General features: G+C 58.3%; 53 protein-coding genes (2 of these 53 cut by a window edge). 27 read left to right on the top strand and 26 right to left on the bottom strand.

Translation table 11 applies throughout. The features are described from left to right. The 5 genes in view from paaK to paaG are tightly spaced (at most 59 nt apart) and all read right to left on the bottom strand, a layout consistent with a single transcriptional unit that may run on beyond the window. A protein-coding gene (gene paaK / locus ACESMK_RS06685) for a phenylacetate--CoA ligase PaaK (RefSeq protein ID WP_372996517.1) crosses the window boundary here: on the bottom strand, positions 1-530 show its beginning. The gene continues 781 nt to the left of window position 1, outside the view; 530 of the gene's 1,311 nt are visible here — the first part of the coding sequence; it begins with the start codon at positions 528-530; the stop codon falls past the left edge of the window. Between the two features lie 59 nt (positions 531-589). After that, entirely contained in the window at positions 590-1,837 is a 1,248-nt protein-coding gene (pcaF, locus tag ACESMK_RS06680; protein ID WP_372996516.1) for a 3-oxoadipyl-CoA thiolase, read from the bottom strand. Then, positions 1,834-2,280: a hydroxyphenylacetyl-CoA thioesterase PaaI gene (gene paaI, locus ACESMK_RS06675; protein ID WP_372996514.1), complete on the bottom strand. Its 447-nt coding sequence runs from the start codon at positions 2,278-2,280 to the stop codon at positions 1,834-1,836. The genes pcaF and paaI overlap by 4 nt, the downstream gene beginning before the upstream one ends. Next, positions 2,277-3,797, bottom strand: coding sequence for a 3-hydroxyacyl-CoA dehydrogenase PaaH (gene paaH / locus ACESMK_RS06670; RefSeq protein WP_372996512.1), 1,521 nt, complete (start codon positions 3,795-3,797; stop codon positions 2,277-2,279). The genes paaI and paaH overlap by 4 nt, the downstream gene beginning before the upstream one ends. 3 nt (positions 3,798-3,800) lie before the next feature. Beyond that, positions 3,801-4,592 (bottom strand): 2-(1,2-epoxy-1,2-dihydrophenyl)acetyl-CoA isomerase PaaG, encoded by a 792-nt coding sequence (gene paaG / locus ACESMK_RS06665; protein ID WP_372996510.1) that lies wholly within the window; start codon positions 4,590-4,592, stop codon positions 3,801-3,803. A 384-nt stretch (positions 4,593-4,976) separates the two neighbouring features. Between paaG and paaY the strand changes: the two genes are divergently transcribed. After that, a complete protein-coding gene (paaY, locus tag ACESMK_RS06660; RefSeq protein WP_372996508.1) occupies positions 4,977-5,576 on the top strand; it encodes a phenylacetic acid degradation protein PaaY in 600 nt (199 codons plus the stop codon). Positions 5,577-5,606: 30 nt separating this feature from the next. Here paaY and ACESMK_RS06655 read toward each other — a convergent pair whose 3' ends face one another. Next, a complete protein-coding gene (locus tag ACESMK_RS06655; protein ID WP_372996506.1) occupies positions 5,607-6,059 on the bottom strand; it encodes an Lrp/AsnC ligand binding domain-containing protein in 453 nt (150 codons plus the stop codon). 159 nt (positions 6,060-6,218) lie between these two features. Here ACESMK_RS06655 and ACESMK_RS06650 point away from each other — a divergent pair, with 159 nt between their 5' ends. After that, positions 6,219-9,713 (top strand): NAD-glutamate dehydrogenase, encoded by a 3,495-nt coding sequence (locus ACESMK_RS06650; protein WP_372996504.1) that lies wholly within the window; start codon positions 6,219-6,221, stop codon positions 9,711-9,713. 170 nt (positions 9,714-9,883) lie between these two features. Then, positions 9,884-13,513, top strand: a complete 3,630-nt coding sequence (gene putA / locus ACESMK_RS06645; RefSeq protein ID WP_372996502.1) for a bifunctional proline dehydrogenase/L-glutamate gamma-semialdehyde dehydrogenase PutA — start codon at positions 9,884-9,886, stop codon at positions 13,511-13,513. Between the two features lie 99 nt (positions 13,514-13,612). Here putA and ACESMK_RS06640 read toward each other — a convergent pair whose 3' ends face one another. Beyond that, entirely contained in the window at positions 13,613-14,314 is a 702-nt protein-coding gene (locus ACESMK_RS06640; RefSeq protein ID WP_372996500.1) for a lytic transglycosylase domain-containing protein, read from the bottom strand. A 178-nt stretch (positions 14,315-14,492) separates the two neighbouring features. Here ACESMK_RS06640 and ACESMK_RS06635 point away from each other — a divergent pair, with 178 nt between their 5' ends. Continuing rightward, positions 14,493-15,017 (top strand): shikimate kinase, encoded by a 525-nt coding sequence (locus ACESMK_RS06635; RefSeq protein WP_372996498.1) that lies wholly within the window; start codon positions 14,493-14,495, stop codon positions 15,015-15,017. A 54-nt stretch (positions 15,018-15,071) separates the two neighbouring features. On the opposite strand, the gene ACESMK_RS06630 is transcribed toward ACESMK_RS06635, so the two are convergent. Both ACESMK_RS06630 and ACESMK_RS06625 read right to left on the bottom strand, forming a co-directional pair. Then, positions 15,072-16,424, bottom strand: coding sequence for a dicarboxylate/amino acid:cation symporter (locus tag ACESMK_RS06630; RefSeq protein WP_372996496.1), 1,353 nt, complete (start codon positions 16,422-16,424; stop codon positions 15,072-15,074). 72 nt (positions 16,425-16,496) lie between these two features. Further along, the gene (locus tag ACESMK_RS06625) at positions 16,497-17,195 is read right to left on the bottom strand and encodes a pseudouridine synthase (RefSeq protein WP_372996494.1); all 699 of its coding nucleotides are present in this window, start codon (positions 17,193-17,195) and stop codon (positions 16,497-16,499) included. A 55-nt stretch (positions 17,196-17,250) separates the two neighbouring features. Here ACESMK_RS06625 and ACESMK_RS06620 point away from each other — a divergent pair, with 55 nt between their 5' ends. The 5 genes from ACESMK_RS06620 (at position 17,251) to rarD (ending at position 22,389) form a co-directional block, all read left to right on the top strand. Next, positions 17,251-17,490, top strand: a complete 240-nt coding sequence (locus ACESMK_RS06620; RefSeq protein WP_372996492.1) for a TIGR02647 family protein — start codon at positions 17,251-17,253, stop codon at positions 17,488-17,490. A 63-nt stretch (positions 17,491-17,553) separates the two neighbouring features. Then, entirely contained in the window at positions 17,554-18,288 is a 735-nt protein-coding gene (locus ACESMK_RS06615; protein WP_372996490.1) for a TVP38/TMEM64 family protein, read from the top strand. Further along, positions 18,285-20,480: a hypothetical protein gene (locus ACESMK_RS06610; RefSeq protein WP_372996488.1), complete on the top strand. Its 2,196-nt coding sequence runs from the start codon at positions 18,285-18,287 to the stop codon at positions 20,478-20,480. The genes ACESMK_RS06615 and ACESMK_RS06610 overlap by 4 nt, the downstream gene beginning before the upstream one ends. 103 nt (positions 20,481-20,583) lie before the next feature. Then, positions 20,584-21,471 (top strand): DMT family transporter, encoded by an 888-nt coding sequence (locus tag ACESMK_RS06605; RefSeq protein ID WP_372996486.1) that lies wholly within the window; start codon positions 20,584-20,586, stop codon positions 21,469-21,471. 27 nt (positions 21,472-21,498) lie between these two features. Then, positions 21,499-22,389 (top strand): EamA family transporter RarD, encoded by an 891-nt coding sequence (rarD, locus tag ACESMK_RS06600; protein WP_372996484.1) that lies wholly within the window; start codon positions 21,499-21,501, stop codon positions 22,387-22,389. Between the two features lie 26 nt (positions 22,390-22,415). Here the strand turns inward: rarD and ACESMK_RS06595 are convergent, their stop codons facing one another. Next, complete coding sequence (locus ACESMK_RS06595) at positions 22,416-23,306, bottom strand: haloalkane dehalogenase (RefSeq protein WP_372996482.1); 891 nt, start codon at positions 23,304-23,306, stop codon at positions 22,416-22,418. A 79-nt stretch (positions 23,307-23,385) separates the two neighbouring features. Between ACESMK_RS06595 and ACESMK_RS06590 the strand changes: the two genes are divergently transcribed. Continuing rightward, positions 23,386-24,297, top strand: a complete 912-nt coding sequence (locus tag ACESMK_RS06590; RefSeq protein ID WP_372996480.1) for a diacylglycerol/lipid kinase family protein — start codon at positions 23,386-23,388, stop codon at positions 24,295-24,297. 202 nt (positions 24,298-24,499) lie between these two features. Beyond that, positions 24,500-25,282 carry a substrate-binding periplasmic protein gene (locus ACESMK_RS06585; protein WP_372996478.1) on the top strand — a complete coding sequence of 261 codons (783 nt, stop codon included), beginning with the start codon at positions 24,500-24,502 and terminating at the stop codon, positions 25,280-25,282. Positions 25,283-25,315: 33 nt separating this feature from the next. Here the strand turns inward: ACESMK_RS06585 and ACESMK_RS06580 are convergent, their stop codons facing one another. Continuing rightward, the gene (locus tag ACESMK_RS06580; RefSeq protein WP_372996476.1) at positions 25,316-25,828 is read right to left on the bottom strand and encodes a DUF2244 domain-containing protein; all 513 of its coding nucleotides are present in this window, start codon (positions 25,826-25,828) and stop codon (positions 25,316-25,318) included. A 208-nt stretch (positions 25,829-26,036) separates the two neighbouring features. On the opposite strand from ACESMK_RS06580, the gene ACESMK_RS06575 reads away from it, so the two are divergent. Beyond that, a complete protein-coding gene (locus ACESMK_RS06575) occupies positions 26,037-26,708 on the top strand; it encodes an NAD-dependent epimerase/dehydratase family protein (protein WP_372996474.1) in 672 nt (223 codons plus the stop codon). Between the two features lie 2 nt (positions 26,709-26,710). Here ACESMK_RS06575 and ACESMK_RS06570 read toward each other — a convergent pair whose 3' ends face one another. From ACESMK_RS06570 to ACESMK_RS06560, 3 genes are all read right to left on the bottom strand, one after another. Then, positions 26,711-27,331, bottom strand: coding sequence for a LysE family translocator (locus ACESMK_RS06570; RefSeq protein ID WP_372996472.1), 621 nt, complete (start codon positions 27,329-27,331; stop codon positions 26,711-26,713). Positions 27,332-27,421: 90 nt separating this feature from the next. Next, on the bottom strand, positions 27,422-29,089 hold the full coding sequence (locus ACESMK_RS06565; RefSeq protein ID WP_372996470.1) for a GMC family oxidoreductase: 1,668 nt from the start codon (positions 29,087-29,089) through the stop codon (positions 27,422-27,424). Between the two features lie 89 nt (positions 29,090-29,178). After that, the gene (locus tag ACESMK_RS06560) at positions 29,179-29,964 is read right to left on the bottom strand and encodes a ZIP family metal transporter (protein ID WP_372996468.1); all 786 of its coding nucleotides are present in this window, start codon (positions 29,962-29,964) and stop codon (positions 29,179-29,181) included. A 123-nt stretch (positions 29,965-30,087) separates the two neighbouring features. Between ACESMK_RS06560 and ACESMK_RS06555 the strand changes: the two genes are divergently transcribed. Further along, positions 30,088-30,975 (top strand): alpha/beta fold hydrolase, encoded by an 888-nt coding sequence (locus ACESMK_RS06555; protein ID WP_372996466.1) that lies wholly within the window; start codon positions 30,088-30,090, stop codon positions 30,973-30,975. Between the two features lie 8 nt (positions 30,976-30,983). Here ACESMK_RS06555 and ACESMK_RS06550 read toward each other — a convergent pair whose 3' ends face one another. Genes ACESMK_RS06550 through ACESMK_RS06540 form a run of 3 tightly spaced genes read right to left on the bottom strand, consistent with a single transcriptional unit; the run spans position 30,984 to position 32,828 of the window. Then, entirely contained in the window at positions 30,984-31,274 is a 291-nt protein-coding gene (locus ACESMK_RS06550) for a SelT/SelW/SelH family protein (RefSeq protein ID WP_372996464.1), read from the bottom strand. A 7-nt stretch (positions 31,275-31,281) separates the two neighbouring features. Continuing rightward, a complete protein-coding gene (locus ACESMK_RS06545) occupies positions 31,282-31,734 on the bottom strand; it encodes a hypothetical protein (protein WP_372996462.1) in 453 nt (150 codons plus the stop codon). 32 nt (positions 31,735-31,766) lie between these two features. Next, a complete protein-coding gene (locus ACESMK_RS06540) occupies positions 31,767-32,828 on the bottom strand; it encodes a PA0069 family radical SAM protein (protein WP_372996460.1) in 1,062 nt (353 codons plus the stop codon). 135 nt (positions 32,829-32,963) lie between these two features. Between ACESMK_RS06540 and ACESMK_RS06535 the strand changes: the two genes are divergently transcribed. Then, on the top strand, positions 32,964-33,740 hold the full coding sequence (locus ACESMK_RS06535; protein WP_372996458.1) for a TSUP family transporter: 777 nt from the start codon (positions 32,964-32,966) through the stop codon (positions 33,738-33,740). Between the two features lie 15 nt (positions 33,741-33,755). Here ACESMK_RS06535 and ACESMK_RS06530 read toward each other — a convergent pair whose 3' ends face one another. Beyond that, the gene (locus ACESMK_RS06530) at positions 33,756-34,421 is read right to left on the bottom strand and encodes a hypothetical protein (protein WP_372996456.1); all 666 of its coding nucleotides are present in this window, start codon (positions 34,419-34,421) and stop codon (positions 33,756-33,758) included. 191 nt (positions 34,422-34,612) lie between these two features. Between ACESMK_RS06530 and ACESMK_RS06525 the strand changes: the two genes are divergently transcribed. Beyond that, a complete protein-coding gene (locus ACESMK_RS06525; RefSeq protein WP_372996454.1) occupies positions 34,613-35,269 on the top strand; it encodes a protein-L-isoaspartate(D-aspartate) O-methyltransferase in 657 nt (218 codons plus the stop codon). Between the two features lie 22 nt (positions 35,270-35,291). On the opposite strand, the gene ACESMK_RS06520 is transcribed toward ACESMK_RS06525, so the two are convergent. Next, the gene (locus tag ACESMK_RS06520; RefSeq protein WP_372996453.1) at positions 35,292-36,098 is read right to left on the bottom strand and encodes a DUF1338 domain-containing protein; all 807 of its coding nucleotides are present in this window, start codon (positions 36,096-36,098) and stop codon (positions 35,292-35,294) included. Further along, a complete protein-coding gene (locus tag ACESMK_RS06515; RefSeq protein ID WP_372996451.1) occupies positions 36,088-37,209 on the bottom strand; it encodes an arginine N-succinyltransferase in 1,122 nt (373 codons plus the stop codon). The genes ACESMK_RS06520 and ACESMK_RS06515 overlap by 11 nt, the downstream gene beginning before the upstream one ends. A gap of 117 nt (positions 37,210-37,326) precedes the next feature. Between ACESMK_RS06515 and ACESMK_RS06510 the strand changes: the two genes are divergently transcribed. Next, the gene (locus ACESMK_RS06510; RefSeq protein WP_372996449.1) at positions 37,327-37,755 is read left to right on the top strand and encodes an Lrp/AsnC family transcriptional regulator; all 429 of its coding nucleotides are present in this window, start codon (positions 37,327-37,329) and stop codon (positions 37,753-37,755) included. Between the two features lie 337 nt (positions 37,756-38,092). Next, positions 38,093-39,775: an AMP-binding protein gene (locus ACESMK_RS06505; RefSeq protein WP_372996447.1), complete on the top strand. Its 1,683-nt coding sequence runs from the start codon at positions 38,093-38,095 to the stop codon at positions 39,773-39,775. Between the two features lie 114 nt (positions 39,776-39,889). On the opposite strand, the gene ACESMK_RS06500 is transcribed toward ACESMK_RS06505, so the two are convergent. Then, positions 39,890-40,084 carry a hypothetical protein gene (locus ACESMK_RS06500; protein ID WP_372996445.1) on the bottom strand — a complete coding sequence of 65 codons (195 nt, stop codon included), beginning with the start codon at positions 40,082-40,084 and terminating at the stop codon, positions 39,890-39,892. 148 nt (positions 40,085-40,232) lie between these two features. On the opposite strand from ACESMK_RS06500, the gene ACESMK_RS06495 reads away from it, so the two are divergent. Then, on the top strand, positions 40,233-41,132 hold the full coding sequence (locus ACESMK_RS06495; protein WP_372996443.1) for a LysR family transcriptional regulator: 900 nt from the start codon (positions 40,233-40,235) through the stop codon (positions 41,130-41,132). 6 nt (positions 41,133-41,138) lie between these two features. Here the strand turns inward: ACESMK_RS06495 and ACESMK_RS06490 are convergent, their stop codons facing one another. Beyond that, complete coding sequence (locus ACESMK_RS06490) at positions 41,139-41,759, bottom strand: lysozyme-like domain containing protein (RefSeq protein ID WP_372996713.1); 621 nt, start codon at positions 41,757-41,759, stop codon at positions 41,139-41,141. Positions 41,760-41,945: 186 nt separating this feature from the next. Between ACESMK_RS06490 and ACESMK_RS06485 the strand changes: the two genes are divergently transcribed. Both ACESMK_RS06485 and ACESMK_RS06480 read left to right on the top strand, forming a co-directional pair. Next, entirely contained in the window at positions 41,946-42,776 is an 831-nt protein-coding gene (locus tag ACESMK_RS06485; protein ID WP_372996441.1) for a DUF2059 domain-containing protein, read from the top strand. Positions 42,777-42,890: 114 nt separating this feature from the next. Beyond that, a complete protein-coding gene (locus tag ACESMK_RS06480) occupies positions 42,891-44,072 on the top strand; it encodes a M24 family metallopeptidase (protein ID WP_372996439.1) in 1,182 nt (393 codons plus the stop codon). On the opposite strand, the gene ACESMK_RS06475 is transcribed toward ACESMK_RS06480, so the two are convergent. Then, positions 44,069-45,019 (bottom strand): succinyl-CoA synthetase subunit beta, encoded by a 951-nt coding sequence (locus tag ACESMK_RS06475; protein WP_372996437.1) that lies wholly within the window; start codon positions 45,017-45,019, stop codon positions 44,069-44,071. The two genes, ACESMK_RS06480 and ACESMK_RS06475, sit on opposite strands and share 4 nt — an antisense overlap. Next, positions 45,019-45,297, bottom strand: coding sequence for a peptidylprolyl isomerase (locus ACESMK_RS06470; protein WP_048495872.1), 279 nt, complete (start codon positions 45,295-45,297; stop codon positions 45,019-45,021). The genes ACESMK_RS06475 and ACESMK_RS06470 overlap by 1 nt, the downstream gene beginning before the upstream one ends. 182 nt (positions 45,298-45,479) lie before the next feature. On the opposite strand from ACESMK_RS06470, the gene ACESMK_RS06465 reads away from it, so the two are divergent. From ACESMK_RS06465 to ACESMK_RS06450, 4 genes are all read left to right on the top strand, one after another. Next, positions 45,480-47,066 (top strand): ABC-F family ATPase, encoded by a 1,587-nt coding sequence (locus tag ACESMK_RS06465; protein WP_372996435.1) that lies wholly within the window; start codon positions 45,480-45,482, stop codon positions 47,064-47,066. A 272-nt stretch (positions 47,067-47,338) separates the two neighbouring features. Continuing rightward, positions 47,339-47,893, top strand: coding sequence for a DUF1415 domain-containing protein (locus ACESMK_RS06460; protein WP_372996433.1), 555 nt, complete (start codon positions 47,339-47,341; stop codon positions 47,891-47,893). Positions 47,894-48,102: 209 nt separating this feature from the next. Further along, on the top strand, positions 48,103-48,834 hold the full coding sequence (locus tag ACESMK_RS06455) for a spermidine synthase (RefSeq protein ID WP_372996431.1): 732 nt from the start codon (positions 48,103-48,105) through the stop codon (positions 48,832-48,834). 15 nt (positions 48,835-48,849) lie between these two features. Beyond that, on the top strand, positions 48,850-49,752 hold the full coding sequence (locus ACESMK_RS06450) for an NAD-dependent protein deacetylase (protein ID WP_372996429.1): 903 nt from the start codon (positions 48,850-48,852) through the stop codon (positions 49,750-49,752). Positions 49,753-49,815: 63 nt separating this feature from the next. Here the strand turns inward: ACESMK_RS06450 and ACESMK_RS06445 are convergent, their stop codons facing one another. Beyond that, on the bottom strand, positions 49,816-51,228 hold the full coding sequence (locus tag ACESMK_RS06445) for a sodium-dependent transporter (protein WP_372996427.1): 1,413 nt from the start codon (positions 51,226-51,228) through the stop codon (positions 49,816-49,818). A 91-nt stretch (positions 51,229-51,319) separates the two neighbouring features. After that, positions 51,320-52,417 (bottom strand): Glu/Leu/Phe/Val family dehydrogenase, encoded by a 1,098-nt coding sequence (locus tag ACESMK_RS06440; protein ID WP_372996425.1) that lies wholly within the window; start codon positions 52,415-52,417, stop codon positions 51,320-51,322. A gap of 270 nt (positions 52,418-52,687) precedes the next feature. Between ACESMK_RS06440 and ACESMK_RS06435 the strand changes: the two genes are divergently transcribed. The 3 genes from ACESMK_RS06435 to ACESMK_RS06425 all read left to right on the top strand — a co-directional run. After that, on the top strand, positions 52,688-53,428 hold the full coding sequence (locus ACESMK_RS06435; RefSeq protein ID WP_372996423.1) for an AzlC family ABC transporter permease: 741 nt from the start codon (positions 52,688-52,690) through the stop codon (positions 53,426-53,428). Further along, positions 53,418-53,729: an AzlD family protein gene (locus tag ACESMK_RS06430; RefSeq protein WP_372996421.1), complete on the top strand. Its 312-nt coding sequence runs from the start codon at positions 53,418-53,420 to the stop codon at positions 53,727-53,729. Before ACESMK_RS06435 ends, ACESMK_RS06430 begins: the two co-directional genes overlap by 11 nt. An 88-nt stretch (positions 53,730-53,817) precedes the next feature. After that, positions 53,818-54,876: the 5' portion of a hypothetical protein gene (locus tag ACESMK_RS06425; protein WP_372996419.1), read on the top strand. Its footprint extends 258 nt past the window's final position; the window shows 1,059 of its 1,317 coding nt (coding positions 1-1,059); the start codon lies at positions 53,818-53,820; its stop codon lies off the right edge, out of view.

The following is a 54,876-nucleotide window of genomic DNA, read 5'->3' as shown; positions in this document are numbered from 1 at the left end:
ATCAGCTGGACCTGCTTCTCGGTCTGCCCGCCCGACATCGGAATAACCGTGCAGCCCAGACGCTCGGCACCGTAGTGGGCACCAAGACCACCGGTGAACAGGCCGTAGCCGTAGGCCACGTGGACCTTGTCGCCCCGGGAGCCGCCACCGGCCCGGATGGAGCGGGCCACGATATCTGCCCAGGTGTTGATGTCACTCTGGGTGTAGCCAACGACGGTTGGCTTGCCGGTGGTACCACTGGAGGCGTGAACCCGGACCACGTCGGACATGGGCGTTGCAAACATGCCGAACGGGTAGTTGTCCCTCAGGTCCGCCTTGGTGGTGAACGGCACCTTGGCCAGATCTTCCAGGGAATTGATGTCCATCGGCTTCAGGCCGATGTCATCAAAGGCTTTGCGATAGAAGGGCACGTTGGTGTAGGCATGAACAACACTCCAGCGCAGGCGCTGCAGCTGCTCATGGCGCAGCTCATCAATGCTGGCGGTTTCCATGCGGTCAAGTTTGCCAAGTTTTTGCAGTGGTAAGGTCATGATTCTGTCCTGCGTTGTTCTTGTCGAGTAATGGTTTTGTTCTGTTCTGAGCGATAGCCTCAGGCCACCGCATCTGTCCGCTCAATGATCAGGGCAATGCCCTGGCCAACGCCGATGCACATGGTGCACAGGGCGTACCGGGCTTTCTGGCCCGCAGCGTGGCGGCGTTCCAGTTCGTTCAGGGCGGTGGTCACCAACCGGGCTCCGCTCATACCCAGGGGGTGCCCCAGGGCAATGGCGCCACCGTTCGGGTTAACGTGCTCAGCATCATCCGGCAGACCGAGGTCGCGAGTTACCGCCAGGGCCTGGGCTGCGAAGGCTTCGTTCAACTCAATCACATCCATATCCGCCAGTTCCAGACCTGCTGTGGCGAGAACCTTTCGGGTCGCCGGCGCCGGGCCGAAGCCCATGATCCGCGGCTCAACGCCTGCGGTTGACATGGCAACAATCCGGGCACGGGGTTTTAGGTTGTACTGCTTGAGGGCATCGGCTCCGGCCAGGAGCAGTGCGCAGGCGCCGTCATTCACGCCCGACGCATTGCCGGCCGTGACCGTGCCGTTTTCACGGAACGGGGTCGGCAGCGAGGCCAGCTTTTCCAGACTGGTTTCACGAGGATGCTCATCGGTATCCACAACCAGTGGATCCTGCTTGCGGCGGGGGATGGTCACCGGCGTGATTTCGGCCGCCAGCCGGCCTTCCTTCTGGGCAGCGGCAGTGCGCTGCTGGCTGCGGAGGGCGAAGGCGTCCTGATCTTCCCGGGAGATGCCGAAATCGGCCGCGACGTTCTCGGCCGTCTCTGGCATGGAATCAATGCCGTACTGCTTTTTCAGTAGCGGATTCACGAAGCGCCAGCCGATGGTGGTATCGAAAATCTCCGCCTTGCGGCTGAATGCAGACTCGGCCTTGCCCATCACAAAGGGGGCTCGTGACATGGACTCAACGCCGCCGGCAATCATCAGTTGGGTTTCGCCGGTGCGGATGGCCCGGGCGGCACTGCCGACTGCATCCATGCCGGAACCGCACAGACGGTTGATGGTGCTGCCCGGGACGTCTACCGGCAGGCCTGCCAGCAGCAGGGACATACGGGCAACGTCGCGATTGTCTTCACCGGCCTGGTTGGCGCAGCCATAAAGAACGTCATCGACTTTCGACCAGTCCAGGTCCGGATGGCGTTCAGTCAGTGCCTTGAGGGGAATGGCGCCCAGGTCATCTGCACGCACAGCGGAGAGAGCACCGCCGTAACGACCGATGGGGGTGCGGATGGCATCGACGATGTAGGCGTCTTTAAGGGTGTTGTCGGTGCTCATGCAGTTTCCTCCGAATTGCGTACGGTGCCACGAACCTCGTAGGAACGGCCCCGGAACAGGGCAACCTTGCGGCCATCCTGATTGGTTAATGTGATGTCGTAAACGCCGGTGCGGCCGCCGCGGGCCTGCTCTTCGGCGGTGGCGGTGAGCCGGTCGCCCTCTTTGGCGCCGTACATGTAATCAATGCTGCAACCGGAGGCAACGGTGGCCCGGTCGTAGCTGTTACAGGCAAAGGCAAACGCGGAATCGGCCAGGGTAAACAGGTAGCCGCCATGGCAGGAGCCGTGGCCCTGGATCATATCCTCTGTCACGGTCATGGTGATGACCGCCTTGCCCGGGGCGACAGACTCAATGTTCATGCCCAGCTTCTGGCTGGCGCGGTCCCGCGCGAACATGGCCTTGGCGCATTCTTCGGCGAGTACTTGTGGATCCATCTCGCTCATGAATAAAACCCCTTCTGTGCAAATGCGTTCTTCCGGAGCAGCAGGGCAGGGCGATAGCGGTCTTCTGCGTAGCTGTTCTGGATGTTGGTGAGCACCTTGAAGACGTGCCCCGCACCAAGCCGGTCGCTCCAGCTCAGGGGGCCTTCGGGATAGTTCAGGCCGGCTTTCATGGCCAGATCGATATCCGCGACGGTTGCCACACCGTGAAGGGCCGCATCGGCGGCTTCGTTGGCCAACATGGCAACGGTGCGCATGATCACCAGGCCGGGACGATCGGCAATGAGGCTGACGGCAATACCCGCTTTCTGCAGTAAAGCACAGGCGCAGGAAACTGCCGCCTCGGAAGCCTGGTCGGCTGGCGCCAGGGCAAGCCTGGAGGCTTGGCTGTAGTCGAAGGCCAGATCAAACAGCACCAGATTGGAAACGCCATCGCTGGCAGCGCGCTCCGTAGCCATTCGGCCGTCGGTGAGTGCCAGTACCGCATCGCCAAAACGAATCTGTCCCGGACCGTCGCGCTCGACAACCGTCAGGCCGGCAGCTTTGAGGCGTTCCAACAGCGGAGCGGCCACGCCGGGATTGCCTTCGGCAATAACCACGGACTCATCCGATTGCTGTGCCGGCTGTGTCTTTGGCTGGGGCTTTTCGGCGCCCTCGCCATAGGGGTAGAAACCCTGGCCGCTCTTGCGACCCAGACGGCCGGCTTCCACCAGTTCTTTCTGGATCAGCGACGGCAGAAAGCGCGGGTCTTGATAATAGGAGTTGAAGACCGAGTTGGTCACGGCGTAGTTGACGTCATGGCCGATGAGGTCGGTCAGCTCAAAGGCACCCATCCGGAACTGGCCGGCTTCGCGGATAATGGCATCCAGCGTGGCGGCGTCGGTGGCCTGTTCCTGCAGCAGGCGCAGGCTTTCCGCGTAAAACGGGCGGGCCACGCGGTTCACGATAAAGCCGGGAGTCGAGGTCGCGTACACCGGTTTCTTGCCCCAGGCGGTTGCCGTGGCATGAACGGTATCGGCGACGGCCTGGCTGGTCGCCAGCCCCTTGACGACTTCTACCAGGGCCATGAGGGGCGCCGGGTTGAAGAAGTGCATGCCTACCAGGCGCTCGGGTTTGTTCATTTGAGCGCCGAGGGCGGTCACAGAGATGGAGGAGGTATTGGTGGCGAGGATCGCATCCCCGGCACACAGGTTCTCGAGGTTTGCCAGCAGCTGACGCTTGATCTGGAGATCCTCGATGATGGCCTCGATCACCAGCCCGGCATCGGCGACATCATCCAGGTTTGCAACCGGGTGAATTCGGCCAATAACCGCGTCCAGCTCTTGCTGCTGCATCTTGCCCTTGTCGACACGGCGCTGAAGCTGTTTGGCAATACCGTCACGGCCGGCTTCCGCCGCGCCCTCTCTCTGATCGTGCAGGTAAACCTGGTGGCCAGCCTGTGCGGCCACCTGGGCAATGCCAGAGCCCATGGCTCCGGCGCCGACGACGGCAACTTTGGTTTGGGTATCCAGTGCCGGCATGGCTTATTTCCCCTTGAAGTTCGGCGTGCGTTTTTCCATGAAGGCGGCAACGCCTTCGCGGTAGTCCTCGGTCTGCCCGGCCATGCGCTGAAGATCGCGCTCCAGATTGATCTGCTCTTCAAAGGTGTTGCTGGCGCTGGCGTGCAGTGCCCGTTTGATCAGTGCAAGGCCCTTGGTGGGTTGGGTTGCGAAATGACGGGCAAGTTTCATGGTTTCTTCCATGAGCTGCTCGTTATCGACACAGCGCCAGATCATGCCCCAGCTTTCGGCCTGTTCGGCGCTGATCTTGTCACCCAGCAATGCCATTCCCTTGGCCCGGGCCATTCCGGCCACGCGGGGTAGGGTCCAGGTGCCGCCAGAATCGGGCACCAGCCCCAGCTTGCAGAAAGCCTGAACGAAATTGGCAGAGCGGGCTGCGAGGGTAATATCGCAGGCCAGGGCGATATTGGCGCCGGCTCCGGCCGCCACACCGTTCACGGCACAGAGTACGGGCATCGGTAGATCCCGGAGGCTGCGCATCAGCGGGTTGTAGTAGTTTTCCAGGGAAGCGCCCAGATCCGGCATTTCCTGATCCGGTGAGACGCTGCGATCGGAAAGGTCCTGCCCCGCACAAAAGCCCCGGCCGGAGCCGGTGATGACCAGTACACGGACAGACTCATCCTTGCGCACGGTGCTGATGGCCTCGCGCATGCGTTCGTGCATTTCGACATTGAAACTGTTCAGGTTGTCCGGACGGTTCAGGGTAAGCAGAGCCACGCCCTGATCGATTTCAAGAAGAATGCTCGGCTGAGTCATGGCGTTGTTGTCCTGTTGTTTGTTGTAGGAAATAGCGTGAAAGGTGTCTCGGATCGGCACGGTGCTATCGATTGTGGAAAATGAGTATATCTTAGAATTGATACTCGTCAAGGATTGTGCTGGCTAGGTTTTGTATCACTTTGGTCGGGTGTGATCGTCTGCCGTTTCTACGTCTTTGAAAAATCGATGAAAAGTTATGTCTGGTCTGACGTTGGTCGAAGAATGGCGGCAAATTGGGCCGCTGAAACCGCTGCCAGGCTATGAAAAAACTTCCGGAAAAGGATAATGTGATACAGAAAATGAATCACAATGACGTTTCGGGTCCCACATTTCAGGCCGTTGTATAGCGGTTCGCTGCAGGACCCGGCTAACGAGGAGATCCCTATGCCCAGTTACAGTATAGAAGGCGTTGTGCCTGTTGTTCACCCGTCCGCCTATGTGCATCCCACGGCTGTTCTGATCGGCGATGTCTGGATTGGGCCGGATTGCTACGTGGGTCCGGCGGCTTCGTTACGTGCCGATTTCGGACGGATCGTTCTCAAGCAGGGCTCCAATGTTCAGGACACTTGCGTGATGCATGCCTTTCCTGGAATGGACACTGTCGTTGAAAAGAATGGTCATGTCGGTCACGGCGCGATTCTTCACGGCTGCATTGTCGGCGAAGATGCCATGGTGGGAATGAATGCGGTGGTGATGGATGAGGCCCACATTGCCCCCCGTTCCATCGTGGGCGCCTGCGCCTTCGTAAAGGCAAAATTTACCTGTGAGCCAGGCTCGCTGATCGTTGGCTCCCCCGCCAAGGTGATGCGGATGCTCAGTGACAAGGAAATTGCCTGGAAGAAGAAGGGGACTGAGGAATACCAGCGATTGACGCTCCGGTCCCTCGCCAGCCTTGAGGAAGTTCAGCCGTTGGCGGAAGCCGAGCCTGACAGGGCCCGGGTGGATGCAAGCGGTTACAAGCCCAAGTACGAGCAATCCGAGTGACAACCGGCCCCGGAGTGTGAGGGAGTGGTCTTACAATCCGGCGTCCTTGACGTTTTCCATAACCACGAAGGTGCTGGTTTGCAGCACATGGGGCAGGGCCGAAATCTCCTCCCCCAGAACCTGCCGGTATTCCTGCATGTTGCGGGTCCTGACTTTCAACAGATAATCGAAGTTGCCGGCAATCATGTGGCATTGCTCCACCGCCGAGACATTCTGGACGGCCTTGTTGAAGGCTGAGAGAGCGCCGCTGCTGGTGTCATTCAAAGTGACCTGGGCAAAGGCAATATGGCTGAGGCCCAGTTTGGTCTGGTTTACCAGCGCCGTATACCCGGTTATGAATCCATGTTCTTCAAGCCGGCGCATCCGCACCTGGCAGGGGGTTTTGGAAAGGCCCACCCGGGATGCAAGTTCGGTTACCGTGATGCGGGAGTTCTTCTGCAACTCGCGGATAATGGATTGGTCTATTCGATCCAATTCGGCCATGTTGTCGGTTCCAGGCTGGATTAACGGCTAAATCATCTGGCAAATATAATCGAAATTCCTCTATTTCGAAACTATATGGTCAAAGCGACTTTCCGGGCTTGCGTATACTGTTGTATGCATCAGCCCAGTTTGAACGTCTAAAAAGACCGGAGAGTTTCGATGACCGATTCCCGCGCATTACAAAAACAAACCCTGCTGGAACAGCTTGCCGATGTCCTCGAGAGTCAGACATCTGAGAGCGACGATTCCCTTGAGCTGCGGGAGATCGTTGCCCGGATGATGGAGGAGTCCCGATCCTGGGACGACGACTTGCATGGTGAACTGGTTCGGAGATACGGCGATTCCGTTGGCGGGCGCTATGCCCAGGTATTCAGTGGTGGATTTCCCTCGGCCTATCGGGCCCGGTTTCCGGTTTTGGAGGCCCTTGCCGATATTGAGCAGATCCAGTCGATTGCAGTCAGTACCGATGTGCCCATGCGGTTTTACCAGCCCCGCGACCCGGCCGAGACGGGATTTCATTTCAAGCTTTACAGCGAAGGTCAGCCGGTTGTTCTTTCAGATGTTATCCCGATTCTGGAAAACCTGGGAATGCGGGTTTTGGGTGAGCATCCCTACCGGGTCCGTCGCCGGGACGGCGAAACCTTCGGGGTCAGTGATTTTACTGTGGAGCTCCACGATCGCTGCCGGGCGGCCGATCTGGGTACTGCCAGGCCGTTGATCCAGTCGGCGTTCCGGGAAATCTGGAATGGCTTTGCCGAAAACGATGACTTTAACCAGCTGATCATGTTGTGTGGCCTCGGCTGGCGTGAAGTGGCGCTGATCAGGGCTTATGCTCGTTACATCAAGCAGCTTCGGTTCGGGTTCAGTCAACCTTTCATTGCGGAAACCCTGGCCCGTCATCCGGACATCACCTCACGACTCGTTGCTTTCTTCTTCAGTCGTTTCGAGCCCAATATCAAAGGACGAAAGGGAAAGGTCGAAAAGCTGGAAACAGAGCTTCGGGATTCCCTGGAAGCCGTGGCAAGCCTGGACGACGATCGGATTCTCCGGCGCTTTTTTATGATCATCCGGGCAACACTTCGAACCAACTACTTTCAGGTTCGGGAAGACGGCGGGTACCCGTCCTACCTGTCGCTCAAGCTGGATCCGTCGTCTATTCCCGATATTCCGCGCCCGACGCCGAAATTCGAGATCTTCGTCTACTCGCCCCGGATTGAAGGTGTGCACCTGCGCTCCGGGCCGGTGGCCAGGGGCGGGCTCCGTTGGTCTGACCGGATTGAGGACTACCGCACCGAGATTCTTGGTCTGGTGAAAGCCCAGCAGGTCAAGAACTCGGTGATCGTTCCCGCAGGCGCCAAGGGTGGTTTCGTGGTAAAGCAACCGCCACGGGACGGCTCGCGTGAGGCTTTGCGGGAAGAGGGGGTCGCCTGCTATCAGACTTTTATAAGAGGGCTGCTGGATATTACAGATAATCTCGATGACGGAGAGGTGGTGCCCCCGAGCAATGTGGTTCGATACGACGGCGATGATACCTACCTTGTGGTGGCCGCTGACAAAGGCACGGCCACGTTTTCCGATATCGCCAACACACTGGCGGCGGAGTACCGCTTCTGGCTGGGGGATGCGTTTGCCTCTGGCGGCAGTGAGGGTTATGACCACAAAAAAATGGGCATCACCGCCCGGGGCGCCTGGGAGTCGGTAAAACGGCATTTCCTGGAAAAAGGCACGGATACCCAGGCGGAGGAATTCACCGTGGTTGGTATCGGCGACATGGGAGGCGATGTGTTTGGCAACGGCATGCTGCTCTCGGACCGCATTCGCCTGGTCGGCGCGTTCAACCACCAGCACATTTTTGTGGACCCGAGTCCGGATGCCGCTGCGTCATTTCGTGAGCGACAGCGACTCTTCAGCCTGCCCGGCTCATCCTGGGCCGATTATGATACCGGGTTGATCAGCGACGGCGGCGGAGTGTTCTCGCGTTCCGCGAAGTCTATTCCGGTGTCAGCGCAGATGCGAAAGGTGCTGGGCATAAAGGCCCGGACCCTGTCGCCAGCGGACCTGATCAGCGCCCTGCTGAAAGCGCCCGTGGACATGCTGTGGAATGGTGGCATTGGCACCTATGTAAAATCGCCCTCGGAGTCCCACGAAGACGTGGGCGACAAGACCAATGACGCTCTGCGCATCGACAGTACCGAGCTGCGCTGCAAGGTGCTGGGGGAGGGCGGCAATCTGGGGGTTACCCAGAGGGCGCGGATCGACTTCGCCCGGCGCGGTGGCTCGGCCAACAGTGACTTTATTGACAACGCCGGCGGTGTCGATTGCTCAGACCACGAAGTTAACATCAAGATTCTGCTCAATGATCTGGTGCATCGGCAATTGATGTCGCTCCCCGAGCGCAACGGAATGCTCAGGGCCATGACTCCGGAAGTCGCAGAGCTGGTGTTGCGGAACAACTACCGGCAGGCCATGGCGCTCAGCCTGGCCCGGAATCCTGCGGTTGCCACTGCAGACCAGTACGAGCGGCTGATGCGACGGCTGGAAGCCGAGGGCAAGCTTGACCGCGGTCTCGAATTTCTGCCTTCCGACGAAGAGATGCAGGCTCGCCGGGATCGAGGGGCGGGCCTGACCCGGCCGGAGCTGGCGGTCCTGGTGTCGTACGCCAAAATTGAGCTCAAACAGGCGCTGGTTGCTTCTCCTATCGTGCATGACGCGCGGTTTAACTCTGCTCTGCACTCGGCTTTCCCGTCCTCCTTGCTGGCTGCCTTCCCTGAAGCCGTCGAGGCCCATCCCCTGCGGGCCGAAATCTCGGCGACACAGATTGCCAACGACATGGTGAATCGCATGGGCATCACCTGGTTCGACCGTATCCGCAGTGCGACAGGGGCAGATGCTGGTCGCATTGCCTCTGCCTATTTGATCTCCCTGCGAATCCATGACGTAGACGCCCACTGGGAGGCCATAGAATCACTGGATGGGAAAATCAGCGCCGGTGTTCAGGCGGAATTGTTTGCCGACGCCATCCGGCTGGTCACCCGGAGCACAAGCTGGCTGTTGCAGAACCGCCGACAGGCCTTGGACCCGGTTTCCTGCATTGATCACTATCGGGCGCCACTGGCCGATGTTCTGGCCTCGAAAAGCCGTCTCGAATCGGTGATTCCTGCAAGTCGCTGGCATGAACGCTATGCTGAATACTGTGAGCGGAAGGTTCCGGAGGATCTGTCAGCCTGGTGCGCGTCCGCAGAAAGCCGTTACTGGCTGATGGATATGATCGAAATCGCCCGCCAGTTGGGCCAGGACCTGGAGTCTGTGGCCTGGGTCTACTTCAGCCTCGGTGAGAGCCTGAATCTGACCTGGCTGGACCGTCAGATGCGTGCGTTCCGGGCGAGTGGTCATTGGCAGGTGCTGGCGACCATTCATTTCAGGGACGAGTTGGATCATCAGTTGCGGAACCTCACATTCAGTGTGTTGTCGGAGCCCGTGACAGGTGAGGGAACGCCTGAAAAGCGTCTTGAGGCCTGGCGCGAGGACAAACGCAGGTTGCTGGGCCGTTGGGAGAGGATGCTGAGCGACATGCAGGCCAGTAACGAGGTGGATTGTGCTGTTTTCTCGGTGGCTCACGGAGTCCTCAGAGAGTTGGCGTTGAAAGCCGCATAGCAGTATGAGAGCAGGCAAAGTGACCGTAGATTACGATTTTCGGAGAAATTTATTAAATTCTGATGAGCTAAAAAAGACGTAATGGCGTGCCTGCCTGCATTTTATAGAGAAATTGTCTTTGTTGATCTCGGTAGAATGCCGGAGAGACAAACAACTAAGAGGGTACAACTATGAGACCGCAGCAATCACAGACGCCCGAGCTTGTCGATAGCCGGCAGGCGATTCGTGATTATTATCTCGCTGACGAGCACAAGGTGATCCACGAGATGATTGCGGGTGCCCAGTTGTCCCAGGCAGAGCGCGACGCCATTTCTGCTCGTGCGGCCGAACTGGTGCGCAGTGTTCGCAAGAATGCCAAGTCCACCATCATGGAGAAATTCCTGGCGGAGTATGGCCTGACCACCAAGGAAGGCGTGGCCCTGATGTGCCTGGCAGAGGCGCTGTTGCGGGTGCCTGACAACACGACCATTCATGAACTGATCGAGGACAAGATCACCTCCGGCGCATGGGCTGCCCATGTGGGCAAGGCGTCGTCTGGCCTTATCAACACGGCCACGGTCGCCCTCCTGATGACCAGCAACCTGCTGAAGGACTCGGAGCGCAATACCGTGGGAGAAACCCTGCGCAAGCTGCTCAAACGCTTTGGCGAGCCGGTCATCCGTACCGTTGCCGGCCAGGCCATGAAAGAGATGGGGCGTCAGTTTGTGCTGGGCCGTGATATCGATGAAGCCCAGGACGAAGCCAAAGAGTACATGGCGAAGGGCTATACCTATTCCTACGACATGCTGGGCGAGGCTGCCCGTACGGATGATGACGCCAAGCGTTATTACGACTCCTATTCCAATGCCATCGATAGTATTGCCAAGGCGAGTAAGGGCGATGTCCGCAAGAACCCCGGCATCTCTGTAAAGCTCTCTGCCCTGCTGGCCCGCTACGAATACGGCAACAAAGAGCGGGTGATGAACGAACTGCTGCCCCGGGCCCGCGAGTTGGTCAAAAAGGCAGCCGCCGCCAATATGGGCTTCAACATTGACGCGGAGGAGCAGGATCGTCTGGATCTTTCCCTTGATGTGATCGAAGCACTGGTTGCAGACCCCGAGCTTGCCAACTGGGACGGCTTTGGCGTGGTGGTCCAGGCCTACGGCAAGCGTTCATCGTTCGTTATCGACTGGCTCTACGGTCTGGCTGAAAAATACGATCGCAAGTTCATGGTACGGCTGGTGAAAGGCGCCTACTGGGATGCCGAGATCAAACGTGCCCAGGTAATGGGCCTGGACGGCTTCCCCGTGTTCACTCGCAAGGCCTGTAGCGACGTGTCGTTCCTGTCCTGCGCCACCAAACTGTTGAACATGACGAACCGGATTTATCCGCAGTTCGCCACCCACAACGCCCATTCGGTATCCGCCATTCTGGAGATGGCGAAGACCAAAGGTGTCGACAATTATGAGTTCCAGCGTCTGCACGGCATGGGTGAATCCCTGCACAATGAAGTTCTGAAGGTCAGTGGCGTGCCCTGTCGCATCTATGCGCCTGTTGGCCCACACAAGGATCTGCTGGCATACCTGGTGCGTCGCCTGCTGGAGAACGGCGCTAACAGCTCTTTCGTCAATCAGATTGTGGACACCAGCATTACGCCTGAGGAGATCGCCAAGGATCCGATTGTCAGCGTTGAACAGATGGGAAATAACATTTCCAGCAAGGCGATCGTGCATCCCTTCAAGCTGTTTGGTGAGCAACGCCGTAACTCCAAGGGCTGGGACATTACCGACCCGGTCACGGTCAACGAAATCGAGAAAGGCCGCGGAGCCTACAAAGACTATCGCTGGAAGGGCGGCCCGCTGATATCTGGTGAAGTGGCAGGCACAGAGGTACAAGTGGTGCGAAATCCCGCTGACCCGGACGATCTGGTGGGGCATGTTACCCAGGCTTCCGACGCTGACGTGGACACCGCGATTACTGCCGCCGCGGCCGCTTTCAAGAGCTGGTCCCAGAAGTCCGCTGAAGAGCGCGCAGCTTGCGTTCGCAAGGTTGGCGACCTTTACGAGGAGAATGTCGACGAGCTGTTTGCACTGACCACCCGTGAAGCGGGCAAGTCTCTGCTGGACGCCGTTGCCGAAATCCGTGAGGCGGTGGATTTTGCCCAGTATTACGCCAACGAGGCTATCCGTTACAAGGACAGCGGCGACGCCCGCGGTGTGATGTGTTGTATCTCGCCGTGGAACTTCCCGCTGGCGATTTTCACCGGCCAGATCCTGGCGAACCTCGCAGCCGGAAATACGGTCGTTGCCAAACCCGCTGAACAGACCTCCTTGCTTGCGTTTCGGGCGGTCGAGCTGATGCATCAGGCGGGCATCCCGACCGATGCCATTCAGCTGCTGCCGGGCACAGGTGCAACCGTGGGTGCCGCACTGACCTCCGATTCACGTGTTAGTGGCGTCTGCTTCACCGGCTCTACCGCCACCGCTCAGCGCATCAACAAGGTAATGACCGAAAATATGGCGCCAGATGCGCCGCTGGTGGCAGAAACTGGCGGCCTGAACGCCATGATTGTGGATTCCACGGCACTTCCAGAGCAGGTGGTTCGCGATGTGCTCGCCTCTTCTTTCCAGAGCGCCGGCCAACGCTGTTCTGCCCTGCGCATGCTCTATGTGCAGAAAGACATTGCTGACGGTCTTCTGGAAATGCTGTATGGCGCCATGGAAGAATTGGGCATCGGTGATCCCTGGCTGCTGTCCACCGATGTGGGGCCGGTGATCGATGAAAACGCCCGCAAGAAGATCGTTGATCATTGCGAGAAATTCGAGCGCAATGGCAAGCTCCTGAAGAAGCTGAAGGTCCCCGAGAAAGGGTTGTTTGTTTCGCCGGCGGTTCTCAGCGTTAGCGGTATCGAAGAGCTTGAAGAGGAAATCTTCGGCCCGGTACTGCATGTGGCCACGTTCGACGCGAAAAACATCGACAAGGTGGTGGATGACATCAACGCGAAGGGCTACGGCTTGACCTTTGGTATCCACAGCCGTGTTGATCGGCGGGTTGAGCGTATTACCAGCCGTATCAAGGTGGGTAACACCTATGTGAACCGAAACCAGATCGGCGCAATCGTGGGCTCCCAGCCTTTCGGTGGTGAAGGCCTCTCGGGCACCGGGCCTAAGGCTGGCGGTCCACAGTATGTTCGTCGTTTCCTGAAAGGTGAAACGGTCGAGCGGGAAGCGGATTCCAGCGCGAAGAAGGTGGATGCCAAGCAGCTGCAGAAGCTGATCGGCCAGTTGGACAAACTGAACTCGCCGAAGCCAGAAGCCCGTATGGAAGCACTCAAGCCCATTTTCGGGGACGTTCCAGCGCCTCTGGACGCTCATGTGGAGGAGTTGCCGGGGCCAACAGGCGAGACCAACCGTCTGTCCAACCATGCCCGTGGCGTTGTGCTCTGCCTGGGACCGGATAAGGAAACCGCCCTGGAGCAGGCCGGCACAGCGTTGTCCCAGGGCAACAAAGTGGTGGTGATTGCGCCGGGTACTCAGGATACGGTCGACAAGGCTGCCAAGGCCGGGTTGCCGATCACTGGCGCAGAGGGTCTTCTGGAGCCTGACGCTCTCGCGACGGTCGACGGTTTCGAAGCGGTGGTTAGCTGTGGTGTTCAGTCGCTGCTCAAGGAATACCGTGAGGCGCTGGCGAAGCGTGACGGTGCGTTGCTGCCACTGATTACCGAGCACACACTGGATCAGCGGTACGTGATCGAGCGTCACCTGTGTGTCGATACGACCGCAGCGGGCGGCAACGCCAGCCTGATTGCCGCTTCCGAATAAGCGGAGGCAATCCGTTACAGCCGCGCCCGGTATCAGTTTGCCCTGATACCGGGCGCGGCTGTTTTCAGAGAATGGTGAAACCGCAGTCGTCTGGCCCTGTTACAACGCAGCGTAACGCTCGTGAAGGATGCCAACCCTTTCAACATAGGCCTTTGTTTCGGCGTAGGGCGGCACGCCCCGGTATCGGCTGACGGCGCCGGGGCCGGCGTTGTAGGCGGCGGTGGCCAACCGGATGTCTCCATTGAATCGGTCAAGCATCTTGGCCAGATAATGGACGCCGCCACGGATATTCTCGGCGGCAGCCAGCGCATTACGCACTCCCAGCTCTTCAGCCGTACCCGGCATCAGTTGCATCAGCCCTTGTGCGCCCACCGGAGAAAGGGCTTTTTCATTGAAAGCGGACTCCGCGTGGATAACCGCGCGCACGAGCGCGGGATCCACGCCGTATTCTTGTGCCGCGGTCTGGATCTCGGAGTGGTATGGTTTGGTGAAAAGCGGTGTTTTGCGCCAGTCTACGCTGGACTCCGGGTCGCAGGCGTAGCAGTGGAACCGGATAACTTCGAACTCCGCACTGGCAGGCTGGACGCTGCTGTAAGCGACGACACCGTCGTCATTGGTATAACGGTAGACCGTATCGTTGCCGGTGGATGCCCGGGGCTGGCTTGCACTCTTTACGTTGGTGTACTCGACGGTCCCATCCGGATGCACAATACGCTTGATGCTGTCCGCCAGGGTGGGTGCCGACAGAGCAAACAAAAGAGCTGCGATGGATGGGATCAGTGGTGATCTGCCGATAGTCATTACTCACTCGCGAAAAGTGTCACCAATGGCCGGCTTGAGGGGATCGCCAAAAGCCGCTTTTCCCGGATTATACGGGCTTGTACGGCGGAATAAAGCGCGCGCTCTGTCGTAAAAATGTTACGTTCTGCCTTTATTGTCGGCCAGTTCTCATTCTCCAGAGAGGTCACTCACAAGCATCATGTCTAATCAGACCGACCCAGGAAACCTCGTTCTCATTGGTATGCCCGGCAGTGGCAAGAGCACGGTGGGTGTTCTGCTGGCCAAACGCCTGGGCCTGGGGTTTGTCGATACCGATCTGCTGATCCAGGAAGAAGCCGGCCGCACCCTCCAGGCTATTGTAGACCAGGACGGCTACGAAGCCCTGAGACAAATTGAAGAACAGGTGCTTCTGAAGCTTGACGTAACGCACAAGGTTATAAGCACCGGGGGCAGCGCGGTCTATAGTGCCCGTGCCATGGAACACCTCAAAAGCAACGGTACCGTGATTTTCCTCGACATTCCGCTTGATCTGGTTATCGAACGCATCGGTGACCACAGTATGCGAGGTATTTCCAGGAGGCCGGATCAGTCACTCCAGGCGCTGTTCGAAGAAAGGTTCGACTTGTATTCCCGGTATGCGGATCTGAGCGTTAAAGGCGCCGGCCTGAATCAGGATCAGGTCTGTGAGGCGGTGGTAGAGCGCCTCTTTTCAGATCAGCCGTGAGTTCTCACTGGATTCCACTTCAAATTCCGGTTCGCGGCCGGTGTCCCAATGTTACTAGGGCTCCTTGGGGAGCGGTTCGTCAGGCAGCCTCTTCCCCGACCAGTTCTCCATCAAACGGCAAGTGACCAGATCGCCCGTGACGTTGATAGCGGTACGGCACATATCCAGAATTCGATCCACACCCATAATCAGAGCAATACCGCTGGGCGGAATGCCCACCGTCTGCAACACCATGGCCAGGATGACGATGCCTACCCCGGGCGTGGCCGGAGAGCCGATAGACGCCCCGACCGCCATCGCCACCACCAGCGCCATGCTACCCATGCTGAGGTCAATACCGTAAACCTGCGCCAGAAAGATGGTCGCGACAGCCTGATAGAGTGCCGTGCCGTTCATGTTGATGGTAGCGCCGAGTGGAATGACAAACTGGGAGACCGACGGCCGGACACCCAGCTTGTCTTCTGCGGTTCGAATGGACAGGGGCATGACAGCCGCGGAACTGGATGTTGAAAAAGCGAGCAGCAATACGTCCCGGCTGTCTTTCAGAAAGCGCAGGGGAGACTGGCCCGCCAGGAATTTCAGTATCAGCATGTAGAACCCAAGCAGTACCAGCAGCCCGGCAATGACAGTTGCCACATAGGAGGCCATACCCAGCATTGCCCGAAACCCGAGGGTGGTTGTCAGTTGGGCCATAAGGCCAAACACGGCAATGGGGGCCAGTCGCATGGCCCAGCGCACGACGGTCATACAGATTTGCTGCAGCGAATCGAGCAAATCCAGCATTGGCCGGGATTTTTCCGGGGCCATACTAACCAGGGCAATACCAATTATGATGGAAAAGATCACCACCTGAAGCATCTGGCCCTCAACCATGGCATCGAGAGGGTTGCCGGGCAGGAGTCCGATCAGGGTTTTGGGGAGTTCGTCCACACCGGGCATGGAGGCAACGGGGACGTTGTTTTCTCCGGATGCCGCAGGCGCTGCCAGGCCAGACATCATTCGTCCCGGGTTGATAAGGTTGCCGATCCAGAGGCCAATCGATGCGGCGATAGCGGTGGTTATCACAAAGAAACCGGTAACTCTCAGCCCCAGCTTGCGCAACTGATCCAGGTCTTCGCTGGCCGCGAGCCCGCGCACCACCGAGGCAATTACCAGGGGAATCACGATCATTTGTATGGTGGCAAGGAACAATTGCCCCGGGAAGGCGAGCCAGTTACCAATCAGGGTACCTGTTTCGGGCTCCACAAGCCCGACTGAGGGGCCCAGAAGGGTTCCTGTTACCAGCCCAAGGAACATGCCGATCAGGACCTTCAGCCAGAGTTTTCCTTGCACCAGTCCCGAAAGGTAGCTGCTCAGATGGCGCAGTGGCCGGGGATAAAGCGTGCTTGTCTGGTTCGCCATTGGCATGAATCGTCCGTGTTTCCAGGAATTGCGTCAAGAACAGCATAGTTCATGGGGCCGCAGGCGCGCTGAGCCAGATCAATCAACTGTGATATCGAGTTCATCGCTGGTCAGGGCCCGATACTCGCCCTCGCAGAGACTTTGGTCCAGGAGTATCTTCCCCATGCGTTCCCGGTGTAGCGCCGTCACGCGGTTGCCGACGGCGTGAAACATCCGTTTCACCTGATGATAGCGGCCCTCGTAGATGGTTACTCTCGCCTCGTGGGGGGCCAGAATGTCCAGAAGCGCGGGTGACGTGGTCAGTTGCTCGAATTCAAACCAGATGCCTTCGGCGAATCGCTGGCAGGTCTCCGGGGAAATTGGATGGGCGGTGCTTACACGATACACCTTGGGGATTTTGATTCGGGGTTCTGTAAGTTGCCGGGACCATCGGCCATCGTTGGTGAGGATCAGCAGCCCGGTACTGGCACGGTCGAGCCTTCCGGCAATGTGAAGATCCGGTCGAAGTTTCGGGGCGATCAGCTCCATGACGGTTCGGTGTGTGTCATCGAATGTCGCACTCAAAAAGCCCGCGGGTTTATGGAGCATGAGGTAATGACAGGGCTCAGCTTGCTGAAGGATCTCTCCGTCCAACACAACGTTTGAAAACCGATCCACGTCGGCAGCCGGATCCCTGCAGGTGGCATTGTTCACGACCACCCGGCCAGAGGCGATCATGAAATTGGCCTGGCGCCGACTGATGTTATTTCGGTTGCTGAGAATCCGGGAAAGCTTCATGGTGTGAATCGGCTATGCTGAGTGTAAAACCCCGACCATAATACGAGGAAATCCCATGCCATTCTCTGTTGATCACCTTGCGGAACTCAATCTCCTGGGTCAGTTTCCCTCGACCTCGAATCAGGAGGGGCTTAAGGTTCATGCCCACTCGGCGGCACCGGAAACCGTGAGGGCCGCTGAAAGCCTGCACGCCAAGGGGCTGATCAGCCAGAAAGATGGCGGCTATCTTACCCCCTTGGGCGCAGAGGCCGTAGAGCTGACCCAGAAGCTCCAGTCGATACTCAGTAGCCCCTGAATCCTGTGAGGAGGGTGCCCATAAACTTTGAGACCCGGCGCCTTCCCGCGTTAGGGTAGGGTAATGAGCAACTGGAAGAAATCGCCCGTCCTCTGGATGGGCGGAAGTATTGCCGGAGTCGGGCTGATTGTTGGTCTGCTCTATGCGTTCGGGGTTCATCAGCAGGTCGTTGACCTGTTGCGCTGGTTTGATACCCAGGGTGCGTGGGCGGCTTTCCTGTTCATCGGTATCATGGCCATCGCCATGGTGCTTCTGCTGCCGGGCGTGCTACTGACGACGGGTGCTGGCTTTGTGTTTGGCGTGCTCGAGGGCACGGCTTATGTGGTGGTGGGGACTACCCTGGGCTCGGCCATTGCCTTTCTGATTGCCCGGCATTTTCTGGGCGAGCATGCCCATGTATATATCCGCAGCCGTGCGAGATTGTCTGTGGTAAGCAACGAAATGGCGCCCCACGGCTGGAAAATCGTGCTACTTACCCGTTTGATTCCTTTCTTTCCGGGCAAGCTGTCCAATTTTCTGTTCGGCCTGACCAACTTTTCGTTTGGTGGCTTTGTAGCGGGCACTTTCCTGGGGATCATCCCTTTCTCGCTTCATAACGTTTATCTGGGGTCGCTGGCGGCTGATCTGTCCACCCTTGGCGTTCGGGAAACCGGTCGAACACCGCTTGAATGGGCCATCTACGGCGCCGGTTTCGTAGGCACTGTACTGGCAGTGGTGTTTCTCAACCGACTCGCCCGGCGGGCACTGGCCCGTTACAAAGTCGAGACCGAACCAACAGAACAGGAGACAGGCCAATGAGCTGGATGAAGTGGTTGCCCTGGCGGTATCTGGTAAAGCGCATGGCCCACCGCCATGGTTTCCTGGATCCGATCGCGCTTCTGGGAAAGCTGCACAGTTTTGCCCAGCCTTCGGAGGTCGGGGAGCCGATCGAGCTGCTCAGGGCCGGCGTGGTATTTCACGCGCGGGGGCTGATCAATAGTCGGGTCATCCAGCACAACCTGGATTGGGTCTGGCCCTACTGGGTTGAGCGCCAGTTTGATCCCGGGGACGTTGCCTTTATTCCCCGGGCGTTTTCGATCACCCACATCAACCTGAGTAACCGAAACTGGACAGCGATCGGGCAGCCCGATGTGGATGAACTGCCGGTTGTGGATCCCCGAGGCTTGTTGACGCCTTTCCATGATGGCTGGTCACTGGACGCCTGGGTACTGGCAGATGATGGCCGATGCCTCATACCGTCTCGCAGCAAAACGGCCGTGCAGCGACAGGAGCTTGGGGATGGTCCCTGTGTGGTCACGGAGTCAGAGCTGGATGGGCTTGCCCTGACCAGTCGTTCCCGGGTGGTGGTGGACAATGGCCGCCCGGTTTGCGAGATGGTTGTGACAGCGCGGTCACAGACGTCCGGCTCGCTGGTGATATCCTTGCGTCCCGCCAACCCGGAGGGCATCAGCTTTATCAACAAGGTTCGGCTGTCAGACCAACGGGATGCCTGGACTGTGGATGGCAAGCAGGCCGTCTTCTTCAGCCGGCCGGCTGAGGAACATCATGTTTCCGACTACCGACAGGGCGACGTTCGCATTCATTTGCAGGACAGGGAAGCCCAGAGCGAGGGCCAGTGTGATGTGGGCATGGTCACGGCGGCGGCCTTGTTCAAACTTCAGGCAGGGGAAGAGTCGGAGCTGACGGTAAGGGTGCCACTTAAGGATGATTTGGCATCTGTCATCCGTTCCGACGGCTGGGCCGAGTCCCTGAGGGGGCATGCCCGGCTGGAGTGCCCCGATGAAACCTGGCAGTTCCTCTATGACGCAGCACTTCATTCGCTGGTGCTGCATTCTCCGGAGGACGTATATCCCGGGCCATATACCTACAAGCGCTTCTGGTTTCGCGATGCGGCGTTCATTATCCATGCCTTGCTTTGTGCCGGCCTGACAGATCGTGCCGAACGTGCGCTGTACCAGTTTCCCGACCGGCAGTTGAGGAACGGCTACTTCCGTTCCCAGGAAGGAGAGTGGGATGCAAATGGGGAAGTGCTTTGGATTCTTCGGCGCTTTTATGAACTCACAGGCCGGCCTCTTCCTTCGGAATGGCAAGAACCGGTCCGTAAGGGCGCTCGCTGGATAGAGAACAAGCGTCTGAGTGACACCACCGGCCAGCCCCACGCGGGGTTGTTGCCTGCGGGCTTCAGTGCCGAGCACCTGGGCCCCAATGATTATTATTATTGGGACGATTTCTGGGGAATTGCCGGTCTCAAGGCTGCCGAGGCAATGCTCGAACCCACTGACCGGGAAAGCAGCGAGCATTTTGGTGCCGGTGCCCTGGAATTTTCCCAGACTGTCGACCGGAGCCTGGCGACCTGTGAACAACGGCTGAAACGGCCGGGGATGCCGGCCTCACCCTATCGACGGCTGGATGCCGGTGCCATTGGTTCTCTGGCAATTGGGTATCCCACCCAGTTGTGCAAACCGGATGATCCGAGATTGCTGGATTGTGTCGAGTTTCTGCTACAGAAGTGCTTTGTGAAAGGCGCGTTTTACCAGGACATGATTCACTCTGGGCTCAATGCCTACCTGACACTGCATGTGGCTCAGGTGTTGTTGCGGGCCGGGGATCCCCGTTTTCTCGAGCTTGTCGATGCTGTCGCCGGGCTGGCATCACCCACGGGCCAGTGGCCAGAAGCTATTCACCCCGCAACCGGCGGTGGTTGTATGGGGGACGGACACCATGTCTGGGCATCGGCCGAGTGGGTGCTGATGGTGCGCAACTGTTTTGTCAGGGAGGAGGGCGATAGCCTGATTCTCTGTGGGGGCATTCCCCCTCGCTGGCTGGAACAGGACAAACCCATCCGCTTCGGCCCCGCGCCAACCAGTTTCGGAACCATTTCCATCACCATTACGCCACAGCCGGGTGAGGTGCCTGAAGTAACCTGGGAGGGCCGCTGGCATGATGCCGAACCTGAAATCGAGGTGAGGGTGGCAGAGAATGCCGCCTGACCAACTGTGCTGGCTGCGAAACCGGTTCTCTGTATCTGTTTTGTTTGCGTGCTAACTTATAAAGTAAGCTGACTGACAAATACATTGAATCCGGTTGGGGTCCATGCGCTCACTGTTTTTCTCATTCTTCGTGCCCGCGCTGTTCGTCTGGCTCTGGAGCACCGGCTTTATAGGCGCCAAGTACGGCCTGCCGTTCGCAGAGCCGTTTACGCTGCTACTGATCCGCATGCTGTTGACGCTGGTATTGCTGGCGGGCCTTGCCTGGATCATGAAAACCCGCTGGCCGGGCTGGCGCGGCGCCGGTCATCTGGCGGTCACGGGCCTACTGGTACATGGCTGCTACCTGGGCGGGGTCTACTACGCGATCCAGGACGGTATGGCGTCCGGGATTGTTTCCCTGATCGTTGGCTTGCAGCCGCTTGTGACCGCAGCTGCAGCCGTGGCCTTCCTCAAGGAGTCCGTCAGTGGCCGCCAGTGGGTCGGACTTGCGCTCGGCCTCATCGGTGTTGCTCTGGTGCTACTTGAGAAATTCGGCGGCAACGGCTCAGACTCAATGTTCTCACCCTGGAGTCTGCTGTGGGCCGTGTTCGCCCTCGCCGGCATATCCCTGGGAACTGTCTACCAGAAACGCTACGGCACCAACGCGGATCTGGTGGCGGGCTCCCTGATTCAGTTTTCGGCAGCGGCCGCCTTGTTTGCGCTCGGAGCCTTTGCCCTGGAAACGAGGGAAGTCGAGTGGAGTCTGCAGCTGCAGCTGTCCATGGCCTGGCTTGTCGTCGGGTTATCCATCGGCGCCGTCCTGCTGTTGATGTGGCTGATTCGCCAGGGAGCTGCTTCCCAGGTCGCCAGCCTGTTCTATCTGGTGCCGCCGGTTACCGCGCTGGAAGCGTACCTGCTGTTTGATGAGCGCCTCGGTGGGTTAGCCATGACGGGAGGCGTGATCGCTATTGTTGGTGTGGCCCTGGTGGTCACCCAGAAAAAAGCCGCGTAGCACAACGGGTCCCGGGATGGTGGGCAAATGACAGAAGTAACCAAGGGCGTCTGGTATGGTTTGGGCGCCTATACCATCTGGGGCTGCTTTCCTCTTTTCTTTGCCCTGTTCGAAGGCGTTCCGGCGTTTGAAATCCTGATTCACCGGATTATCTGGTCCTGCGTGTTTCTGGCCCTTGTCATCAGTGGCTTGCGGCGGTGGCCTGCGGTTCGGGCGGCGCTGGCAAACCCGTCCCAGCTCTGGCGAGTACTTGCCTGTGCGTTACTCATCGCCGCCAACTGGGGTATCTACATTTATGCCGTGGAAACCCGTCACGTGCTGCAGGCCAGTCTGGGCTATTTCCTGACGCCGTTGGTCAATGTTGCTCTGGGCATGCTTGTCCTTCGTGAGCGTATGGGGGCATGGCAGATGGCAGCCGTGGTGCTAGCAGGTATCGGAATCCTGATACAGTTGGCGCTTCTCGGTGAGCTGCCGTGGATTTCTCTGGCCCTGGCCATGAGTTTTGGCACCTACGGCCTGGTTCGAAAACAGGTCATGCTGGATGGGTTGTCCGGGCTATTCGTCGAGACTCTGTTGCTGCTCCCGGTCGGCCTGCTTACCTTTGGCTGGCTTGCCACTGAGGGCATGTCCCACTTTGGTGGTAGCGCTTACCTTGGTGCTTTGCTGATGGCCAGCGGCATCGTGACGGCCATCCCGTTGCTCCTGTTTGCCGGCGCTGCCCGGCGCCTGCGGTTGGCAACCGTGGGGTTCCTGATGTATATCAACCCGACCCTGCAGTTTTTTATTGCCCTGCTGGTTTTCGGGGAACCGCTGAGCGATATCCAGCTGACCAGCTTTGTGGTGATCTGGATCGCTCTGGGCCTCTATAGCTGGTCATCCTGGCACTACCGACCCAGGGTGGCGGTAGGCCAGGACTGAGGCTGCAGGCTTCTGGACTGAAATACTCAGGCGAGGGTGGCGAGCAGGCGATTGATTGCCTGGGCAAAGGGCACTGGCGAATCCTCCTGGAGAAAATGGCCACCCTTGAGGGTTACGTGGGGCTGGTCTTTGGCTCCCGGGATCCGCTTCTGCATATACGCATCCCCGCCCCGGGTAATCGGATCACCGTTGCTGAATGTGGTCAGAAACGGTTTTTCCCACCGTTCAAGTATTTTCCAGGCGTTCCGATTGGCCTCGCTGGCCGGGTCGTTGGGCTGCATTGGCACCAGGCGGGGGAAGGCCCGGGCGCCAGCCTTGTATTTCTTGCCGGGGAAGGGCGCATCATAGGCGCGTATTTCGTCGGGACCCAGCTTGCGGAAAGAGCCAGTGTTGATAATCCGCGCAATGGGGAACCAGGGGCTGTGCAGCGCGAAGTTTTTCCAGATCTTGAACGCCGGTGGTGCTTTCTGATCGCCGGTAGGCAGCATGCCATTGCCCACCACAATGGCCCGGAACCGGTCGGGATTCTCGGCTGCCAGCCGCAGCCCCAGTAATGAGCCCCAATCCTGGCATACCAGAGTAATGTTGGTGAGCCCAAGCTGATCCAGGAACGACTGCATCCAGTCCATGTGCTGCTGGTAGGAATAGTCATCGATAGCCGTGGGTTTGTCGGATTTACCGAAACCGATCAGGTCCGGTGCGACAACCCTGTGGCCGGCCGCCGCGCATATGGGGATCATGTGACGGTACAGGTAGGACCATGAGGGCTCTCCGTGCATCATCAGGATGGGGTTTGCCTCGGTGGGGCCCTCATCCACGTAATGCATTCGCAGACCGTTCACCTCCAGGTAATGGGGGTCAAACGGGTAATCAAGCAATCGATCAAACCGTGTTTCCGGGGTTCTGACAAAGTCCATGGCGCTTGCCTTGTTGTTCATTATTGTGAGGGAATGGTTGTAAGAATTGTGCTGTAGCGATGGAACGGAGACAAGCGCAATGACCTATTGGCTGATTTGCAATTCCAGGGCAGGTGATGGTGAGCGTGGCCGGGACTTCTGGCTGGACCATCTTGCAACCGCGGGTATCCACGATCCCCTGTGTCGCGACTTTGAAGAGGTCGACTGGACCGGGAATCTGAGTGTCCGCGACACGGTTATCGTTGCGGGCGGCGATGGCTCGGTCAACCGGGCCGCTGCAATCTGCCGGGAAAAAGGCGCCACGCTGGCCATTCTGCCCTCCGGCACGGCGAACGACTTTTCAAGGAATCTCGGGCTTCCACACCAGCCGCAAGCCCTGTGCGAGCTGATTGCCAGGGGCGTCACGCAAACGGTTGATGTGGCAGACTATGGTGATGGTATTTTCCTGAATGTCGCCCATGTTGGCATGGGTACCTTACCTGCGCGCCAGTCCCCCGGGACCGAGAAGAAAATCCTGGGGCGTTTCAGCTACGTTGTCGAATTGCTGCGTTGGTTAAATGCCAGGCGAGGTTTCAGGGCAACCATCCGGTGTGGCCCGGGCGTCGTGAAGGGGCGCTGGCTTTCCATCGCAGTGGCCAGTGGCGCGTTTTTCGGAGGCGGTAACGAAATCCCCGAAGCATCGGCCAACGATGGCCAACTGAATGTAATCGCTGTCAGGCCAAGGCCCCTACTCCAGCTGTTATTCACCTTTCTGATGGTTCGACTGAACAGGCAGGCACCGCGACGTACCAGTACTCTGGTTCACCTCAAGGGTGAACGCTGCTCCGTACACACCGGAAAACCGAAGACGGTTACTGCCGACGGCGATGTGGTCTCCCGAACTCCACTGGACGTATCCTGCAAACATGGCAGCCTGCGAGTGGTCGGCGCAAGGGTTGTCAGCACCAGAGCGGCACCGGACGGTGAACGTGGCATTCCGGCCGATATCTGAGCCGTTGACCCGCATCCAGATACGTTTTGTCACTGACTTTTTCGGCAGGAAGCGCAATCATGGGATTTGCTGGCATAATCAACCACAATGGCTGACATTAAACACCAAAGTGTCGCTTATGCAACCATGTTCCTGGTTATTGGTTAACTCATGGCGGCCGCTTGACTCCCGTTCCAACTGAATCGTCGAAAAGGACTAGAGAATGCCCACTGAAACTGCATCGGTCTCCTCTAAGGTAATCAAAGGCGTTAAAACCGGCATCATCGCGCTCACCCTCTCGGCTGTTGGCCAGGCTGCTCTCGCAGCTGAGCGTCTATATATCTTTACTGAGAACTACCCTCCCTACAATGCCTCTGAATCGGGTAAGGGGTTTGCCCATAGCGAGGATGACATCACTGGCATTTGTACCGACATGGTCAAAGCGATGCTTTCCCGGGTCGACTATGACTATGTCATGAAGATGCGGGACTGGAGCTATGCCTATAACTGGGTTCAGGATCGTGAAAATCATGGCCTTTTCTGCACGGCGCGCACTGATGAGCGGGAAGATCAGTTCCAGTGGGTCGGGCCTCTGGCATCAATCAAGTGGACGTTGTTCGCCGCGCCGGACTCCGACATCACGCTGAATTCACTGGAAGAGGCCAAAGACCTGAGAATTGCTGGTTACAAGGGCGATGTGATGTCCGATTATCTGGTTGATAAGGGATTCAACGTGATCATGGGTGTTTCCGGCGATGTGAACACTCGGCGCCTCACTTTGGGGCAGGCAGATCTCTGGGTGACAGATGGCCTGGTAGGCCCCCTGGTGGCAGAAGAAGAACACGGCATTACCGGGTTGCAGTCTGTACTGGTTTTTCGGGAGACGCCCATGTACCTGGCGTTTAGTAACAACACCGATCCGGCGGTGATTGAGGAGCTCCAGAACGCGCTGGACGAGGCACGTGCTGCCGGAGAAATTGACAGGATTGTGGCGCGCTACGAATAGTGTTTGCCTGTAGACTCACGTAGCAACGACTTCTCAGAACCAGAGCCCGATCTGCGGATCGGGCTCTTTGCGTTCGATCAGCAGTCCCCTTTGTTCGAGCAGGCCGATGAGCTTCTCTGTGTCCTCAATGTTCAGGAAACCGCCAATCGAGACCTCGGTATCCCGGTGGGTAAGGGACAGTCTGGCCGGTGTGAAGGGGTGGGGTGGTGAATCCACCCGGAGCCTTGCATAACGGGTCGGTAGGGTCCATTCCGCCTGCTTGCGCTTTCTGCCTTTCTCCAGATGAATGTCGTCATTGTCGATGGACAGCACCTCCTGCCGCTGGCATTCACGGGAGGTGAGGTAGATACCGCAGGCAAGGGCAATAAGCTCCAGGCCAGCAAACGGAATGATCACCCAGGCGCCCATAAGCGTGAAGCCGGTGGCTATCAGGGCTGAGAGGACAAACAGGGCTGCCCAGATTCTGACATTGCCATGCCAGCTGAGGGAACGGTTGGGTGTCAGGACCAGCCGGAAACCATCCGGGTGTGGCAAGCGTTCCACCATGGAATCTGCCTCAGTTGTAACGCGCTGCTTGACTTGATAATAGTCAATTATACGGTGAGTGCGAGTGGATCAGATCTGGCAATAGGCCCTACCGGGAAAACGTGAAAATTAGCAAATCTCAGCCATTGCCATTCGGTTCGCCGTTCAATAAGCGCATGCATTGGTCGTTTGGTACTATGGACGCAGGTGTCTCGGAGGAAGGGGTGTTATGAGGGTAATGTTGCTGGGTGCTACCGGTTTGACCGGTGGCAAGGTGCTGCAGGGTTTGCTGGGCAGGGATGAGGTATCACAGGTTGTGGCGCTGGTACGGCATAAACTGCCGACTCTGCATGACAAGCTGGCCCAGCATGAGATCGATTTCGATAAACTGGAGGATCACGCCGAGCTGTTCGATGTTGATGTCATCATCTGCTGCCTGGGAACTACCATCAAAAAGGCCGGCTCACAGGAGCAGTTCCGCAAGGTGGATCTGGGTTATCCCCTGAAAGCGGGGGAGCTTGGCCGTTTCTATGGTGTGCGGGCGTTTATTCTGATGTCCGCCATTGGTGCCTCATCTTCTTCGACCATTTTTTATAATCGGGTCAAGGGCGAGCTTGAAGATGCCCTGAAAGGCCTCGACTACCCCTACCTGTCCCTCTATCACCCCAGTCTGTTGCTGGGTGACCGGAAAGAGCAGCGCACCGCAGAGGCGCTGGGCATAAAGGCCATGCCCCTGGTCAACCGTCTGTTGCTTGGCCCTCTGGACAAGTATCGAGGCATTGAGGCGAGCACGGTGGCCGATGCCATGGTCAATGAGGCGTGCAGTCTGGCGTCAGAACCGGCCGCCGAGCGGGTAGTCCTGATTCGTAAATACGATGAGATCGTCCAACTGGCGGAGTGAGCCTATTTCCCGTTCAGAATGCCGAGCACCAGGCGTCCTGCCAGGCCAAGGAGAATGGCGCCAAAGATTCGCTCGAACCAGACGGCTTTCTGCCTGAGCAGGCTCAGCCACTTGGGGTTGGAGAACAGCCAGGCGACGATCAGATACCAGCTGGTATCGATAACCAGTGCCGTTGCCGCGTAGCCGAATTTGGCCATCAGGCTGGTGTCGGTGCCGACGACCTGGCTGAACAGAGCCAGGAAGAACACGGCGATTTTCGGGTTGAAGAAGGCGATCAGAAAACCGTCGCGGGCTGCGCTTTTGGTGGTGGGCGGCTCGGGCAGTTCGTCATCCGACGGCCGCTTTGCCATCAGTCCTTTCACCCCCAACCAGGCCAGGTAAAGGGCGCCGCCCCACTGCAGGACTGAAAAGGCCGTCGGCGAGGCGGTAATGATGGCGGCCAGCCCGAGGATGCTCAGGAAGGCATAGATGCCGACACCGATGCCATGGGTAAGGGCGGTGATCACGCCGTTGCGGCGACCGCCGGTAAGTGTCTGCTTGAGCACCAGTGCCAGCGACGGGCCGGGTGACATGGCGCCCAGAATACAGATAGTGACAACAGCCAACCAGGTGGCAAGCGTCATGGTGGATCCGTCCTCTACAAATGAAACAGGCTGCCGATTCTAGCAGCCTGCCCGCACGTAGAAACCTGGAAACTGCAACCAGTTCAATGCTCAATCACCGGCCAGAATCCAGCGGGCGGCCTTTTCCGCAATCATCAGGGTTGGGGAGTTGGTATTGCCGCTGGTGATGGTTGGCATCACGCCCGCGTCCACCACGCGCAGGCCGCCCACGCCCCGGACCCTCAGGTGCGGGTCCACCACCGCCAGTTCATCATCGGCACGCCCCATACGGGTGGTGCCCACCGGATGAAAGATCGTGGTGCCAATATCCCCGGCGAGTTTGGCGAGTTCGTCGTCGGTCTGGTACTCCAGGCCGGGTTTGAATTCCTCGGGCTGGTACTGCATGAAAGCGGGTTGTTCTGCAATCCGCCGGGTGACCCTCAGGGAATCCGCCGCCACTTTCCGGTCTTCCGGTGTGCTCAGGTAATTGGGGGCGATGGCCGGTGCCTGCTTTGGATCGTTGCTGCGAATACGCACGGTGCCCCGGCTGGTGGGGTTCAGGTTGCAGACGCTGGCAGTGATGGCCGGGAAGCTGTGCAGTGGTTGGCCGAAGGCGTCCAGGCTCAGGGGTTGAACGTGGTATTCAATATTGGCGTGCTGGTACTCCTCGGAGCTGCGGGTGAACAGACACAGCTGTGAGGGCGCCATGCTCATGGGGCCGGAGCGGGTGAGGAGGTACTCCAGACCGATACGGGCCTTGCCAACCAGTGAATTGGCCATCGTGTTCAGAGTGGGGGCGCCTTTGACCTTGTAAATGGACCGGATCTGCAGATGGTCCTGCAGGTTCTCGCCGATGCCGGGCAGGTCGGCGACCACATCAATGCCATGCTCTCTGAGAAGATCGGCCGGGCCGATTCCGGATAGTTGCAGCAATTGTGGTGAGCCGATGGCCCCGGCGGACAAGATGACTTCCCGCTCTGCCCTGGCAACGATTTCGCCTTCGCCAGGCCGGTCCACACGGACGCCCGTACAGCGTGGGCCAGAACCACAGGTTTCCGTTTCCAGGCCGAGCACGTGCGTTGAATGCCAGAGGGTCAGGTTGGGCCGTTTTTCCGCTCCTCGCAAGAAGGCCTTCGAGGTGTTCCAGCGCCAGCCCGAGCGCTGATTGACTTCGAAGTAGTCTACGTCTTCGTTATCGCCCCGGTTGAAGTCTCTGGTACGGGGTATCCCCGCCTCCACGCAGGCAGTGGCGAAGTCCTCGAGCACTTTCCATTTCAGGCGTTGGTGCTCCACTCGCCACTCGCCGCCGTGGCCGTGATACTTGTGGTGTTCCGGGTCGGCATCGCTACCATCGTCCAGACGGTAATGGTCCTCATGGCGCATGAAGTCGGGCAGGCAGTTGTCCCAGGTCCATGCCTCCTCGCCGGTGATCTTTGCCCAGTGGTCGTAATCCCGGGCCTGGCCGCGAATGTAGAGCATACCGTTGATGCTGGAGCAGCCGCCCAGGGTTTTGCCCCGGGGGTAGATCAGAGACCGGCCATTCAGGCCCGGATCCGGCTCGGTGCGAAAGCGCCAATCGGTGCGAGGGTTGTCGATGCAGTAGAGGTAGCCGACCGGTATGTGGATCCAGTGGTAGTTGTCCCTCCCGCCTGCCTCTATCAGCAGTACCCGGTTGCCGGGGTCGGCACTCAAGCGGTTGGCCAGCAGGCAGCCGGCGGTGCCGGCACCCACGATAATATAGTCGAAACGGCCGGACGGTGAGCGGGTTCTGTGGTTCATGATGTTTCGCCGATTTGTTTTTATTTTGTTTTAGAGACCTCTTTTTAACGCAAATCCTCCGCAGATACACCCCGAGTTGGACGAATGGATTAGCCCAACGTGGCATCAAGAAACATCATCACCGCGAAGCCGCCCAACAGGCAGAAGGTGGACATGATTTTCCACTGTCGGTGGTGTGTTTCCGGAATGATTTCGTTGCTGATGATAAACAGCATTGCGCCCGCGGCGAAGCCAAGGGTCCAGGGCATGAGGGGCTCGGCCAGCCAGACCAGGGTTGCACCGAACAGGCCGCCCAGTGGCTCAGCCAGTCCGGTCAGTAAGGCAACCCCGAAGGCCTTGATCCGGGAATAGTCGATGGCCAGCAGGGAAAAGGCAACGGCCAGGCCCTCAGGAATGTTCTGAAGTCCGATACCGGTGGCCAGTACATAGCCATTGTTCACATCCCCGCCCGCAAAACCGACTCCGACAGCCATGCCCTCGGGAAAGTTGTGCAGAGTGATCGCCACAATAAACAGCCAGATACCCCGTATATAGGAAGCGTCAGGTCCCTCCCGGCCCAACTCAAAATGCTGATGAGGCAGTTTTTGATGCACGTAGAGCAGGGCGGCCGCCCCAGACAGCAGGCCAAAGATCACAATCAGGGCTGAGCTCCAGGTGGCGCCGGTGATCTCCTCGCCGTATTCCAGTCCCGGGAGCAGGAGGGAGAAGAATGACGCTGCGAGCATTACACCGGCCGCTGCCGCGAGCATGCCGTCCTGGAGTCTGTGAGTAATAGTGCGAACCAGAAAAATCGCCAGCGCGCCGACCCCAGTTGCCAGGCCGGCAAGGAGACTGGCCAGTGTGCCCAGCCAGACGATACTGATGTCAGAGGTCATGTCTGCTCCTGTTGGCTTGTGATGTCAGCATAGCAGCCGGGATTATTGTCTGTTGGTTGTATGGTGCAATTCCGTTGGCCCGGGCGACAATGGGTAAAACAACCACAAAGCCAGGGGGATCAGATGAGGTTGCCTGAACCGTTCCAGTACCAGACCGTTGATGCCAACGACGTCCGGATCAACGTTGCGCACGCAGGCTCGGGACACCCCCTCCTGCTCTTGCATGGCTACCCGCAGACACATCTGATGTGGCACAAGGTGGCAACGGCCCTGACTGGGGATTTTAACGTTGTCTGCCCGGACCTTCGTGGCTACGGTGATAGCAGTAAACCGGATTCCGATCCAGAGCATCGGAGTTACAGCAAGCGGCAGATGGCTGCGGACATGGTGGCTGTGATGGAAGCATTGGGGCATCAGCATTTCAGTGTGGCCGGTCATGATCGAGGTGCCCGGGTCACCCATCGTTTGTGCCTGGACTATCCGGAGCGGGTGGAGCGGGCCTGCGTCATGGATATCGCGCCCACCCTGCACATGTTCGAGAACACGGACCAGGCTTTCGCCACGGGCTACTACCACTGGTTTTTCCTGATCCAGCCCGATGGATTACCCGAGCATATGATCGGTCTGGATCCGGACTATTATCTTCGAGAGAAACTCAGGCGCTGGTCGGCGTCCGGGGCAGACTTCGAACCCGCCGCTGTGGCCGAGTACGTTCGCTGTTTCTCTGCACCGGAGGCCATCCACGCTAGCTGCGAAGACTACCGCGCGGCCGCTGGCATTGATCTGATTCACGATCGTCAAGACAGAGACGCCGGCAGAAAAGTGTGCTGTCCCCTACAGGTGCTCTGGGGCGAAAAAGGTTTTGTGAATAGGACCTACGACGTTATGTCGGTATGGCGTGACTATGCCCCTGATAGTGAGGGTCGGGCTCTTGATTGCGGGCACTTCCTGCCCGAGGAGGCTCCGGCGGAGGTCATCAAGGAGCTACAGCGGTTTTTCCGGACCGGGTGATATCCCTCTCATGACGCTGGCGACGGTTTCGTGTCGGAGTGCCCGAGGGACCGTTCCGGAACTATCTCGTCCCGAACCAGCTGCTTGAGCTTGGTGATTTCCGGAAAGCCCCCGTCTTCTTTGCGGGACCAGATGCGATTGTCATTAACCCATACTTCGAAAATGCCACCAGTTCCCGGGTGCAGGCTCAGTTCACTGATTTCGCCTTCGAATGTTGTCAGCAGCTCCTGTGCCATCCAGGCGGAGCGCAGAAGCCAGCGGCAACCCGTGCAGTAGTGGATATCGACTTTGTTGGTCATGTAAGAATTAATCCGTGTCATAGGTTGGGTGAACCGAGCGCGACAGGGTTGGCTCACAGCCAACAACCTGCCGGGCCTGTTTGTGTGCATGCAGGTACCAGCGCTGGCCTGCCTTGGCAAAGGTACTGCCAGCCACAGAAAATTCCGCGTTTTCCATGGTTGCCGGGATGGGGGTTCCGTCGGCGTGACGGTAAACGCAACTGACACTGATGGTCAGCGCTGTTTTCGCCGGCAGCTCAATGAAACCGTCCTCCCGAATGTCGGGTTCTTCGCCATCGATGCTCAGGACCTTCAGGCAGGGGCCATAATGAACCTTGTCCAGGTCGTCCAGATACTCGTTCAGGCAGTGACTGGCGCTGAGGAAAACAGCGTCTGACTCCATGCCTTCCTCGGCAGGGGGCAACGACTGGCATCCGGAGAGTAACAGTGAACCGAAAAGCACGAGCAGGATGTATTTCATCGTGACTCCTATGGGTGGCCTTTGGCACAAGGCTACCACAGCGGTATCTGTTCCCCGCCCGGCCGCCGGAAAAGATCGGTGCGCAACGGCTCCTCCTCGTGAAGGTTCAGCCCCAGGCGTCGTGCCTTCGTGGTGAACCGTTGACGAATCAGGTCAGAGTATGGGCCTGTTCCGGTCATTCTCCGGCCAAAGGTAGCGTCATAACTCTTGCCACCTCGCAGGTCGCGCATCCTGCTCATCACATGGTCTGCTCTTTGCGGAAAATGCCGGTGTAGCCAATCCTGGAACAGTTCGTCCAGCTCATGGGGCAAACGTAGCATAATCCAGCTGGCCCGGGTTGCGCCGGCCTCGGCAGCGGCCTCAAGAATTGACTCGATCTCGTGATCGTTGATGAAGGGGATGACGGGGCCGAGGATAATGCCGGTGGGTATCCCGGCCTCCGAAAGTTGCCTGATCATTTTCAGTCGCGTTGCCGGAGCGGCCGTCCTGGGTTCCATTCGTCGCTTGAGGTCGTTACTGAGACTGGTCAGGCTGATCCGCACAGAGCAGAGGCCCTCGGAAGCGAGGCCGGCAAGCAGGTCGAGGTCCCGGAGAATGAGCGCGCCCTTGGTAATGATGGACACGGGGTGGCGATACTCGGCCAGAACTTCCAGTATATGGCGGGTAATTCTCTGGTCACGCTCAAGAGGCTGGTAGGCGTCGGTGTTCACGCCCAAAGCAATGGGCGAAACCTTGTAACCCGGTTTGTCGAGCTCTTCACGCAGCCGCGCCGCAGCGTTTGGTTTGGCAATCAATCGGGTTTCGAAGTCCAGACCCGGAGACATGTCCCAGTAAGCGTGGGTAGGGCGGGCGAAACAGTAAATGCAGGCGTGCTCGCATCCACGGTATGGGTTAACGGACTGATCAAAAGGCACATCCGGTGAGGTGTTGCGGCTGATGATCGATTTGGTGATTTCCTGAATGACTTCCGTGGCCAGGGTATCGGGGTTCAGATCGTCTTCGGGATCGTTATACCAGTCAGGGTCGACTTCACGGTCAGTGACAATCGGCTGGAAACGGTTGTGGGGGTTCAGGGCGGTGGCGCGAGTTTTCATGGGTTACCATATACTGTATATATGAACAGTTATTCGATGGTACCCTTGCCGTTTGCTCTCATCAACCAGAAAATTTCGCAGACTTGCTCCCTGGGCAGGTAACATTCGCTGATCTTTTTCCTGACCGGGGAGCCGATGTCGGAGCTTTCGCTGTTACAGTACTTACTGATTGCGCTCATTTTTGTCTGGAGTGGTTTCGTCCGCTCTGGGCTGGGGTTTGGCGGTGCCGTCCTGTCCCTGCCATTTTTGCTGCTGGTGCTGGACCAGCCGCTCGTCTTTTTGCCCATCATCGCGGTTCACCTGTTGGTGTTCTCGTCGTTGACCATCTGGATGAACAATCGCTCCGGGGCGGGAGAACGCCGAGAGGCTGGCTCAGGCACCGTTGACTGGCAGTATCTGTGGCGGATTCTCGGCATCATGATCGTGCCCAAGCTGATTGGCGTGTTTGGTCTGATCACCATGCCCTCCGACATACTCAGTGCCATCATTTTTGTGATCGTGGCGCTGTACTCCGTGTCGTACATCATCAATCGGCCGTTTCGCAGTGGCAGCAAGACGGTTGATGCGATTTTTCTGATGGTGGGAGGTTACATCAGCGGCACATCCCTGATTGGTGCGCCCCTGATTATTGCAGTTGCAGCTCAGCACCTGCCCAAGGAGAAGCTCAGGGATACACTGTTTGCGCTCTGGTTCATCCTGGTGCTGATCAAGATGGCTGCTTTTGTCTGGGCCGGTGTCGATCTCCAGCTTGTTCATCACCTCTGGCTGTTGCCCTGCGCCGCGGTCGGGCACGTCATTGGGCTTTACGCCCATGACCGCATCCTGCGAGCCGAAACGCCGGTGTTTTTCAGGCTGCTGGGAACGGTGCTTCTGCTGGTAAGCAGTGTCGGAATGGTCAGCGTGTTGTGGTGATCCGGGCGGCAGGCTTCAGCCTGCGCGTCCGAATACCCGCTCGAAGAATCCAACCTCCCGCACATCCGGAATCGGCAGACTATCGACCTCTTCCATTGCCCGCCGCCAGAACTTCTCGGGGTCATCGAGATGGGCCACTTTGGCCCGTTCGTCCGGGCTGTAGTGGTTGTGTTCGCCGGCAATGCCCTCGGCCATCAGTTCCTGGGTCCAGAGATAGATCGCCGCCCTCACGGTTCTGAGCAGGCGGCAGTACACGTCCCGGCTCAGATTGATGGCGAGTTCAGCCGTCAGGTTGATCTGTTTCTGTAGTACGGCCATATCGTCTTTTTCCAGCAGAACCCGGTTGCCGTTGCCCTTCTTGCAGTTTACACAGACGTTTTCCAGGGCTTTGACTCCCTCGAGCAAATCCAGGTATCCGAACTCCTCTTTCTGCTGGTCGTCCACCGGTGCGGGGATCCAGCCATACTGGGGTGACTTGGCGACAATGTGCCCATGCAGTTGCCTGCGGTAGGGCGGTGCGGCTTCAAGGTCCTGATAACCGTCAAATTCGGTGCGCAGCCACGCGGCCATTTTCCGGTGACGAAGCATCATGGCAAGGGTGATGGCTGAGGGCATGATCCCTTCGAGCAGGTCTGCGGAATCCCTCGTGCGCTCGTCGAGGTGGTTCACGGATGTCGACATTTCTCCTCCTCGACAACGGGTTTCCCGGATCTTGTCCCCGTTGTCCGTTTTTTGTTTTTGGCGTTCGGCGGTTGTATCTGATCTTGCCGGTGACTAAAAAGTAGTCAGATAATGCCGGGTGCGCCGTTGTAAAAAGGTTACTGCTTTGTAACGGCGGGTAAGCAACCCGAGCATGGCAAGGAAGAGAGGCAATGAATCAGGGTAATGGCTTTGAGTCACAGAGAGCTTCCATGGTGGATTACCAGCTTCGTGCCCGTGGAATCCGCTCAATCAAGGTGCTTGAGGCCATGGGGCAGGTGGCTCGGGAAAAGTTCGTTCCAAAAAATATGCAGGACTGTGCCTACGATGACGGCCCGCTACCCATCGGTGCGGGACAAACGATTTCGCAGCCCTACATTGTGGCATTGATGACCGAAGCCCTGGATTTGAAGGGCGGTGAAACGGTTCTGGATATTGGTACCGGCTCGGGCTATGCAGCGGCTGTTATGGCGTGCATTGCCGGTCAGGTGTTCAGCATTGAGCGGATACCGGAACTGGCTGAGCGGGCAGCCCGAACCCTGGCCTCGGAGGGTTTTGGTAATGTCGAGGTTCACTGTGGTGACGGTACGATGGGGTGGCCAGAGCATCAGCCCTTCGAGGGCATTATCGTAGCCGCGGGGGCGCCCGCGGTTCCGGAATCGTTAAAGCACCAGTTGGCTGTTGGTGGGCATCTGGTTATACCCGTGGGGTCTGAACATTCGGTCCAGGCACTGATGCGCATTACCCGACTGGCTGATAATGAATTCAGAACCGAAGATCTGGGCGCCGTCCGGTTTGTTCCCCTGCTGGGGGAGCAGGGGTGGTCCTGAGTATCATGCGCGGTTTGCCAGATCAGCGACCCACGTTGGTGCTCTCGAAGATCTTGTCGGCAGATGCTGCCACAAATCCCGAGTAGAGTTGGCCATCCTGTTTCGGATACCGCAGGGCAAACTCGTAGAAACAGCTGGGTATGGTCACGGTCTGGTCGAAAAAGGCAACGGGTATCCGATCAGCCATGGTAGACGATTGCTCCAGCATCTCTTCCGGTGAACCCTTAACCTCCCCGCCGGATGCATTCACCGTGTAGCCGTGATCTTTCAACAGCTGGTTGATGTCTGGCACTGAGCGGAACTGCTCCAGATGATTGATGCTCACGGTGAAGTGGTTCGCGCGATAGCCCCAGGCGGCCATCCAGGCCGCGTATTCACTCTCGGCCAGAAGTTTGCGGTAAGTGTCGTAATCGACATCCCAGTGGCGTCCGGAATAAAGAAAGTCATCGGCCGAAACCGCCTCCGGCCGCACCTGGGCAACCAGATTTTTTACGATGGATTGTAATGCCGGTGAACACTGTTCAACCAACAGTTCGGATATGAAAACCTTGGGAAGCTCCTCGGAGGGGGGCTCATAGTGTCGTGCATACAGTTTCTTGGCGTCGAAATGGTATTCACCGCCCGGTTTGTAACCGAGGCTGAGGAAATGTTCAGCCAGAGCGTCCAGCCGGACCGGATCCAGATTGAAAGTGCGAAGCGCAATGTGGTCGTTGACGATTGCCTGCCCCTCTTCGGCCCCCAGGATTTTATGAATGCGCTCGGCGGATGGGGTTACTTTGCGGTAGGACTCCCAGAGTCTGGCAAACAGCGCGTCCGGATCAGTGTGCATAGCGAATCTCCTCAGTAGCCGGGTTGTGGCCGGGCCGTTGGCGTGGCTCTGGCAGTGCGTTTTGGTGGTCAAGGGGCAGGCAGCCGGCCAGGCTTCTGTCACCCAGGTTCAGGTCTCTCGCCACTTGGTCTGTTACAACCACCCGGTTGGCTTCGGGGTCCCACCAGGCCCGGTCGGATACGGTGGCCCTGAATTCCGAGCAGGCGGTATTGGCAACTATAGCGGATTCAGGAGCGGCTCTCTTGTCACGTTCAGGGCCTACCGTCCGCGGGCGAGCACAGGCGCTGGCGATGAAGGTGTCGCGGACACTGACGATATCCGCCTTTCGGCACTCCAATGTCGGCCCGCCATCCAGGAGATCCACAAAACCCCGGTGACGGAAACCTTCCCGTTCCAGCATATGCCTGGCCGGGCGTGTGTCATTGTGCACCTGACCGATAGCTGCCCTGGCCGCATTGGTCATCTGCCGCGTATAGAGCGGCGTGGCAGGAATGAATGATTCAATAAAATCGCTCTGGCTACAGCAGGCCAGTTGTGTTGCCGACATGAAATCCAGGTCGGCGACCTGATGCTTCAGCCAATCCCAGAACGGAGACTGGCCGGTATCATCAGAAACACCACGCATTTCTGCAATAACCTTGTCGGCGAACCGTTCCGGGTGCAGGGCCATGAACACGAAGCGGACCCGGGAGAGCAGCTTGCCTGCATTGGCACGACGAAATTTCGGGCGAAGGTACAGCGAACAGACCTCTGTGCAGCCAGTGTAATGCCGGCATCTGGTCAGGCTTTCCTCGGGGTGACGTTTCTGACGATCTTCCTCATGATGGATAACGGCATTACGGCGGAAATGAACAAGTGGGCGGGATACGCCAGCGGCAGCTTCAATACCGGTGGTGCCCATAACTTCCCCCGTTGAACTGTCCTCCAGCACGAAAAGATAGTATTCGTCGCCGGGCTCAGTGACCGGCCGGGCGAAGCTGGCGACAGAATGTTCGATCTTCCGGCTCAGGGCATCGCGATCCGGCATCAGTGACGTGAACCCGGGTCCGGATTCGGTGGCGATCTCGAGCAGTGGGTCAAGATCCCCGGGCGTTATCGGGCGAATGATCATGGTGAAGGTCCTGAGCGTTGTTTTGGACCAGTATGAAAGCCCTTCGCGCCAGAATGCAGCTGCATATTGATCGATATGGGCTACAATCTAGACAAAGTGAAAGGATTTTTGCCCAAAATGATTAATTCGCAGGATCAGAAACTGTTAATGCTGCTCAGGCAGAATGCCCGCGCCAGTATCACGGAGTTGGCGAAGGCCATGCATGTGTCGCGGTCAACGGTACAGAACCGCATTGCCCGGCTGGAGGCCAGCGGTGTGATTCGTGGCTACTCGGTGCAGTTGGGAGGGGAATTTTCCGCCAGCCAGGTCGAGGCTCATGTGTCGATCAAGGTATTCCAGAAACTCACTGGACGCACCAATGCGGCGCTGGAGGGGATCAGCCAGGTCGCGCAGCTGTTCTCAGTCAGCGGCGAGTATGACCTGATTGCCATCGTCCAGGCCCGGTCGCTTGAGGAGCTGAGCGCTGTGCTGGATGACATCGGCAATCTTGAAGGCGTGGAGAGGACCAACTCTGCAGTGGTCCTCGAAACCCGGTTCCGCCGCTAGTGCTGGTCAGATCAGGCGCCCAGCATTCCTGCGTAGGCACTGTAGAAAAAGGCACCCGAGCCCAGAAGAATGATGCCCCAGGCGGGAAAGATCAAAAACGAACGTTTTGGTTTGCTCATGGCCATATCCAATTTGCTCGAAAAATTAGGTTCACACTCTTCACAGTAGCTCAAACTTGATAAATGTTACGAAAATTTTTGAGCAACAGTTCTCGGTCGAGGATTAATTTGCCAATGGAGCGGGCACTAAATGCTATTGAGCGGGTCTGAAATGACGCTAGTATGGAGAGGAATTGAAAACCTGAAACACTCAGTACAATAACAAAAAGGAGCCGTTTATGGCGGTAGATCCCCGGAAGCAGACCTCACTCCATTGCCTTTATTACTGGGCGGAGGAAACCCCCGATAACGTTTACCTTACCCAGCCTTTCCCGGATGGCCGCGTTGAAGACATCACCTGGAAGCAGGCCGCTGACCAGGTTTCCCGGATGGCGGCTTACCTGAATAGCCTGCAGCTGCCGGAACTCAGCAACATCAGTATTCTGGGCAAGAACAGCGCCCACTGGATTCTGGCCGACCTGGCGATCTGGGCAGCGGGCCATGTGTCGGTGCCGCTTTACCCGACCCTCAACGGTGACACCGCCGCCTATGTTCTCGAGCATAGTGAGGCAAAGCTCCTGTTCCTGGGCAAACTGGACGGCACTGCGGACGGCTGGAACGACATCAAAAACCACATTCCGGACGATCTGCCGCTTGTTTCCCTGCCCATGTCGCCACGGGACGACACGCCGAAATGGCTGGACATCATCGCCGGCCAGGAGCCGGCGGAACCCAAACTGCCCGACCCCGACAATCTGGCTACCATTGTCTACACCTCTGGCAGTACCGGCCGTCCGAAGGGTGTCATGCACAGTTTCAGAACCATGATTTCGGTGGCGGACGGACTGCAGCAGCTGTTCCCCGTGTCCTCCAACGAGCGGATGCTCTCCTATCTGCCCCTGGCGCACGTCGCAGAGCGGGCGGCGGTTGAAACACAATCCCTGTATTACGGCTTTCATCTCTACTTCGCCAATTCCCTGGACACCTTCCAGGAAGACCTGCAGCGGGCAAGGCCGACGCTGTTTTTCTCGGTCCCGCGTCTTTGGATGAAGTTCTACCTCGGGGTCAACGCCAAATTGCCGCCGAAGAAACAGAAGCTGTTGTTCAATATCCCCATTATTAGCGGTCTGGTCAAAAAGAAGGTTCTGAAACAACTGGGGCTGGACTATTGCCGGGCAGCCCTTACCGGAGCTGCGCCACTGTCAGCGGATATCGTCAACTGGTATCGCAATCTCGGGCTGGAGCTGTTGGAAGTGTACGGAATGTCTGAAAACTTCGGGTATTCCCACGCCAACCGTCCGGGGCAGGCCAGGGCTGGCTCTGTGGGTATGGCCAATCCAGGGGTTGAACACCGCATTGGCGAGGGCGGCGAAGTCCAGGTAAAAAGCCCGGGGCAGATGCTGGGCTATTACAAAAATGAAGAGAAAACCAAAGAAGACCTGACCGACGACGGCTTCCTGAAAACCGGAGATATGGGCGAAATCGACCGCGACGGTACCCTCCGGATCACGGGCCGGGTAAAGGACCTGTTCAAAACCTCCAAAGGCAAGTATGTGGTTCCCGTTCCCATCGAGAACCGCTTTAACCATCCAAAGGCTGAGGTGGTCTGTGTGGCCGGTGCCAACCAGCCGCAGCCTTGCCTGATGGTCCTTCTTTCCGAGGAAGCCAGGGATGAGCTGGAAACGGGAGCGGATCGTGGTGAGCTGGAGCAGGAGCTGGCGGCCGAGCTGGACGCGGTGAATGCGGAATGCGAGTCCCACGAGAAAGTGGCCTTCGTGGTGGTGGTCCGGGAACCCTGGACCATGGAGAATGGCATGTTGACGCCGACCATGAAGATCAAGCGCAATGTGATTGAAGACTTTTACAACCAGAAGATGGACGACTGGTTCAGTCAGAAGAAAAAAGTCGTTTGGGAATTCTGATTTCCCAAGGCAAAACGCCGGTGGCTCCCTGGGGTGCCACCGGCGTCTTCAAATCCTTATGTTCTGTTTCCAGCCTGCGCGTTCCTCGCGCTCATGCCAGATTCGGGTGCCGTTTTAGTGGCCGCCCTGCATCTGCGTCATGTCGGTAGCAACGTCTGCTGCTTTCCGGTTAAAACTCCGCATTTTGCGACTGAAAAACTGTACCGCCTGCTTTGCCGCAGCACGGGTATACTGGCGCCTGACCTCAGCACTGTTGTGGAGGATACTGGACGGCAGCGGGTTTACGATTGCGATATGGTTCTGAGTCATAGCGCCTTCCTCCTTTCTGTCGGGTGAATTAGTTCAATCAGGCAGATTAGATAGGGATCTACCTTTAATTTACAAACGATTCTAAGGGTTCTTATTTGCAGCTTAAATACGTTAAAATCCGTACTCACGTTGCAAATATGCAGTAACTATGGACTGGGATTATCTTCGATACATACGGGCTCTGGCAATAGGTGGAACGCTGGCCAAGGCCGGAGAATTACTGGGCGTGCACCAAACCACGGTTCTGCGACGGCTTGACCAGATGGAGGAGTCGTTGGGTGTGCAGTTTTTTGAGCGAAGCCGTGATGGTTTGCAGCTTACGCCTGTCGGTGAAACCGCGTTCCGTGAGGCTGAACGGCTGGCCATCGAGATGGAGAACCTTGAGCGCAAGCTGGTGGGACAGGATTCTGCGCCAGTGGGAAAGGTCAGGCTGGCAGCGGAAGACGCAATGATGAACGAGCTGCTCAGCCCGATCCTCGCCGAGCTGGTTCGGGAGTTTCCGGAGATTGAGCTGGAAATCCTCACCGACAACGATGTGGCCAACCTGAGCCATCGGGAAGCGGATCTGACCCTGAGACCTGAAAACAAGCCTCAGGCAACCCTGGAAGGCGAGCGGATCGCCGCCATCGAATCGGCGGTGTACGGTTCTGCCCGGTATTGCCGCCGGCACCGGAATATGGACGTTGAAAATCGACCGGAAGGGTGCCTCTGGATCATACCCGACGAAACCTTCAGCCATCTGGCTACTGGGCGCTGGTATCGCAAGCACCTGAAGAACGTTACCTCCTTCATTCGATGCAACAGCCTGCAATCCATGCATGCCCTGGCGAAAGCCGGTGCCGGCCTGGCGGTTTTGCCCTGCTATCTGGGTGAGAGCAGTCGCGAACTCCGCCGTCTGTCGGACCCCCTGGAGGGCGAGAGTGTTGATCTGTGGCTGCATGTCAACCAGGACACCCAGCAAATGGCCCGGGTGCGCATCGTTATGGAGTACCTCGTGGAACGCCTGCAGGCACTGGAACCCCAGCTGGAGATCACCTCGACATTCTAGGCGGCGTCAGCCACAAAACGGCCAGAACTGGTACCAGCGCCAACACTGGAATTCCTGCTCGCAGGTTTTCAGCTGGTTGTCGTAGCGGAAAGCCCGATTTTGTACCCGGGCGGCCAGATCCATGACGGCCGGCTTCTGTTCGAAGCTCCTGCGGGCGTATCCGCCCCGGCCCTCATGGTAGGCAAGATACAGTTTCCTGGGTGCCGAATAGGCAATGCCAAGTTGTCGGTGGCTTAGCTGGTTGTACCAGCCGACGAAATCCAGCGCGTACTCCATGTCGGTTCGCACCGTAAACCAGCCCTCGCCATTGGCCTGCAGGTACTCCTGCCAGGCCGGGTCCAGTGCCTGGGCGTAGCCATAGGCGGTTGTCGGTCTGGTCCAGGGGATAAAACCCCAGAGCAGGGTGCGGGGCGGGCGAGCGTGGCTGCGGAACGAGGATTCGTAGTAAACGAATGCCATCTGGGTGGCGATGGGCGTGCCCCAGCGCTGCTCGGATTCGCTGGCGTAGTCGTACCAGACCGGGTGTTCCCGGAAGATTTCGCAGATGTTTTCTGGGTTAGCCGGAGGATCCGGTGCCAGCAGGCTGAAGCGCAGAGTCGCCCAGGTCCCCATCAGCAAACCCAACACCGGGAGCCCGTACCATCTGGCCCGGCTGTTCCAGGTAGCCAGCGCCGTTTGCCGGCGCCTGCCGTTTCGGCGGGCTTGTTTTCGTATTCCTACCAAACCGTCATCTCCGGGACCGAGGGATTGCTTGCTGCACGCATCACACCCATGGCATAAGGGAATCAACGACACGTCCGGGATGATAGGTAAATGAAACGAATTCCCCTAATTAAACCTCTTTTAGTCACCGTCCTGCTCTTCAGCGGATCAGTTCAGGCGGCGCCAGATGCCCGCGACGTACTGGTGGCATCCCCTGTCGATGACATCGTGGCCCGTTATCCGGCCATGATGAGCCAGGGTATCCGTGAGGGGCTCAAGCAGAATGGCCAGTTGCCGCCCATGGTGGCGAATACCATCGGAAACATCGTAAGTAGCAGTTTCAGTGCTGCGGATATCGAGCAGCAGATCATTGCCGATCTGGAGAAAGGTCTGACGGAACCACAGTTGCAGGCAGTCCATGACTGGTACGAGACGCCCGTAGCCCGAAAGATTTCTGCCGCCGAGATCGCGGCCTCGGCTCCTTCTGCATGGCAGGAAATCCAGGCCAGTGCCGCGGAGCTGAACAGTCAGTACAAGGGCACCCGCAGAGCCGCAATGTTCGATCGGTTTGATCGGGCAGCGCGGGCAACAGAAAGTGCCGTCGATACCACGATTGCGGTTCAGATTGGGCTGGCAACGGCAATGACGGCGTTCAGCAGTGATTCGGTGAACTATGAACAGCTGCGGCAACGCATCGAAAGTCAGCGCAGCATGCTAAGGGGCGTCGTTGGCCAGCAGGTCTATGACAGCTATCTGTATACCTACCAGAGCATCGGTGCGCAGGAAATGGATCTTTACCTGGAATTCCTGGAGAGCCCGGCCGGAGCGGCCTTCTCGAAGGTCGTTACCAACAGCATTCAGCAGGCGATCACGGAGCCGGTGGAAAGCATCGGCAAGCAGATGTCACGGTTTCTCGGTCCTGAATCGTCAGTCGGTCAGTAGGTGCCCGATCGACCTCCCTTGGGGGGTCGCCTCCGGATAGGCTTCGGGGTCAGATTTGTGCAAAGCCGGGTTTGGGTCCAATCTCACGGATAAATGCGAGTGAGGTGAGTGGTTATGGATTTCAATGCCTATCAGAAAGCCTTGTCCTCACAACTGAGGGGGCTGGAGTGCCCGTTTCCCGACCAGGAATTTACGGATCGTCTGGCGCGTGTCCGGGACGGAATGGTCCGGGACGATTTCGGGGCGCTGTTACTGACCGACCCTTCGGACATTTTCTACCTGACCGGCTACAGCACCTTTGAGGTTTCCGTTCATGTGGCTCTGGTGGTTACCCAGGAGGATCTGCTTTTGCAGGTGCCTTCGATCGAAATGGGCCCGGCCATGGTGACCACCCGGGTTGGCCGAGTCAGCGGGTACCGTTGGGAAGGTATCGGTGAAGTGCTGGAGCCCCTGGTTCAGGCGCTCAACGACGGTGTTGAAACCGTCGGGATTGATGCCTGGCACGGTTCTTTGCGCCAGGGTGTGCTGGAAGGGCTCAAGGCGCGAATGTCCGGGGTGAGGTTCCTCAATAATGGAGGACTGGTAAAACGGATCCGGATTGTAAAGTCCGATGCTGAAATCGGCTTTCTGCGCGAGAGCGCGCGGATAACCGCCGAGGGCCTGCAGGCGGCAGTCGCTGCAGTTCGCCCGGGGATCACCGACAACGACATTGCCGCTGTGGGTGCCCGGGCCCTGCTGGAGGCCGGTAGTGAGTTCATGAGCATGCAGCCGATTGTGACCACTGGCCGGCGCAGCAGCGTCATCCACTGCAACCACAAGCGTACTGTCGTGCAGGAAGGGGAGCCGGTGTTTCTTGAATTCGGATCATCCTGGAACCGCTACACGGCACCGATGATGCAGACCGTGGTGGCCGGCGGCCGGCCTTCACCGGAAATGGAGCAGGTCCATGACGGCTGCCGGCGGATAGTGGAGGCCCTGCTGGCGACCGTCCGGCCGGGCGTTTCCTTTGATCAGGCCGCCAACGAGGCCGAGAAGGCGCTCCAGCCGCTGTCGGACAAAGTGTTCTTCTCCGGTGTTTTTGGCTACACGGTCGGCGCCCAATTCCCGCCTTCCTGGGTAGAGGGGTCGGGCTTTATTGCCAGGGGCGGCAACATGGAGTTCCGGCTTGGCATGGTCTTCCATCTGCCCATCTGTTTGCGTATCCCGGGGCAGTGGGGCATTGGCTGTAGCGAAACCATTCTGGTTACCGAAAACGGAGCGGAACCGATTACCGACAACCCCTGGACGCTCGGCTAATCCAGTCGCAGATCTGACAGGTAAACGGTTCGCGGCTCGGGCAGACGAACGGCAAAGAGACCCATTCGCCTGATTTGCGACATGTCCATGGTCCGGCCATCCGGTGCGTTTTCGATGTCAGTCAGGTTCCGGGTGAAGGTATTGAGGCCCGGATCAAGGATCAGGCGCGTGTTGTAGCGGTCGTTGTAGGCGTGATCGCTCCGGTCATGAGCCACGTCATTAATTCTGAGCGTGAGGGCCAGAGGATCGGCCGAGGGATTAAACAGCGTAATGCTCAGGCGTTCATAATCCCGCCAGTCGGCTGGCAGGTTATTGAGCGACACGCCCGAGTAGGTCTCGGTGCCGAGATCAATTTTCAGAGTCTGCGGATGACTCACCGGGTGATTGGCGGAAACTGCCAGACTGCCAGTCCAGAAGAGTTTCGGGTTTTGGTGGCGAAAGTCATAGAGCAGAGGAAGTTGGTGGTGAACCTGCCACTGTCGGGCGGCAACCATTCCGGTAGAGCCCAGCTCGAAACACAGCAGCAACGCGGCTGTTCCCGCTACCAGCCCCCGGCCAGTGGAAGCCCGTGTGCCTGGTAGAAACAGGGGGCGCCAGGCGATTATCAACCAACTGCCGATCAGATTGCGCAGCAGATCCCGCCCGTCCATAGTGCGATTGTGGCCGTTCTGGATCAGCTCGATGGCAATCCCGGCTACCAGCAATGCTGCGGTTACCGCCAGCCAGAGACGCCAGCCGCTCAACCATCGCCAGGGCCTGATTGCCAGAGTCAGCAGCGCAAAAAGAAGGATGTGGCCCAGGTTCCAGGCCGACTTGAGGAGTGGCCCCGAGGCCCAGTCCGGCCCGCCAATAAACAGGAAAGGCGCGATGAGCAGCGAAGCAGTACCGGCCAGCAGCGGAAGCTGTTGGCCGGTGCTTGATGTTCCCGGTGGAGAACCAGGAATCATCAGCTGCGGCTGGTGACTTCCAGCAGGTGATAGCCGAACTGGGTCTTGACCGGACCGATGACAGTGTTCAGTTCACTGTTGAAAACCGCCTTGTCGAACTCAGGAACCATCTGGCCCGGGCCAAAGGAGCCCAGGTCACCGCCATTGCGGCCGGAGGGGCAGGAAGAATGCTGCTTTGCCACTTCGGCAAAGTCCTGACCGCCTTCAATCGCCTTTTTCAGTTCTTCGCATTTTGCTTCGCTGTCCACCAGAATGTGGCGCGCTGTTGCCTGTGCCATGATCAATGTCCTTATGTCGGATGAATGGTTACACCTGAACCGGAATGCTGCCCGCACAACTCGTCAGAGGCAAGCCTTTTTATCCGTGTTTCTGCGGCCTCACAGTCCTCGCTGCAAACCTGTACAATGCCGGCTTTCTTTTCGCCGGTGCCCGACCGGCCCCACATCGACAGGTTTGCTTCTTGATCTCTACCGCCAACATCACCATGCAATTCGGGGCGAAACCCCTTTTCGAAAACGTGTCCGCCAAGTTCGGCAACGGCAACCGTTATGGCCTGATCGGGGCTAACGGCTGCGGCAAATCCACGCTAATGAAAATTCTGGGTGGTGACCTTGAGCCGTCCGCAGGCCAGGTCATGCTGGAGCCCAACACCCGGCTGGGTAAATTGCGCCAGGACCAGTTTGCCTACGAGGATTGCTCGGTTATCGATACTGTTATCATGGGGCACGAGGAACTCTGGAACGTCAAGAAAGAGCGGGACCGGATCTATTCTCTGCCCGAAATGAGCGAAGAAGACGGCATGGCCGTGGCCGATCTGGAGGTTCAGTTCGCGGAAATGGACGGCTATACCGCTGATGCCCGCGCTGGCGAGCTCTTGCTGGGCCTCGATATCCCGCTGGAGCAGCACAACGGCCCCATGAGTGCCCTGGCGCCGGGCTGGAAGCTGCGGGTGCTCCTGGCCCAGGCCCTGTTCTCGGATCCCGATGTATTACTGTTGGATGAGCCTACCAACCACCTGGACATCAACACCATCCGCTGGCTGGAAAACATCCTGGTGGCCCGTAACAGCACCATGATCATCATCTCCCACGACCGCCACTTTCTGAACAGCGTGTGCACCCATATGGCGGATCTGGACTATGGCGAACTGCGCCTTTTCCCGGGTAACTACGACGAATACATGACCGCCGCCACCCAGGCTCGCGAACGCATGCTGTCGGACAACGCCAAGAAAAAAGCCCAGATTGCCGAACTGCAGCAGTTTGTCAGTCGCTTCTCTGCCAATGCCTCGAAAGCCAAGCAGGCCACCTCCCGCGCCCGCCAGATCGACAAGATCCAGCTGGAAGAGGTGAAGCCCTCAAGCCGGGTGAGCCCGTTTATCCGTTTCGAGCAGGGTAAGAAGCTGCACCGCCAGGCGGTAACCCTCAAGAACATGACCAAGGGGTTTGATGGCAAGCCGCTGTTCACGAATCTGAACCTGCAGGTAGAGGCCGGTGAGCGGATCGCCATTATCGGCCCCAACGGCATCGGCAAAACCACGCTCCTGCAATGTCTGGCCGGCGCTTACACGCCCGACAGCGGCGAGGTGAAGTGGACCGACAGCGCAGAAGTGGGCTACTTCGCCCAGGATCACACAGCGGATTTCGCCGCCGACGATACCCTGACAGACTGGATGGCCCAGTGGACCAAGGGTGGCGAGCAGCTGGTGCGCGGCACTCTCGGGCGGATGCTATTTTCCGGCGACGACATTGGAAAATCGGTGCGGGTGATTTCCGGTGGTGAGCAGGGCAGGATGTTGTTCGGCAAGCTGATTCTGCAGAAGCCCAATGTGATGCTGATGGATGAGCCCACGAACCACCTGGATATGGAGTCCATCGAGGCGCTGAACCTGGCACTGGAGAACTATCCGGGTACACTGATTTTCGTCAGTCATGACCGGGAGTTTGTTTCTTCCCTTGCGACCCGGATTATTGAGCTGAAGGCTGATGGCATTACCGATTTCAGCGGCAGTTATGATGACTATCTTCGGAGTCAGGGGTACCTCTAAGCTTATTGATTCGGGCTTTGGGAGTTTGCGTACGGGTGGGTAGGCCTTTCCAAAACACGCTCCTTGCGGCCCATCCCTGGGGCGCTTGGGCTCCGCCCCTCTGCGCTTATTGCTCCTGCGTCGCGCAGAGGGTCCTGGGCAGGCCGTCCATGGCCTGCCCGTGAAGAGCTTTTCGCTCTTCACCCATGGCTCCGCACAGTTTTGGAAAGCCAGTCCCACACGCCCGCTCAAACCTGTGAGTGAGCCTCAAATAAAACAACGGATAAGGAAAAATGGGCGAGACTGAAGTTATTAGCGCTACCCGGAAATGGGTCGAAGACGTTGTGGTTGGTTATAACCTTTGCCCGTTTGCCAAGCGGGAGCTGGTCCGGAACCGGGTTCGGTTTGTGGTGTCGGAAGCCGAAACGGAAGACGAGCTGTTACGGGCCCTGCACTCGGAGCTCCAGAGGCTGGAAGACGAGCCGGAGATTGAAACCACACTGTTGATTCATCCGGGTGTATTGCAGGATTTCGAGCCCTACAATGAATTCCTTGATGCGGCCGATGGTTTGTTGGCGTATCTGGAGATGGAAGGCGTTTACCAGATCGCCAGTTTCCACCCGGATTACCAGTTTGAGGGTACCGAGCCGGATGCGGCGGAGAATTACACGAATCGGTCCCCGTTTCCCATGCTGCACCTATTGCGGGAAGCCAGTCTGGAAGCGGCGATTGACAGTTATCCTGATGTGGATGCGATCCCCGAGCAAAACATTGGGTTGATGGAGAAGCTGGGTGCAGAGAAGATGCAGCGGATTTTGAAGTCGTGTCTTGAGGTGCCTAATCCATAGCGGACCGGGGAGTATGCGGTAGGAGCAGCTGGGAGGCCCCTTTCAAAACTGTGCGGAGCCAGGGATGGCGGAGCCCAAGCGTCACATGGATGTGCCGCAAGGAGCGTGTTTTGAAAGGGGCCTCCCAGCTGCTCCTGGCACGGACTTTAAGGCTGGTAGCGACGAACTCAGGGGTATCGTTTTCAGCTAAAACATAAGAGTTGGAATTAATGGGACTGCTTTTCGAGCAAATTGACAGCCAGCCTTCGGTGATCGGTGAGATCACTCTGCGCCGGCGGCGGATTCCGGCCATTGGTGACCGGGATATCTACGAGGTGAAGCTGGGCGAGGAATTCCTGATGTCCAGCATGTTCGTGGATGCCGAAGTAGCCCTCTCAGACATCGGGCTGGACGAGACCGAGGGCGACAATCTCAGTGTCGTTGTCGGGGGTCTGGGCCTTGGTTACACCGCGGTGGCGGCGCTCAGGCATGAGCGGGTTGCCGAGCTGCTGGTGGTTGAGTACCTGGAGCCGGTCATCGGCTGGCACCAACAGGAACGGGTGCCCCTGGGTAAAGACCTGAACGCCGATCCGCGAAATCGTTACGTGCATGGCAGTTTCTTCGACCTTGCGGTTACCGATCCCGAGGTTGGTGGTTTCGATCCGGAGAATCCCGGCAAACAGTTCGATGCCATCCTCCTGGACATCGACCATTCACCCCGGGCGCTGCTGCACGATTCAAGTGCCAGCTTCTACACCGCCAACAACCTGCGTCTGATGGCCCGGCAACTGAAGCCCAGAGGGGTGTTTGCCATGTGGTCGAACGAGGGAGAAGATGATGAGTTTATGGCGGTTCTGAATGACGTGTTCATCGATGTCGCCTGTCATGTCGTAACCTTCTTCAATCCATTTCAGAACAGGGAATCGTTCAACACCGTGTATGTGGCCCGCAAGCCGGGTTGAGGAACCGGAGTCTGTATGTCTTTGACCACGCACCGCAGCCGACCCTTCAGCTCCAGCCAGCGTCTGCCTGAGCCGGATCAGCCGCTGGTGCTGCATGAACCGAACGAGGCCGGGGCGTTGCTGGCGGAGTTTATCCATCGCCACCCCCGCTTGTTGATTCTGACCGGTGCCGGGGTCAGTACGGATTCCGGCATTCCGGATTATCGGGACGGCGACGGCGCCTGGAAGCGCAAGCAGCCGGTTCAGCACAAGGCGTTCATGGAAGATTTTCACACCCGTCAGCGCTACTGGGGCCGCAGTCTGATTGGCTGGCCGGTGATGCGCAATGCCGCACCCAACCCTTCCCATCATTACATCTCTGACCTGGAACTGCTTAACCACAGCAGTTTGGTGGTTACCCAGAATGTGGATCGGCTGCACCAGAAAGCAGGCACCCAGGCGGTGACGGATCTTCATGGTCGGGCCGATGAGGTGGTGTGCATGAGTTGTGACTACCGTTGCCCACGGGATGAAGTGCACGACCGCTGCGCAGATCTGAACCCGGGGTTTCAGAAATATACCGCTGATACAGCCCCGGATGGCGATGCCGATCTGGATGTGGATTTCTCGGATTTCCGGCTGGCGGACTGCCCGAAGTGTCAGGGGATTTTGAAGCCGGATGTGGTGTTCTTCGGCGATTTCGTCCCGAAAGACCGGGTGTATTCGGCCCTGGATACGCTGAAAGCCAGCGATGGCCTTCTGGTGATTGGTTCGTCGCTGATGGTGTATTCCGGCTTCCGTTTCTGCCGCTACGCCAACGAATGGAACAAGCCCATTGCCACCCTCAATCTGGGGCGGACACGGGCTGAGGACCTGGTGGATCTGAAACTGAATGCGCGGATCGGGGAGACCCTCGATGCCGCTCTGAAGCAACTTTAACCGGTAGCTGCCGTAAAGACGGGGTCAGATGAAAGCGTTCATCTGACCCCATGTTCACGCTGTTCACATCAGGTTGTAGATAAACACGACAGCCACGGCCACCGGTGTCACAAAGCGCACGGTGATCAGCCAAAGATTGAACATGCCCGGCGACAGGGCCAGTTCCTTCTCCATGGCCTGGCGCGACATCACCCAGCCTGCAAACAGGGCAACCAGCAATCCGCCGAGAGGCAGAAGGATGTTGGCGGTGAAGAAGTCCAGAAGATCGAAGATGGTCTTGCCTTCCAGCGTGGGCACAAAGCTCAGGGGAGCGAAGTCGGCCCACAGATTCAGCGACAGAATCGATGCGATACCAAGCGCCCAGCAGACAATGCCGGCTCCCAGCGTGCTCACTGTCCGGTTCATCCCTTTCCGCTCTTCCAGCCACTCAACAATCGGTTCCAGAAGCGAAATCCCGGAGGTCCAGGCGGCAAAGATCAGCAGCACAAAGAACAGGGTGCCGAACAACGAACCCATGGGCATCTGACCGAAGGCCAGTGGCAGGGTCTGGAAGATCAGGCCCGGGCCGGCCCCCGGCTCAAGGCCGTTGGCGAATACAATCGGGAAAATAGCCAGGCCGGCGAGCAGCGCCACGCCGGTATCAATGACGGAAACGGTAATGGACGTCTTGGCGATGGAGATGTTCTTGGGCAGGTAGGAGCCGTAGGCCATCATCACCGCCATACCGAGGCTCAGGGTGAAGAATGCGTGCCCCAGGGCCACCAGAATACCGGAGGTGGTAAGCTTGGAGAAATCCGGCTGGAACAGGAAGGCGGCGGCCTGGCTGAAGTGACCGGTTGTCATGGCATAGCCCACAACAATCAGTAACAGCACGAACAGTGCGGGCATCAGAATGCTGACAGCCCGCTCAAGCCCCGAGCGAACACCCCGCGCCACCACAACCATCACGAGCGCCATGAACAGGGTATGCCAGGCAAGGAGGGTCGTGGGGTCGCTAAGCAGCCCCGAGAAAATGGCGCCGATGGCATCAGCCGACTGGCCAGCAATCTGTCCGCTGGCGGTTGTACCCACGTAGGAAATGGCCCAGCCGCCAATAACCGAATAGAACGAGAGAATCAGGAAGCCCGCCAGGATGCCTACCGCACCCACCAGTTTCCAGGCCGGATTGAGGCGGTCGCGTTCGGCAATCAGACTCAGGCTCTTGACCGGGCTGCGGCCACCGCGGCGGCCGATCATGACCTCAGCCATCATGATGGGAATGCCGACAACAGCGATGCAGAGCAGATAAACCAGCACGAAGGCGCCGCCCCCGTTTTCACCGGTTACATAAGGGAATTTCCAGATATTCCCGAGGCCGACGGCGGAACCGGTGGCGGCGAGAATAAAGGCAAGACGTGATGACCAGAGCCCGCGTTTGGCGTTTGAACCTTCAAGCGCCCCCGAATAGGTGCTGGAATCTGATGAAGTGACAGACATAACTATCTCCCGAAGTACTTGTTTTTGTATCAGGGTTGAAGACGGGAGCGGCAGAAACCTGCTGCTCCCGGAGGGATGCGCCGGTGTCAGGTCATCCGGTGCGCGCCCATTGCTCGGGCGCGGGCCCGGTACCGGCGGTATGCTTTCTGAACCGCTCTTCTGCCAGTTCGTTGGCGATCTCCCCGGTGGGGCGCCCCGAGCGGTCGGAACGGTTGAAGATTTCGGTCAGGGTGTCGCCGATGGTCTCGACGTGGGCACGAACCGTTTCCGGTGTGGCCCCGGTGCGCTCGTAGAACACGTCGATGATGCCGCCGGCGTTGATGGCAAAATCCGGCGCATAAAGAATGCCCCGGTCCCGCAACATGGCATCATGCTCCGGGTGTTCCAGCAGATTGTTGGCGGCGCCGGCAACAATGCGGGCCTGCAGTTGGGGAATGCTGTTATCGTTCAGTACCGCGCCCATGGCGCAGGGCGCAACCACGTCCACCGGCAGGGACAGAATGTCCTCGGCAGCAACCGGTCTGGCCCCCAGCTGATTCACCGCCCGCTGCATGTTGTCCTCGTGGATGTCATACACCCAGAGGTCAGCGCCGGCGTCCCTCAGGTGTCTGGCCAGGCGGAAACCGACATTGCCGATGCCCTGAATGGCCACCTTCAGACCGTTGAGGTTATCCCGCCCGAGTTTGTGTTTTACCGCTGCTTTGAGGCCGATGAAGGTGCCGTAGGCGGTTGCCGGTGATGGGTCGCCGTTGCTGGGATTGCCGTCGAAACCGGTCCGCGAGGCGATTCCGGCAACGTGGCCGGTGTGTCGGCCCATGATCTTGAGGTCCGGTACGCTGGTGCCGGAATCCTCTGCCGCAATGTACTGGCCGCCGAGACTCTCCAGATGACGGCCCATGGCCTCCATCAGCGCTTCGGTTTTCTGTTTGCGCGGGTCACCAATAATCACCGACTTGCCGCCACCCAGGTCCAGGTTGGCCAGGGCGGATTTGTAGGTCATGCCCCGTGACAGTCGCAATACATCGCGCACCGCCTCTTCATCGGAGGCATAGGGAAACATCCGGCAGCCGCCCAGTGCAGGGCCGCGGGAGGTGTTATGGATAGCAACGATGGCCTTGAGACCGGTTTCGGGATCGCAGAAAAAGGACAGATGTTCGTGGTTATCGAACTCGGGATGGCTGAATAGCATTGTGAAATCCTCTCCCACTTGGCCGGATCTCGGCGTGAGCGGGTATCTTGTTCTTGTCGACCGGCTTGTGACCGGCGTTCCGATTTCAGATGTCCGGTTTGTCCGGTGGGGGGACCCATCGAACGTGCCCTTTTGGGGCTGGACGAAAAACAAACTAGCGGCAATTGACGTTAACGTCAACATGCAAAAGTGAACTATTGGGCGCAGATTCCGACGCCGCTTCGGTATCTACCTATTCGCTGAGCAAGGAAACTGACATAGCTTCCACGGATGTCTGTCGCTTCCTATTCTTATCAGCTCCAGCCGGCCAGGGTGCGCCTTGAGTTTTTCCGACTTCTTCCCATCTCGTTGTTTGTGGTGGCGTTTGGTGCTGCCTTTGGATTGGCTGCAACCCAGAAAGGCCTCGAACCCCTCCAGGCGGTGCTGATGAGCGCGACCGTGTTTGCCGGTGCCTCTCAGTTTGCCGCCGTCGATATGTGGGGGGCTGAAGTCTCGGTGCTGCCGGTGATGGCGGTGGTCTTCGCCATCAACTCCCGGCATCTCTTGATGGGTGCCTCTCTGTATCCGATGTTGAGGGACGTTTCTCCCGGTAAGCGCTATGGCCTTCTGCTCTTGCTCACCGATGCAAACTGGGCAGTCTCGGCACAGGAGTATCAGAGCGGCCGACGCAATCTTGAAGTGATACTGGGCGGTGGGCTGGCTCTGTGGCTGGCGTGGATTGTAGGGACTGGGCTGGGCGTCTATTTCGGCGGGCTGTTGCAAAACCCGAAATCCCTCGGGCTGGATATGGTCCTGGGCTGTTTCCTGCTGGCCATGGCCCTGGGCGGCAAGAAATCACCCAGAGTGCTTGTGGCCTGGACCGTGGCCGCGCTGGCCTCACTGGCAGCCTGGAAATGGCTGCCGGCCAATACCCATGTGGTCGTCGGTGCCTTGGCTGGTGGCGCCATCGGTTTCTTCTGGCTTGAGCACAAACCTGCCTCAGACGTGGAAGGAGCCGAGCATGACCATTGAAACGACCACGGTCGGCATTCTGCTTTTGATAGCGATTATGACTGCTGTCACGCTGGTGACCCGATTTGGCGGCGTGTTCATCATGTCGTTTGTAAAGATCAATCCGAGGATTGAGAGCTTCATCAATACGATGGCCAGCTCGGTGCTGATTGCCATCATCGTTCCCATGGCATTTAGTGGAGACATCGGGGCACTGGCGGCACTGGTCGTTACGGCTGTGATCATGCTTGCCCTGCGCAAGCCCCTCCCGGCGATTGCCGCCGGCATTGCTGCTGCCGGGATCGTCCGCTATCTGGCGTAACCTCTCGAATCTGAAGTGGTTAAAAACTGCTCAAGTTTGGCCGGTACTGGCCGATACGCCTGTGTAATGATGACAGGTATCCGAAGCCATGATCTCCTCCAGCCAGATTTCCCTTTTTCAGGACAGTTCCCGCCAGGTATCGGCTTTTGACAGCACCCAGCTGCGCATCAACCGGCCATCGCCGGCTGCGCCCCAGGCGAATGAAAACGCGCGGGGCTCAGAACTGACGCTTATGCGCCAGGCGGCCTATCGTTACAGTAGCCAGGAACAGTTAGCGTTCAGCGGCAGTAGCACGGTGACCGGAGATGGTCAGCAGAGCGTTTTCACCAGCGCACAGCTCGCCGAGAAAACCACGGACCTGTTTCTGATGGGCCAACAAGCCCTGAGCGTCAGCCGGGCGGCTTTGGGCGGTGAAGCGGGTGTTGAAGGTCGTGGCAGTCTCTCGGTTTCAGCCGGCCGTTACATGTTCTACTCCGAGAGTGAATCCAGAAGCTTTGCGTCCACCGGCACTATTGCGCTTGAGAATGGCGAAACCATCGATTTCACACTCTCACTGCGACAGTCACAGTCCAGGACTTACGAGTACTCGGAGCTGGTTCAGATCCAGGAGCGACCGCTCACCGATCCTCTGGTGATCAACTTCGGCAACGCCACCGCCCGCCTGACGGATACCCTGTTCGAGTTTGATCTCAACGGGAACGGAGAAACAGGCCAATTCGCCACCCTTGGTAGTGGTAGTGGCTATCTGGTGCTGGACCGTAACGGCAACGGTAAAGTCGACGATGGTTCTGAGCTGTTTGGTCCCCGGAGTGGCTCCGGTTTTGGTGAGCTGGCCAGCTTTGATGACGATGGCAACCGCTGGATCGATGCCAACGACGAGATTTTCGCGTCTCTCTCTGTGTGGGTTCAGGCCGCGGACGGATCGCAAACTCTGAAATCCCTGGAAGAGGTCGGCGTTCAGGCCCTTTATGTGGACAATGTCGAAGACCGCTTCACCCTTGCCAACAGCCAGGGCGTACCACTGGGGCAGATCAAGGGGTCGGGAATCTATCTGACCACCGATGGCGAGGTCCGCACCCTGGAGGAAATCGATCTTGCGGAGCAGAATACCGCCGACGCGCCAGCCGCGGAGACCGTCCTGAGCACG

This window comes from Marinobacter sp. (assembly GCF_041687235.1).
Lineage (GTDB): Bacteria > Pseudomonadota > Gammaproteobacteria > Pseudomonadales > Oleiphilaceae > Marinobacter.
Note: the sequence above shows the minus strand (reverse complement) of the source record. Positions and strands in the feature narration are given on the sequence as shown.

What these genes read in the sequence shown, in the direction of transcription:
- pcaF (WP_372996516.1), bottom strand. Translation starts at nt 1,837, where the DNA reads ATGAGCACCGACAACACCCTTAAAGACGCCTACATCGTCGATGCCATC.
- paaI (WP_372996514.1), bottom strand. Translation starts at nt 2,280, where the DNA reads ATGAGCGAGATGGATCCACAAGTACTCGCCGAAGAATGCGCCAAGGCC.
- paaH (WP_372996512.1), bottom strand. Translation starts at nt 3,797, where the DNA reads ATGCCGGCACTGGATACCCAAACCAAAGTTGCCGTCGTCGGCGCCGGA.
- paaG (WP_372996510.1), bottom strand. Translation starts at nt 4,592, where the DNA reads ATGACTCAGCCGAGCATTCTTCTTGAAATCGATCAGGGCGTGGCTCTG.
- paaY (WP_372996508.1), top strand. Translation starts at nt 4,977, where the DNA reads ATGCCCAGTTACAGTATAGAAGGCGTTGTGCCTGTTGTTCACCCGTCC.
- ACESMK_RS06655 (WP_372996506.1), bottom strand. Translation starts at nt 6,059, where the DNA reads ATGGCCGAATTGGATCGAATAGACCAATCCATTATCCGCGAGTTGCAG.
- ACESMK_RS06650 (WP_372996504.1), top strand. Translation starts at nt 6,219, where the DNA reads ATGACCGATTCCCGCGCATTACAAAAACAAACCCTGCTGGAACAGCTT.
- putA (WP_372996502.1), top strand. Translation starts at nt 9,884, where the DNA reads ATGAGACCGCAGCAATCACAGACGCCCGAGCTTGTCGATAGCCGGCAG.
- ACESMK_RS06640 (WP_372996500.1), bottom strand. Translation starts at nt 14,314, where the DNA reads ATGACTATCGGCAGATCACCACTGATCCCATCCATCGCAGCTCTTTTG.
- ACESMK_RS06635 (WP_372996498.1), top strand. Translation starts at nt 14,493, where the DNA reads ATGTCTAATCAGACCGACCCAGGAAACCTCGTTCTCATTGGTATGCCC.
- ACESMK_RS06630 (WP_372996496.1), bottom strand. Translation starts at nt 16,424, where the DNA reads ATGCCAATGGCGAACCAGACAAGCACGCTTTATCCCCGGCCACTGCGC.
- ACESMK_RS06625 (WP_372996494.1), bottom strand. Translation starts at nt 17,195, where the DNA reads ATGAAGCTTTCCCGGATTCTCAGCAACCGAAATAACATCAGTCGGCGC.
- ACESMK_RS06620 (WP_372996492.1), top strand. Translation starts at nt 17,251, where the DNA reads ATGCCATTCTCTGTTGATCACCTTGCGGAACTCAATCTCCTGGGTCAG.
- ACESMK_RS06615 (WP_372996490.1), top strand. Translation starts at nt 17,554, where the DNA reads ATGAGCAACTGGAAGAAATCGCCCGTCCTCTGGATGGGCGGAAGTATT.
- ACESMK_RS06610 (WP_372996488.1), top strand. Translation starts at nt 18,285, where the DNA reads ATGAGCTGGATGAAGTGGTTGCCCTGGCGGTATCTGGTAAAGCGCATG.
- ACESMK_RS06605 (WP_372996486.1), top strand. Translation starts at nt 20,584, where the DNA reads ATGCGCTCACTGTTTTTCTCATTCTTCGTGCCCGCGCTGTTCGTCTGG.
- rarD (WP_372996484.1), top strand. Translation starts at nt 21,499, where the DNA reads ATGACAGAAGTAACCAAGGGCGTCTGGTATGGTTTGGGCGCCTATACC.
- ACESMK_RS06595 (WP_372996482.1), bottom strand. Translation starts at nt 23,306, where the DNA reads ATGGACTTTGTCAGAACCCCGGAAACACGGTTTGATCGATTGCTTGAT.
- ACESMK_RS06590 (WP_372996480.1), top strand. Translation starts at nt 23,386, where the DNA reads ATGACCTATTGGCTGATTTGCAATTCCAGGGCAGGTGATGGTGAGCGT.
- ACESMK_RS06585 (WP_372996478.1), top strand. Translation starts at nt 24,500, where the DNA reads ATGCCCACTGAAACTGCATCGGTCTCCTCTAAGGTAATCAAAGGCGTT.
- ACESMK_RS06580 (WP_372996476.1), bottom strand. Translation starts at nt 25,828, where the DNA reads ATGGTGGAACGCTTGCCACACCCGGATGGTTTCCGGCTGGTCCTGACA.
- ACESMK_RS06575 (WP_372996474.1), top strand. Translation starts at nt 26,037, where the DNA reads ATGAGGGTAATGTTGCTGGGTGCTACCGGTTTGACCGGTGGCAAGGTG.
- ACESMK_RS06570 (WP_372996472.1), bottom strand. Translation starts at nt 27,331, where the DNA reads ATGACGCTTGCCACCTGGTTGGCTGTTGTCACTATCTGTATTCTGGGC.
- ACESMK_RS06565 (WP_372996470.1), bottom strand. Translation starts at nt 29,089, where the DNA reads ATGAACCACAGAACCCGCTCACCGTCCGGCCGTTTCGACTATATTATC.
- ACESMK_RS06560 (WP_372996468.1), bottom strand. Translation starts at nt 29,964, where the DNA reads ATGACCTCTGACATCAGTATCGTCTGGCTGGGCACACTGGCCAGTCTC.
- ACESMK_RS06555 (WP_372996466.1), top strand. Translation starts at nt 30,088, where the DNA reads ATGAGGTTGCCTGAACCGTTCCAGTACCAGACCGTTGATGCCAACGAC.
- ACESMK_RS06550 (WP_372996464.1), bottom strand. Translation starts at nt 31,274, where the DNA reads ATGACCAACAAAGTCGATATCCACTACTGCACGGGTTGCCGCTGGCTT.
- ACESMK_RS06545 (WP_372996462.1), bottom strand. Translation starts at nt 31,734, where the DNA reads ATGAAATACATCCTGCTCGTGCTTTTCGGTTCACTGTTACTCTCCGGA.
- ACESMK_RS06540 (WP_372996460.1), bottom strand. Translation starts at nt 32,828, where the DNA reads ATGAAAACTCGCGCCACCGCCCTGAACCCCCACAACCGTTTCCAGCCG.
- ACESMK_RS06535 (WP_372996458.1), top strand. Translation starts at nt 32,964, where the DNA reads ATGTCGGAGCTTTCGCTGTTACAGTACTTACTGATTGCGCTCATTTTT.
- ACESMK_RS06530 (WP_372996456.1), bottom strand. Translation starts at nt 34,421, where the DNA reads ATGTCGACATCCGTGAACCACCTCGACGAGCGCACGAGGGATTCCGCA.
- ACESMK_RS06525 (WP_372996454.1), top strand. Translation starts at nt 34,613, where the DNA reads ATGAATCAGGGTAATGGCTTTGAGTCACAGAGAGCTTCCATGGTGGAT.
- ACESMK_RS06520 (WP_372996453.1), bottom strand. Translation starts at nt 36,098, where the DNA reads ATGCACACTGATCCGGACGCGCTGTTTGCCAGACTCTGGGAGTCCTAC.
- ACESMK_RS06515 (WP_372996451.1), bottom strand. Translation starts at nt 37,209, where the DNA reads ATGATCATTCGCCCGATAACGCCCGGGGATCTTGACCCACTGCTCGAG.
- ACESMK_RS06510 (WP_372996449.1), top strand. Translation starts at nt 37,327, where the DNA reads ATGATTAATTCGCAGGATCAGAAACTGTTAATGCTGCTCAGGCAGAAT.
- ACESMK_RS06505 (WP_372996447.1), top strand. Translation starts at nt 38,093, where the DNA reads ATGGCGGTAGATCCCCGGAAGCAGACCTCACTCCATTGCCTTTATTAC.
- ACESMK_RS06500 (WP_372996445.1), bottom strand. Translation starts at nt 40,084, where the DNA reads ATGACTCAGAACCATATCGCAATCGTAAACCCGCTGCCGTCCAGTATC.
- ACESMK_RS06495 (WP_372996443.1), top strand. Translation starts at nt 40,233, where the DNA reads ATGGACTGGGATTATCTTCGATACATACGGGCTCTGGCAATAGGTGGA.
- ACESMK_RS06485 (WP_372996441.1), top strand. Translation starts at nt 41,946, where the DNA reads ATGAAACGAATTCCCCTAATTAAACCTCTTTTAGTCACCGTCCTGCTC.
- ACESMK_RS06480 (WP_372996439.1), top strand. Translation starts at nt 42,891, where the DNA reads ATGGATTTCAATGCCTATCAGAAAGCCTTGTCCTCACAACTGAGGGGG.
- ACESMK_RS06475 (WP_372996437.1), bottom strand. Translation starts at nt 45,019, where the DNA reads ATGATTCCTGGTTCTCCACCGGGAACATCAAGCACCGGCCAACAGCTT.
- ACESMK_RS06470 (WP_048495872.1), bottom strand. Translation starts at nt 45,297, where the DNA reads ATGGCACAGGCAACAGCGCGCCACATTCTGGTGGACAGCGAAGCAAAA.
- ACESMK_RS06460 (WP_372996433.1), top strand. Translation starts at nt 47,339, where the DNA reads ATGGGCGAGACTGAAGTTATTAGCGCTACCCGGAAATGGGTCGAAGAC.
- ACESMK_RS06455 (WP_372996431.1), top strand. Translation starts at nt 48,103, where the DNA reads ATGGGACTGCTTTTCGAGCAAATTGACAGCCAGCCTTCGGTGATCGGT.
- ACESMK_RS06450 (WP_372996429.1), top strand. Translation starts at nt 48,850, where the DNA reads ATGTCTTTGACCACGCACCGCAGCCGACCCTTCAGCTCCAGCCAGCGT.
- ACESMK_RS06445 (WP_372996427.1), bottom strand. Translation starts at nt 51,228, where the DNA reads ATGTCTGTCACTTCATCAGATTCCAGCACCTATTCGGGGGCGCTTGAA.
- ACESMK_RS06440 (WP_372996425.1), bottom strand. Translation starts at nt 52,417, where the DNA reads ATGCTATTCAGCCATCCCGAGTTCGATAACCACGAACATCTGTCCTTT.
- ACESMK_RS06435 (WP_372996423.1), top strand. Translation starts at nt 52,688, where the DNA reads ATGTCTGTCGCTTCCTATTCTTATCAGCTCCAGCCGGCCAGGGTGCGC.
- ACESMK_RS06430 (WP_372996421.1), top strand. Translation starts at nt 53,418, where the DNA reads ATGACCATTGAAACGACCACGGTCGGCATTCTGCTTTTGATAGCGATT.